Origin of the sequence: Paenibacillus sp. AN1007 (assembly GCF_040702995.1) — a bacterium.
In the GTDB taxonomy this organism is placed as follows: Bacteria; Bacillota; Bacilli; order Paenibacillales; family Paenibacillaceae; genus Paenibacillus.
Genome location: NZ_CP159992.1, coordinates 2,552,987 through 2,610,657 on the forward strand (window position 1 = coordinate 2,552,987; position 57,671 = coordinate 2,610,657).

The window sequence follows — 57,671 nt, forward strand, 5'->3', positions numbered from 1 at the left end:
TCTCCTCCTTCATGTAATTATAAATTCTAATGTTTACGATATGCATATTATACAGTGATTACATCTACTGGTCGATGGCGTCATGCTGGATGAAAGTGTTCTTCGCAATACATGGTCAAGGAAGGTTCATATCGTGGATCTACGGCTCCTTTATTAAGATCTATCTGTAACATTTTCAAACTAGGATCGTTACTTACTTATATATGCAGCTAAACATATAACAGAAACGAGAGATATCATGAAAAATAAAGCTTCCATGATTCTATTCATGTTGGGATTAGCTATTGCACTTTCTGCTTGTGCTGATGGAACTAAGAGTAATTCGGAAGTAAACCAAACGACCCAAACAGGGAGTGGGAGTAGATCTAAGGATGAACAAACAGCTGCTGAAACAACTGCAGAATCGAAAATTAATTTTGAAAAAGGTGTATTCATAGACTTAGAAAAAGAGAACAATGCCCTGTTAAACGAGCAAATCAAAGAAGTTTTGAAGAAAAATCTTGACGCTCAGGTAAGTCTAGATGAAGAAACCTTCCGAAGTACATTTAAAGACTCGAAGACTGCAGATTCTTACATGGGAAGCTTTGGCGGAGAATATAAGTTTACAGAAATATATAATATTTCAGAAGATAAAACTAAACATCAGATCTTAGTAAACGTTACTGGAAAGATGTTAAGAGATAATGTCATTGAGGATGCCGCTATCACCTATTACTTTGATGCTGATGCCAATGGGAAATGGAGTACATATACCCATCAGTCAGGAGGTAAAACATGAAAAAAGTAGTCCTGCATTCTTTGTTACTTATACTATCAATAGGGATCATAACTGCTTGTGGTAACATTACGGACTCTGAATCACAGTTGGAAAATAATACACCTAAAACAGAGCAAACTGAAACTCAAGTTGAGAGTGCCCCTAATATAAAGACAGGAGTTTTTATTGATCTAAATTCCGTAGACAATCCTTTGTTTAACAAGGACATAAAAGTGTTATTGGAGAGAACATTAGATTCACTAGCCAATAAAAAAGAGAAAGAATTCAGAAGCGTTTTTGCAGATGACGGGACTGCCGACGCGCACATGTTTTTGTTTGGAAACGATTATGCATTTGAAGAGATGGGAACAATTGATGAAGATCAAGAAGGTAGAATCATAGTAGAAATTAGAGGGAAAGTTGTATCTGATAACGAGGTGAAAACACCCAATTCGTTCTACTATTTTGTAAAAAGCAAACAGGATAAGTGGCGTTTAGGGGCGATTGACTAACCATTTTTCTAGTAACCAATCTATTCTACGTTTTTTTCGAGATTAGTGGTAAAATAAACAAAAAATAGTCTAACGTAAGGAGATTGGTTTGTGATGAACGAAAGACCTACTAAAGAAGAATATGCTTCCTTCTACGAAGGATACATTCAGCTTGTTCCTGAAGGAAACGTAATTGAGCTGCTGGAACAGCAAGGTACACAGGTAAACACAGCGATTCGTGCTCTCACAGAAGAACAAGGAAATTTCCGTTATGATGCTGGCAAATGGAGTGTCAAAGAGGTTTTTGGCCATCTTATTGACAATGAACGCATTATGAGCGGGCGCTTGCTTCGGATCGCCAGGGGCGATGTCACATCTCTTCCGGGTTATGATCAGGACATTCTGATGAGTAGTCATCCGTTTGAATCCTATACCATGATTGATCTGGCGGAAGAATATGCAGCTGTAAGACATTCTACCGCACTTCTGCTTCGTCGTCTCAGCACCGAGGCCTGGTTGCGCAGAGGCATAGTTAACGATCATCCGGCTTCAACGCGTTCTATCGCGTGTGTGATAACCGGACACGAACTGCATCATCTGTCTGTACTGCGTGAACGTTACGGGATTAAGCTGTAATCTTAAGCTTCTGGACAATACAGGCGCTGCTGCTCAACGAAATGAGAGTAATATAAAAAAGGAGAATCTGTTCATCTAACGATGAATAAGATTCTCTTCTCTCTTTAACACGTTTCATCTTGATCTCTTTGCTGCTGTTTTCTCAGCTTGAATACATAATATATTGGTATGAATCCGCAAATGAACAAAATTGCCCCCATCCCTAATCCTTCAGCCCATCCTGTGTTCGCTGCACTTGAAGTTAGGATCATGACTGCGGCAGCAATCAGAAGCAGTACAGTCAGACTGACCATGAAAGCTTTCCCTGGATGTTTCACTCCCCTCTCCTGTTCTACACTAACACTGATCGATAAGTAGGCAAAAACAACAGATGTTAAAATAAATATAAACCAAAGCGGATTGCTGCGCATGGATTCGATACCACCTCTGACCAAGTCAGAGCCCAGTACAAAAAGAATACCTAGAGTTTGAACAATGTACGTAACCTTAAAATGGTGCAGGTTTCTCAGAATATTGGATTGAAGAACCAAATTTATTCGAGAATAGATACAGAGCAGTCCCTTATCGATTTATTAATCTTGTCATTGTAAAATGAAATAAACAAACGGATTGGAGTGAAGCGAATTGATCGGATCTTCACGCTATTTGAGACAGGTACAGCTTATGCGAAATCTGGTTCCTACTTTTCAAGCGTATCCTTTTGATCTGGCAGTGATTCGAAATCTACATACACTTGATTTTCATCCCAAGGTAACCTACATTGTTGGTGAAAACGGCATGGGTAAGTCTACACTAATGGAGTCCATTGCTGTCTCCTGGGGATTTAATCCCGAAGGCGGAACAATGAACTTTTCATTTTCTACTCAGGCTACGCATTCGAACTTATTTGAATATATTCAGTTAGTCAAAGGCCCGCGGCGTCCCAGAGACGGATTTTTTTTCAGGGCTGAAAGCTATTATAATCTGGCGACGACCATTGATGAGTTAGATCGTGAGCCTTCACCGGGACGTCCTATCAAAGATTCGTACGGTGGAAAGTCACTGCATGAGCAATCCCATGGAGAGTCCTTTTTCTCCACATTTGTTCATCGGTTTGGGGGAAATGGCTTGTACATTCTGGATGAGCCCGAGGCTGCATTGTCGCCCCTTCGTCAGATGGCCATGCTCACCCGCATTCATGAACTGGTGCAGCAAAATTCTCAATTCATTATTGCTACCCACTCTCCGATTCTGATGGCGTATCCCGATGCACAGATCTATAACCTGACACCAGATGGAATTGAGATTCAGACGTTGGAAGAAACGGATCATTATCTGATCATGAAGGAATTTCTGAATAACAAAGACAAGATGATCCAGCAGTTATTTGAGGATAACGATAATTAAAACCGCGAATACGAACAGCCGTCAACGGTTTGAATTGACGGCTGGGATGATCTGATTTTTTTTATAATGAAGCATCTCTTCAGCGATGTTAACCAAATCCTCTTTACTGTCAGCATAAGAAAAACAGCTAACCAACCTCATTAGCTGTTTCTCTATATTCACGGTGATTCCTTATGTTATGATGTCTTCTTCCTCAGCTCTTGTAATAATAATCCGGGATGTTGGTCCACCGTTTTTTCAGTTCATGTGCAATAGCTTTCGGTTTGCGATCACGTGTGAAGATGCCTTTTTTATTGCCCTGCACACGGATGATTCCCTGAGTGGTGGCAAAATCAGCAAAGTTCCATACTTGTTCGCCAACAAACTGTTGAAATTCATCAAACACCTCATGGTTTGCTCTATAAAACTCCACTTGGTATTCCTCGGTAAACATCACGGGCTCAACATCATGTAATCCGGCAACCGTGTCCGCTCCGTATTCCGTCATCATAAAAGGTTTATGCGGGCATCGTTTCAACCAGCCATTAAATTCGGCACGAAGCTTTTCTTTGGCCGAGTCCAGATTACCCCCATCGACATACCATCCATAGTATCGGTTAAAGGTGAGAATATCCAAAAGCTCGGCAATCTGATCCTTTTCTGGCGAGGATTCCATCTGAGTAACAATCGTAACCGGACGTTTCTGTGGATCTAATTCTCTCGTTAGATCAATCAATGGTTTGAAATATTCGTAAGCTCCCTTTTCTTCAGAAGCAGGTTCGTTAGCAATATTCCACATGACCACACAGGCGTGATTTTTGTCCCGCTGTATAAGCTCGCGAATCACATCCTGGTGATGTTCAAATGTATCGAGTTCGTCCCATGTATTCTTCAGCACACCACCACGATGAACAACCAGCATGTTCAGATGCATACCGACCGCTGGCACCTCATCAATGACTACAAACCCTTCCCGATCGGCAAGTCTCATGACTTCTTCTGAATAGGGGTAATGTGCAGTACGGAAAGAGTTGGCTCCCGTCCACTTCATCAGATTAAAATCGAGTACATTGGCTGGCTCATTAAAACCTCTGCCATGCATGGTTGTATCTTCATGCTTGCCGTACCCTTTGAAGTAGAAAGGTTTATCATTAATGAGGAATTTTCCTTCCTTCACTTCCACACTTCTCACCCCAAACGGCTGTTCATAAACGTCAATCGTTTCGCCTTCGGCTTCCAGTTCGACGCGCAGCGTGTACAAGTAGGCATTTAATGGTTCCCACAGTCTGACATTTGGAATGATCATTTCACCTGACTGGCCTTCATATTCTGCAACCATCGTGCCGGATTCGTCGATAATTTTCACTCTAACCGAAGCTGTACCAGTAATATCAATCGAATACTGAACCTGACCATTCAGTTCGGTTACAATGCTAATATCTCTAGTATAGGTCTTTGGTGTTGTGTATATTTTTACAGGTCGATGCAGACCAGCATAGTTGAAAAAATCGAAGTTCGGCAGGTTCTGCAGTGTTTTTCCCCCGCCAGAAACCTCCTGCTCAATGATAGATCCAACGGGTAATGTCGTTTCATCTACGATATTATTTACTGCGACGGTTAAGCGATTCTTCCCTTTTTGCAGATAACGGTTTATTTCAGCTTCAAAAGGCAAAAAGCCTCCTTTATGCTCTATAACAAACTCACCATTCACATACACTTTTGCTAAATGAGTAACTGAACCAAATCGTAATACGATTCTCTCATGATGTATTGAATCTGGGAGCGTAACATCACGTTCATACCATACCCAGCCAACATGGTCACGAATTTTCGCACTTACTCCGATGTCATTATAGGATGCTGGAACCACCATACACATCGGGTCTTGTAGTTTTCCAAGCTGCCAGTTTTCTTGAAACCCTGCTCCTTCATCCAACTTGAAATTCCAGATTCCATTGAGATCTATGATGTGACGTGTCTCGGTCAATATAGGGTATAACATATAAACATCTCCTCCATCTTTGAAAAATAAGAGCTTCTTCTACCTCCTGTCGAGTACACCATATCAAACTAGTATCAGTTCATCCTTTTTGTATTGATATCGCTTACAAGTTGGGCTGTACGTTTCTTGTTCAGCGGGTATAGAAAAGCAATACAGATAAATACGAGAAACAGACCACAAGCTGGTACAAGTGTTGCTAGAAAATATATGCCTTCAAGTGTGCGTGGTGTCTGCACCTCAAGTGCAGCGTTATATCCAACAGCCGCCATAGCTGCCCCTCCAATGCCTCCGGCTACGGCCTGTCCGACTTTACGTGAAAAAGAATAAATGGAGTAGATCGTAGCATCCTCGCGTAATCCGGTGACATGTTCATGATAGTCTACCAGATCCGTAATAAAGGCCCAGCTAATGAGATTGAACAGAGCATATCCGAACAACCCAACGAAGAGAATCGCCATATATTGAACTGCCGAAAGATTCGGAATGAGATATAAAAGCAGGTAAACTACGGTTGAAAGTAAAAAGCCTGCAGCAGCTACTTCTTTTTTTCCAAACTTCGCTACGAGCGGTTTGACTAACGGCATCCCGATAAATATAGGGGCGGATTGAACCAGACTAAACACACTGAGCAGTTGAGCATTACCAAAATAGTCTTTGAACAAATACGTATTAACCGTACCAATCAGCATTAAATTGATTAAAAAAATAAGTGATCCAATCAAAAAGACGATCAGCGGTTTATTTTTCAAAAGACCATGCAGCGTTTTTCTCATATTGGTGTTTGGTTTCTCATTCGCATCCGGGATGACACGTTCGATGGATAATTTATAACATGCCATATAAGAAGCAATGGACAGAATTCCAAAAATGACGGCTCCCAGCATGAAACGATTGGCATTCGCTTCGTTATTAACAAATAAGAGCAGTGGACCCACAACACCGACAAATAATTGCGCCAATGTGGCTCCCAGCGATCTCCATGTAGACAGCACCGTACGTTCTACAGGGTCCGCAGTAATGACGGATGCCATGGAGCCGTATGGGATGTTAACAGTGCTGTACAGCGTTCCCCATAGAATATATGTGACATAAGCGTAGGCAAGATAGAATCCGTTGGACATGCCCGGGATATAAACAAACATGAGTACCCCGGAGATTACAAGCGGGAATGACATGCGATAAATCCAGGGTTTAAATTTACCGTGTTTTGATGCTTTTCGGGTATCAATAAAGCGCCCCCACGTGACATCTGCTATGGCATCCCATAAACGTGCTAACAGGAATAAACCTCCGACGGCAGCCGGATTAATATGAAATACATCGGTGTAAAAGACCATCAAAAACGAAGCAACCAAAGCAAAGAAGAAATCGTTCCCAAAATCACCAAACAAATAGCCGAATTTATCCTTATATCCAAAAGGACGCATAAAAATCCACCTCTCTATTTAAAATGGACAGCAACTGTGCAGGCATTCTTTACCATTTAATGCAGATACTTTTGGTAACGCTCTCATTTCAAGTTATACGTTTTCTGTTTATATTGATCGAGCGGCTGATCCCCCTTAACTCCATGCTTGAAATCGATTTCATAAAAAATTATAATCGGTTTTGTAATGTTTCATATGGTATGTTTCACATATAAAAAGGAATATTCACATTTGATTTTCACTACTCGGAATGAAACGGAGAATTAAGGGATGTATAACTGCAGCGTTGAAAATATTGAATATATATGTAATATGACACATCATTTGTACAATGTACCTGTTTACTATGTTGACAACCAGTACAAGCTGACCTATCAAGTCACACCTGTAAATTTTCCGCGTAACCCGCTATTCCCCTCTGAATATGAGATCATGACAGATCTATTCTCCAACATGGAAATACAGCAATTTCCTGTCCTCCGTGAAACGATTTATCTGGAGAAATATTTCGCAATACGTATCCGTGCTGATCATCAGTGGAACGGAAGCATTATTGTAGGACCGATCATTAATTTTCGAATGACAGAGGAGATTATTCGCGTTACTTTGAGCGATCTATTCACCCAGGCGGATAACAAGGAATTGAAAGAATATTATGATCGTGTACCTGTAATGAGTAACTTTAATTTTATTCATCTCAGTATGGTTGTTTATTTCATGCTCTATCAGGAACAATTAACGCTGGATGACATCCTGATGAAGAATGAGAATGAACGCTCGAAGAAAGAACTGGAGATTGAGCAGCCCTATAACCAAATCATTGATGATCGCCAAAATAATCTAATCCATACCGAGATCGATAAAGAAAAGAAACTTTTTGATTTTATTCGATTAGGTAGAACAGATAAAGTACTTGAAACGTTTCATACGATTCATAAACAAGGCAAAAAAAGTGTGTTGTCCAAGACGAGTTATTTGCGCAGTCAAAAAAATCTGGCGATCTCCCTCATCACTCTTGCAACTAGATCAGCGGTAGAGGGCGGCGTGTATCAAGAGATTGCTTACAATCTAAGTGATCTATATATCCTAAAAATTGAGGAACTAACGGATAGCCAGGGGGTGGAGGATTTAATGGAGGATGCTGTGCTCGATTTTGCGGAACGTGTCGAGCATAGTAAAAAACACAAATATTCGAAGCCGATTAACATCTGCCGAAATTATATTTTTAACCATCTAAATGAACGAATCACGATTGCTCAGCTGGCTCAAATGACTGCCTTGAACCCTAATTATTTATCCAATTTGTTCAAAAAAGAAGTAGGTATCTCGATCTCACAATTCATTTTAAAAACGAAAATTGAAGAAGCTCAAAATCTGTTGATGTACTCTCAATACTCTTTAGCAGAGATTTCTATTCTATTAAATTTTTATGATCAAAGTTATTTTGCAAAAGTGTTTAAAACTTATACGGGGTGTACACCCAAGCAGTTCAAAGATCAAAGAAATAATGACAAATAATGAATTAAGTTTATACGACATACTAGGGCGTGTCATGGAACCCGCTGAAGTGCATCTTTTACCCCCTTTACGCCCACTGCTGCCTCCTTTCCCTTGACGTGCCTCGACACGCCTGCGGTAAACTTCCTGGTATTGAACGAAACTTCGGCAAAATCGGCTTCCTTCAGCGTTTTCAGACACACCCTAAAAAAACGCTATATCAGCGGCTTTAATAAGCTTCTCTGGATTACTCTGTTCTTACATCATTCTTCAAAGAAAGCCTTTGGCCTGCATAGGCGGCGGCACCAATCATGCCTGCCTGTCCTCCCAGTTGGGCCTGCTTAATTGTACAAGCGCCGGAAGACAGCTGTAATGTATGCTTCTGAACCGTATCACGAACGGTATTTAGAAGTCGATCTCCAGCTGCCGACATGCCGCCGCCAACGATAATCATCTCTGGATTGAACAGATTGATGACGTTGGAAAGACCGAAGCCTAACAGTTCTCCTGTCTCATGCATAACTTCTACAGCAAGCGGATCCTCAAGATCGTACGCATTCGAGATCAGATGAGCTGTAATTTGGGTCTGATCTCCCTTCACCCAATCCTGAATTATACTGGTTCGGCCTTCACTCAGCTTATCCGTCAAAGTTCGAACCATCCCGATGGCTGACACGTATCTACCTAAACAACCAGAGCTTCCGCAGCGGCAGGGACGTCCCTCTCTATACATATTCATGTGCCCGATTTCGCCTGCACTGGATGTTGTCCCATAGATTACTTTTCCATCACTGACAATGCCGGACCCCAGCCCTGTACCTAAAGTAATCAATACCAAGTTGCGGTAACCTATCCCTGCACCAAATAACCATTCACCATACAGATTTACACGCACGTCATTGTCGATAAAAACAGGAAATGAGAAATATTTATTCATGTGGTCTACAACTTGAATATGTTCCCATCCGGGAAAATTCGGTGAAAATATTGACAAACCCGATGCCGGATTCAACAAACCAGGCACGCCGATTCCCATACAGTGGACCGAATCTGGATGGATCCCCTCGGACAACATCATCTCTTGGGAAATCTTCACCATTTTATTCAATACGTGCAGCGGTCCTTTATCTGCTTCTGCGAGATCACTTCGCTCGTGGATTTTGTTAAATTCCCTATCGAAGACAGCCGATTTAATATTAGTGCCGCCCAGATCAATGCCGATCATATATTTACTCATGCCAGATCTCCAATCTTGACTAGTGTGGTAACAGTACTATTGACCCATGATAACAGAACCAAGGACAGATACAACCAAAAATATGTCGTTGTTAGAAACGATTATTCCCATCGCCGCATGAGTTGTTCCAGCGGTCCGCGGCTGTGATGATTTTTCCAATAAAACGAAAATACCGCAGCTGCAGCGTAAAATATGAATGCATAGATTGTTGAAAACACAATGCTGCCATTTTCCAATAAGCCAGTTAACTGAAGTGGAGCAAGTCCAACCATGATATGCGCGACATAGTGTGTAAGAGAAAGCTGTCCTGTACGGATGAACGTTTGAACCCACCTGCTCTCCCTCCACCTCTCGGCAGCCTGAATGCAGATCATGAGTACTGTAAGTGCTGATGCAGCTGCAGCGAAGAAGTACATCAGGTTAGGCGGCATCGGTTTTGTACCGAATAGATATCGGGCGCCTTCTGAGCTTAATAACGGTGTGAGTCCTTTCATCATATAACGAGAAACCATTTCCATGAATACAGCAGCAGCTGCTGCGATGAGAAGGAGACGAGTTCTTGCTTTTTTTCGTGTCAACCAATCCTTTCTGCCCAGCCACATGCCCAAAAGAAAAAATGCCAGCCACGGAAAAACAGGATGGAATCCATTAAACAGCAAATTCCGAGTAAAGCCGGATAACGTCCATACATTTTCATATTCATGGTAATTCGCCGACCAGCCGATGCTGTAGTCCAGAAATAACAACTGGAAGATGGTCACAACAAGGATGCCTGCAGCTCCGAGAAGAAACTTTCGATCCGTAGACTGCAGCAGCAGCGCCGCCACCGCCAAGAATACTGCGTAGTAATGCAGAATATCTGCACTCCAGCCAATTGCAAGCAGCAGCATGCCTGTTACAAACAAAAATGCCGCTCTTCGATACAGTGTTTTTTGTGCCGTTAGAATCAGCTCACGTACACCCGAAGCTCTCGCCTTGGCTGTCATCAGCGAAACCCCTATGCCGGCAAGAATAACAAACAGCGCAGAAGCGCGCCCCTCCAGAGCTTCGGTTACCTTCTGCAGCCATACGGGTCCGGCATCTTGTGCATTCATCGCCAGCTTGTAATTGACCAGAATCATACCGATAACAGCGAGTGCTCTGGCCAAGTCCAGTCCGAAAATCCTTTCATTTGATTGATAAATGTTCATATTTTAACTCCCTCCGATCCACCTCTATGATGTTTGCCACTGTGTAAATACAACATGAAGCATAAGGCTTGGGACAGACCTAAGGTCAAGTCATATCATTTTTTTATCTCCGGCAATCTAAAAAAAGGTGCACAACTATAACAAAAAAGCCGCTTTAGTGGCGGCCTCTTGTTAATTCTATGATTTTACCTACGTACTCTTGGGCAGTTTATTCAAATTAAGTCGACTTATTTTGCTGTTGTCAGTCATAACATAGACAATGCCTCCACCCTCATACACAAACATGGGATCAGAGCTGCTGAGTTCAGTGATATCCACCGTGTGAAGCAGTTTTATTTGGACTGATGCCGAGGCGGTCGTTTGATAGATCGATATTTTGGAGTCCTCCACAAGCATTACAGTTCCATCTCCAGCGGTCTGATACGTTTGAGCTGAAGCGGGAACAGTCTGCATGACGCCTTTACCGTCGATCATAAAAAAGCTGCCATTGGACCGAATGCCTGTGAATCCGTTCGAAAATACGCGTTTTGACACAGCAACCGATGTTGTCGAGTCTTGATAATAGCTCACATCGTTTATTTTCCTGCTCCATATCACTTTGCCGCTTGTTGTCTTCGCTGTAAAGCTGGTCACGTTGTTATCCAAATTTTTTTGGAAGTGAAGCAGCCCGTCAGAACCGAATCCTGAAAAGACGCCTTCTTTAAAATCGAAATTGTACTGAAACTGCTGCCTCATATTGAAATCATAAAACTTCATCCGGCTGGACGTTTTGCTCGTGCTGTTAATCGTTTGAAGCAGACCATTGACAAACCCATTATAAATGGATGCATCCCAATTGTTTTTGCCCAAGAACTTGCCCTCTGGACTATACCGATAACTGGTCACCCGCTCAGAAGCGGTTTCCAGATATATAAACAGATTACCGTTCGGCATAACGGAGACCCCGGACATGGAACGAATCTTTTCATCAAAATACTTCGTCCACAGCACTTTTCCATTCGCATGATAAGCAGTCAGGCGCTGCTTCTCAATGCCTGATCTGTTTTTCACAGGTGTAAGAATATAAACCGTACCGTTTGGAGCAGTCTGTGCATATGTACCAAAAAAGTTAAAGCTCATGTTACTTCCTGCTGTATAAGAGGTCTTGGATAACAGCTTTCCTGTCTTCTTGTCCAGATTAAACATCTGATTGTCTATACTCATAAAGTGCAATGCCTGATCTGTGATCCGGACGTTACTGTCTGACATGTAGCTGTGCTCCTCCGGAACAAAAAATGTCCAGTCTGGATCGGGCAGCTTCTTAGACGTGCCAGCAGAAGCCGTTCCCGTAAGTATGCTGCTGAACAGCATGATGATGAGCAGAGGTACCCATCGTTTGACGTGAAGCAATAAGATCACCTTCTTCATTTTAATAAACGACATCCCATTATCGTCATTTGTGCACTCTTCCGTTTCATCATACTGTATTTTTCAACCATAAACGACTGAATAAATAGTGCATATCATGCTCTTTATTAAATGCCTTTGTGTCTATGCACAAATCAAACCTATGATGTTATGTTATCTGACATTTTTGTTTGACTATCCTCCATAATCATGTTACATTTTCAAACATAAGAGAGGATTGGAAAAAGATTACATGGATTTATGGTGTTATTCCTCCTCCATTTATCTCGTACAAAGGGGCTGCTTCGTATGCATTTAACTGTACAGGAACGTGAAAAGCTGCTGATGTATCTGGCTGCTGATATGGCCGAAAAGCGATTGAAGCGAGGCGTTCAGCTGAATTATCCTGAAGCCGCTGCTTATATTTCAGGGTTTGTTGTAGAGGGTGCACGTGATGGAAAAACAGTGAAGCAGTTGATGGAAGAAGCTCGTCAACTGCTGACCGCGAATCAGGTAATGGATGGTGTTGCCGAACTGCTGGGTGAAGTTCAGATTGAAGCTACGTTTCCAGATGGCACGAAACTGGTGACGGTACACGATCCGATTGCTCGTACAGAGGGTGCGATTATCCCGGGTGAGTATGAATTTGCAGATGATCCGATTGTGCTGCTCCCTGACCGCAAAAGGATTACACGTTCCGTGACCAACACTGGAAGCCGGCCCATTCAGGTCGGGTCACACTTTCATTTCTTTGAAACAAATCCTTCTTTATCATTCGACCGGGAAGGCACCAAAGGATATCGTCTGGATATCGCTTCTGGCCTCTCTGTTCGCTTCGAACCTGGAGAAATGCATGAGATTACGCTGGTTGAGATTGGCGGCACCAAAGAAATCTACGGGTTTGCCGGTTTAACAAACGGGAGGGTTGACTCATGAACACAATAGATCGCGCGACGTATGCAAGCATGTATGGTCCCACGACAGGAGATCGGATTCGGCTCGCAGACACCTCGTTAAAGATTGAGATCGAGAAAGACTTTACCGTGTATGGAGACGAGTGTGTTTTTGGCGGCGGTAAAACGGTTCGGGACGGCATGGGCCAGCATCCATTGGCAGCCCGGGACGAAGGCGTTCTGGATACGGTCATTACCAATGTTGTAATTGTGGATACGTGGGGAATTGTCAAAGCCGATATTGGTATTAAGGATGGGTTGATTCGCGGGATCGGCAAAGCAGGAAATCCGTATATGATGGACGGTGTCGATCCTGATATGTATATCGGTGTGGGGACTGAGGTCATCTCGGGCGAAAATCTGATTGTGACGGCAGGTGGAGTCGACAGCCATGTGCATTTCATCTCTCCACAACAAATTGAAATTGCACTGCAGAGCGGCGTTACCACGATGATCGGCGGAGGATCGGGACCGGCTACGGGTACACTCGCGACCAACTGCACATCTGGTGTGTGGCATATTGAACGCATGATGCAGGCACTTGATTCATTGCCCATGAATTTTGTGATGCTGGGTCGGGGCAACAGTTCCAGACCTGAAGCGTTAATGGAACAGGTGCTTGCAGGCGTCGGTGGACTGAAAATCCATGAAGACTGGGGAAGCACCCCCTATGTCATCGACAAATGTTTAAGTGTCGCGGAGCAGTATGATATTCAGGTCAATATCCATACGGATACACTGAATGAAGCCGGATATGTGGAAGACAGTCTACGTTCGTTCAATGGTCGTGCAATCCATACCTATCATACGGAAGGGGCAGGCGGTGGTCATGCACCAGACTTGCTGCGTGTTGCTTCCATGCCCAATGTCCTCCCTTCCTCCACCAGCCCAACCATGCCTTACACTCGTAATACGATAGATGAGCATCTGGATATGCTGATGATCTGCCATCATCTCGATCCCAAAATCCCGGAGGATGTAGCCTTTGCCGCTTCACGTATTCGGGAGACAACGATTGGTGCGGAAGATATTCTGCATGATATCGGTGCAATCAGTATGACCAGCTCGGATTCACAGGCGATGGGTCGCGTCGGTGAGGTGGCGATCAGAACCTGGCAGACAGCTGATAAAATGAAAAAACAACGCGGTTCGCTTCCCGGCGATCATCAGGCCGATAACCAACGCGTCAAACGATATATCGCGAAATACACCATTAATCCTGCTGTTACACATGGCATATCCCAATATGTAGGCTCCATTGAAGTTGGTAAAATGGCGGATCTTGTGCTCTGGAAACCTGCATTTTTCGGAACGAAACCGGAACTTGTCATCAAAGGCGGCATGATCATTCATAGTGTCATGGGAGATCCGAACTCCACCATCTCTACGCCGCAGCCCTATATGTACAGACCGATGTTTGGCAGTTACGGTAAAGCGCGATCTGCAATCTGTGCATCCTTTGTATCTCAAGCTTCTATTGATGCGGGAACGCTGTCTTCTCTTGGACTCACCAAATCATTGAAGCCTGTGAAGGGCTGCCGTGCCGCCAGTAAAAAAGATATGATTCTGAATGGTGAAACACCAACCATCATGGTAGATCCGACCAATTACACGGTATCTGTGAATGGAGAAACATTACGCTGCCTTCCGGTTGACGAGCTTCCGATGGCACAGCGTTATTTCTTGAGTTAGATTGCGGATTTTTGGAGTAAGAATGGAGATCGCTGCTGAAATCGTTCAATGGCTTACCTGATAAAATCCCTCCACCCGCATAGCGGGTATTTTTTGTTTCGCGCGTTTCACGCACTCAACTGGCTAAAGCCATAATGAAGAAGCCCAGCTGACATGAGCTGAGCTTTTTCTTGTTTTTTTCACCGTACGCTCAAGAACATCATCGAATAAAGCCGCCTTCGGAATGAAGAACCTGACCGGTGATCCATGCCCCAGCTTCACTAACGAGAAAATCAATGAGGTTAGCTGCATCCTCGGGTGTTCCAATACGCCCTAGCGGGAATTGAGGTAAGAGAAAATCACGAATGGAGTCATCCATCCAGGTTGTATCTGTCGGCCCCGGATTTACGGCATTTACTGTGATGTTCAATGGTGCAAGCTCACTCGACAACGACTTGGTGAAGGCGGAGATAGCCCCTTTCGTCGCAGCATATGCCAGTTCTCCAGGCATGGGTGATATATCCTGTCCAGACGTCATGTTGATAATCCTGCCTGAGGTCAGCTTGGATTTTTCGAACTCACGGGCAAATAGTGTGCTTAACAGAAAAGTAGATCTCATATTAACGGCGTAGTGGTCGTCCATCAGTGCAGCGTCAAAGGACTTGTAGTCGGTATTGACACCATAAGCAGCATTATTGATCAATATGCAGGGAGTTCCCATCTCCTTCACTGCACTTGCATATACTTGCTGGGGTGCACAGCGATCTGAAAGATCGATCTCGATGGATGCACAGCGAACTCCTGAATTTTCAATTTCCTGATGAAACGCAGTAATATATTCGGGATGAGCCTTCCAGTATGTGAAAAATATATCAACATCTCTGGAAGCCAGCTTACGGCAAAAGGCACTTCCCATATCCCTGGGGTCACTGGCACCCGTGATGATCGCAACTTTTCGTTGATTTTGTGTCATCGTCCCACCTCTATTCATGAAGATAAATTAGCGCATTTCCTCATAATTATAGATGATAGAATGGATTAAACAACCCATGATGTTGAATACAAAGTCTCCTATGCAAACTATTGTGAAATGCAGCGGCCTCTGACTTAGAAAGAATAGCGGAACAGACCGTAGTAAAGTGGGCCGAGTGTGATGATTAGGGTGGCGATCATCCACCATCTTCTCTTCCACATCGATATTTCTGGCATAATTTCTTCACCGTTGTGGTCCTTCAGGGACATTGCAAAAAATATTTCCCACAGTAAAGCTGCCAAAGTAATAACTTTCCAAGTGCCCGGATTTAGCATTTGAATCTGTTTGACGTATCCCAATAGTCCAATCCAGGTAACAACGGACACAACAAAATCGATTTTTCCGTGTCTTGATCTATACTTTCCTTTTAATAAATAACCGAGAGATGCTGTTCCGAGTAATCCAAGATAAATTGTCCATAACCAGTTGATCATATAACTTCCTCTTTGTTGTCTAGACATTTAATTATTTTTTGTTTGGCCTGCTCATACCCTGCTGCATTATAGGTGAAGCTTATCATTATGTATAGCGGAAAATGGTTCCAACACTAAACTCTGAGCAGTCTGTCTATGCTGTTCGTTTATTCCAATAGGCACTTTAGTATGGTTTAATAGATCGTATTGATGAATTGCTTTTGTAAAGGGGGACCACCGTTTGATGAACTTATATGGCGCTCATCATCATATTCTAGTGCATTCGGATGCCATTGATGCAGAGGCACACCAACATTCGTTTATCCAAGTCACACTTGCTTTGGAAAGTCCCTTACAGATTGAAGTTCAGGAGCAGCATATAAGTACAGAAGGGATCGTGATTAACTCCAATACGGCTCATCTTTGCAGGGATCAGGTCAGCCCTTGTTATTACTTTTAATCGACAGCACGTCCAACATCGCAGCCGCATTCAAGCGATATATGAGCAGACAAGCATATGCCCATCTTCCTTCATTAAATAGTAAAGAAATCGCGGTATACATTAAAACACAGCTGCCCTCGGTTCATAATGCAGCAAGTTATGATTTGTTTTTGGAGAGACTCATGACTCTTTTAACCTGGACTACACTCAACCTCTGGTGACGGATCAACGAATCAGCGAATTGATTCAAGACATTAAAAATTGCACCGAGTCGGAGCACTCTATCCGTACTTATGCAGAAAAGTTTGGTCTATCGAACAGCAGGCTTTCGCATCTGATTAAAGAGAATACAGGCATATCTCTTAGCGGTTATATGCTGTTACATAAACTGCACAAAGCATCCTATCTGATTTTCGAGGGAAAAAGCATTACAGAAGCAGCATTGGCGGCTGGATTTGATACCCCCTCCCATTTTGCCAATACGAGTAAGAAATTGCTCGGCATGACTGCCAAAGATATTCGGAAAGGCAGCGTGTTTTTGCAAGTTTCTTCCCTGTACTGACGATACAATGACTGCAGGAGGAGCTCATCATGATCCACTATCTCGAGCAGACGAAATTATTAAATTATAACCATTCCGCCATTCAAGGCTTGATCCGCAGTCGTCAATGGAGTTCACTCTCTGTTAAGAATCAGATCCTCAGCGTTTATAACTATGTTCGCGACGAAATAGAGTTTGGTTACAATCGCAGGGATGATATTCCGGCTTCAGAAGTGCTGCAGGACGTATATGGCCAGTGCAATACCAAAGGCATTCTTTTTATGGCTCTATTGAGAGCTCTTGGAATTCCCTGCCGAATTCACGGGTTTACCATTCATAAGCAGCTGCAGAAGGGGGCGATGAACAGCTGGTACTATCGACTTTCGCCGGATGAGATTATTCATAGCTGGATCGAAGTAATGTATAAAGGGGACTGGTTAAATATGGAGGTTTTTGTTTTGTTTTGTTTTGTTATCGATCTCCCTTATCTGAACAAACTTCAGCAAAAGTTTAAACCGTGTTCCGGTTCTTTCTGCGGTTACGGTGTTGCGACTGACGATGTTCAGAATCCAGCTGTCTTTTGGGATGAAAATGACACCTATGTGCAGAAACCAAACAAAAATACGGAACGATTCAGCAAATTCTCTGTTTCGTTCCGTGTGAAAGTTCGTATTAATCCATGTTTACAGGCTCGATCACTTCGAATAAAAATGGATTACCGTTTAAATATTCTCTTATGTATGCTTGGGCATATTTTTGTTCATCGATTAAACTGGCTGTTTCTCTTGGGTCAGATGCTTGATGACAGTAATTCTCGATCATGATCATAATGAAAAAACATTCCAGATCCCGAGTATAGTCCGTTTCCAACTTCCTACTACGCTCATAACCTTGGATAAGCATCCATCGATGTTTTGGCCAAAGCTCCAACATGGTGCCTGCCATATCGTATAGATAATATCCGTACCCACATCTTCCAAAATCAATCGGATAAGGCTGATTATCGTTAAAAACCATGTTTCCGGTATGTAAATCAGCATGAATGAGCCCATAGTTATGTTCACTTGGACGCATAGTTGTAAGTTGGGATACAACCTTCTCAGCTGCATCTTGATACAACTTCCATGCCTCTTCGGATAAAAAATGTTCATGGCAACGTTCCAACTTAGCTAGTTCACGTTTAAAACTTTCTACTCCCCAAGTAGGTCTTACAAAATCAGAAGGTGGATTGAAGTCCTTTGCTGCTTCATGGAGCCTGCTTATTAATACACCCATATGATATGCATGACTATCCGTAAATTCACCTTTTGCTTTTTCACCCTCGATCCACCGCATCATCGTTACATAAGGACGTCTATATCCTATATCTGTTTCGATGTCCAATACATAAACACCATCACAACTTGGTATCCCTTCGGGTACATTTAGATCTTTCGATTTGTTCAGTGCTTGTAACAGCAGGAGCTCCGAACGAATTTCCTCTCTGCTCAATCGGTCCGAATGAATGCGAAGTAAATAATGGTCAAGGGTACTGGTTTCAATTTTATACGTGATCGAATCAGATAGTTGTATAAACTCGATTTTATCCCACTCTATGTCATACTGTTGAATTGCTGATAAAGCAGCTTTCCTTGCTCGGATGAATAACGCCCGCCGTTCTTCATCCGTATCAAATCTAAAAAAATCTTTCATTTGCTATCCCCCTGCAATGTTCATGAAGTAAATCAACTACTTCTCTTATAAGTTATTGTAACGATCGTAAAATCTTAATAATATGTAATAAACAATTTAAACTATGCTGTACACAAAAAAAGTCTTATACCTAATAAACAATAAAATATGTTATTAGCTAGCATTTGCATGAGCACAAAAAGCGGAACGAAGCGTCACCTAGCGATGCCTCGTTCCATTTGAATCGGGTCTACTGAATCGAAAATACTTCTTTTTTCAATAATGCTTCTGGTTTCTGACCGATCGGATCACTGTGGAAGTAATCACGGATTACACCGTCATGCAGATAGTTGGCGATGGACACCATAATCATGCCTTGATCCAGTGCCAGATAAGCTTTGGCCACTTCTTTGGTCTCCAGATTGATGGAGTCATATAAGCCGTATTTGCCCATCATGTTTAACTTCTTCAATGTTTTGATGTTTTTGCGTGCCTCTTCAGGCACATAATCCAGAGCAAGGAACGTGGCGTGAGCAGTCACCGTTGCCCCATCCTTATAACCCGAGATACCGAGCGGTGTCGCTGCGAACTCACTATATCCGGTAGGTGTTGCAGACGGGGAGAATCCCCAGGCAGCATACCCTTTTTCTTCGGCATATTCAATCTGCAGCTGGGCATGACGTTTGTTGTTTAATCCTAAAGCTTGCGTACCCAAGTCTTTTTCATTGATTACCAGACCCGGCATCAGTCCTTCAAACATGCTGCCGCCCCAACTAGGGACAAACTTTTTACCTTTATACTTATAACTTCCTTCGAAAACATCGACCCCATCATAGTTCACTGTGTGACCCTGCGGAATCTGAGACTGCCAATCCCATTCAAGAGGCATCGTCCGGTACATCTTCCACCAATGCTCCTGAGGAACATCCCCCTTGCCGATCGCAATGTAACTTGCTACACGTGGTTCCGTATAGAAAGTGCCGTAGTGATGCTCTGTCAAAGCACCTTTAGCGGCATCATAACCGCCATGGAATTGCCCCACTTCCGGATCGTACAGCGTTGTATAGTTCATCTGGTTGACGAGTGCACTGGTCTGTTCATTCAATTCTTTATGAGCCTGACCAACCACGATCAGTCCCGCGGATAACCAGCCGTTATCGACTTGTGATATAAATTGCCCCCAATCTTTTTTGACGGAACCATCGTCCGTGTTGTACCAGTTGTAATAAAGTCCATTCCATTTATCCATCTTCTCCAGCGTGTTTAGTGTTGTTTTCAAACGGGATACGGCTTCTTTCTTCGAAAGGAGTCCCATCTGCTCTGCGGAGACGGTACTCATCATATACATCGCAATGTTTGTTGGCGAGGTGCGCTTGGCTTCTTCGATCCCCTTCTCCTTCATTCGGACCTCATCATACGTCAATCCGGTTTTTGGATCGGTAAAGTCTTCAAAGTACTTGTACGTTTTTTTGGCAACCGCTTTCAATTCTGGTTTGAAGCCCGTCAGCTTGCCTGAATCATGTGCCGATATAACAGGAGTGAAAGCTGTACTGGCAAACAAACAAAAAGTTAAAATGAGTCCTAACCTTTTTACAATATTCATCTCTTTTCTCCTTTCAAAATCGAATTCGAAACGTTTCGTATTTTATGATAGCATGACTGTGCATATTTGGTAAATAATAAAATGAAAACCCTTACTTTAAAAGAGTGATGGCGATTTTCAAAAAAATGATCAAGATTCGAAACGTTTCATAATATGATCTTCGTAATGATCCATTTATTCGTAATTATATTTCATATCAAAAAAGCCGCTGATTTCAGCGGCTTTCATTGAATATAACTTCAAAGTAAATTTATAGCGAAACAGTATGCGTCCTACTCATACCGTTGAACGGAACTAATTTCCCTCTAACGGTCAACTGTTTTCACAAAACAACAGGCTTCATCAGCCCGTCCTCTCCAAAAAAGATCGGATCAATACACACTTCCCGGTGATATCCTTTGCCGGTAGAGAAACGGGACAGCGGCGTCACAAAGCGATGATAGGCTATATGATACTGATCCGTCCGAGGATCATGAATAATACAGTGATGGCCTGTTCCGAGCATGCCTTTTGTCACATTTTTGCTTAAAACCGTGTAGTGATAGGTAACTGGGCCGTACAAGCTTTCCGAGGTACCATAATTCACATGATAATCTTCACTTCCGGTATCATCACAGGACCATGTGAAGTGATACAGCTCATCACGTTTTAACACCGTTACAGCCTCTCTGAACTCATGCAGTCCTTCCAGATTTCTCATCGTTTCTTCGCGCACATGGATCATATCTTCATCAAGTTCCACAATCGCTGCATGCCCGTTCCCAAACAAGAGGTACATGCTCCCATCCTGCTCGGCATAGATTGAAGGGTCGATCGCCTGGCCCATCGTGATGCCAAGACGTCTTAGTTGGTCCATCGTTATTAAAGGCTGCGGCTCAGCAAGAAAAGGACCGGTTGGCGAATCGGCAGTGGCGACACCAATTGCACTTTCCTGGTTGGGCATCTTACCGCAGAAATAATAGTAATACTTGTTGTTCCGGCTGGCGATTGCTGGTGCCCACGCGTTTCCGATGGCCCAAGGTACATCATCCGATGCCAGATCAAGAATCACTCCTTCGTCCTGCCAATATCGCAGATCACTGGAGGAGAAAACCTTAAACTGTGTGCCAGACCAGCTCTCAAAACCATCGGTGGTAGGAACCATGTAATAGCGATCGCCGAATTTCGCCACATCGGGGTCCGCATACTGACCAGCCAGTACTTGATGCCCATCTCCGTAAGCTGTCAGCAGGCGGCTGCATTCTTCCACGGTGATTGGCAGGACACTGCCATGCCGCTTGTGCGCCGCACCCATATCAAACTCATCATCTGGAACCATTCGGAAATCTCCACTGTCCAGACTGCTTGTCAGCAGTGGAAGATAGCCCTTCCCTTCTGCGAAACGGTCGACGATCAGGCACCACTCTTCCCGATCATTGAATTTAAAGATCTGAGGGCCTTCAACTCCCAGCAGCGCTTCCAGCACAGGGGCATGGAGTGGTACGAACGCATCCTTATCCAGTGAACTCCCTTTTTCGACGCGAATATTTTTGGTTGTTTCATCTTTGGAATAGCGATAATACGAACCGCAAGAAGCAAGAATCGTTGTATCAATGATATGATTTTCCCGTTCTATGTACTTTTCCGCTGGAGTAAAGGTGCGGAAGTCCTTGGTACGTGCACTGTATATTTTTTGCTTGCGTTCAGATTCATGCGCTTCCTGTGTGGCAGAAGCCCAGAATACAAGAAACTCGTCTGTTTTTTCATCATAGACGGCTTCAGGAGCCCACACACATCCTGCTCCCTCAACGCCAACCGTAACGGTCCAAGGCGAAGACCATGTGATGAGATCGCTGGATTCCCAGACAACAATGTCCCGGCTGCCTGCATGAACCGCCGTATCCCAGCCTTTACCGTTGGCTATTCGCAGATCGGTAGCCATCAGATAAAACTTGTTTTCCCGAACAGAACGAATGAGAAACGGGTCGCGTACACCCTGCTCACCAAGATTCGAACGCAGTACGGGTCTGCCCCCATTCAGGTCCTTCCAATGCAGACCATCCTCGCTGTATGAGAAGTAAATCTGCTCTCCGTCCGACTGTTCCCCGATAAAATGCACAAAAAGATATCCTGCATAAGTTGTGTCTGTATTTAACAAAATCAAGAACCTCCCTGCAATCACTTAATAATCAATTCCACAAAAAAAGAAAGCGCTTAACTTAACTTGTATCATACTTCAAATCTACCAAAAGGAGTAGGGAAATTTGCTGCTGCTCGCATTTACCACTTCAACATCTTCATATACAATGGTATAGCTGTATAGTTAAGTGAAACGGAGGCTTTCTTATGATTCAGTCCATAATACATATTGCCTTAGTCGTGAACGATTATGATGAAGCAATAGAGTTCTATACCCGAAAATTGAACTTTACGTTACTTGAAGACACCTACCAACCCGAGCAGGACAAACGATGGGTGGTCATCGCCCCTCCCGGCTCAATTGGCACAACCATCTTACTGGCCAGAGCTTCTAAACCGGAGCAGGAGCCGTTTGTCGGCAACCAGGCCGGAGGGAGAGTTTTCCTGTTTCTGAATACGGATGACTTCTGGCGAGACTATAATGACATGGTTTCCAAAGGGATTGAGTTTGTGAGAGAACCCAAGGAACAGTCTTATGGTATCGTTGCTGTTTTTAAAGATCTCTATGGAAACCTATGGGATCTGCTGCAGATGAATGAAAATCACCCGATTTCAAAACGTATGAAATAAAGTTCGAAAGGGTTCGCTTTAGTAGGATATCCCCACACGTGTGCGAATGAAATGACGATTCGCAAGTTGTTGGTAAGTAAACTCGGCCGTATCTGAGGTGGAAATTTCAGTTCCGCCATCCGGCAAAACATCCCGCTCGACCCTGTAGTTTCCCAGGCGTGCCCCATCGGGTAAATAGGTAGGACACACAATCGTCCATTCGAGAACAGACTGCTGCAGCTGTTTGTATACACGTTCGTGCTCTTCGGCTGCCCGGGTTGACTTACGTCTGGATTCGCTGGATTGATAGCGAAGCTTCCCCGGCTCGGTTCTGCTCTGCAGAATTCCGGCCGTTCCGATGGTAACGATTCGCTGTATGCCTTCTGCTGCCATGGCGTCTATGATTAAGGGTATACTTTCTGATAATGTGGTTGTTCCGTCCGTGTTCAACGCACTGATGACCGCTTCTGCTCCCTGAACCGCTCGTTTCAGGTCCTCCGGGTGCAGCACATTGCCTTGAATGATACGCAAGTTGGGATGTGGATTTATTTTCTCCGGGGAACGAACCAGTACGGTCACGTGATGCCCTTCTTGAAGAGCGTATGTAAGGATATGAATTCCTACTCGTCCAGATGCTCCCAGTATCAAAATATGCATCATTATCAAACCTCCAGCTTGAAGTGTGTTTTTATCTTGCTTTTGTCTTTGTCTCTTTTAAATCATCGACACATTCAAATTTCATGAATCGGTACTTGTGCTTCGCCTGCCATAGAAGATTAGAATACCAAAAAAACCGTTGCACGGATACTTCACGTACCCGCATAACGGTTTTATTCAATAGTTAGTGATATATATTTAAAGAGCTGTATTGATCTTTTCGCTGAATGTCTTGATTTTCTCGGCGATTTCCTTGGGATGAGATCGATATAAATAATGATTCGCATCCAGCAAAACCATTTCTGCCTGTGCACTATCCTTAATCTGCTTCTCATGCTCCGACACCCATTCCTTCACGACAGGATGGTTCTTCTGTACAAAGAACAGGACTGGCAGATTAACAGGCAGTGCAAGCTTTTTGGCTGCCTGGAAGTTGGAATACATGCTGACCGCTTCGTTTAACTGTGTGTTATTGTACATATTTTTGCGAATTAAAATGTTTAACTGCTCCTTAGTATGATCGTCATAGGAAAGTCCATCATACGGGTCAGCACTCAGCTTCAGCTGTACACGGGCAAAGCCAAGGTTGCGGAACCATTTAATAGGCTCAATATCCGATGCTTCCACTTTCTGCTCGCTCAGCGCCGGGACACTGCTGTCCAGACCGATGAATGCCTGCACTTCGTCTGGATATCTGTTCACATAATCCAGACTGTATAGACCTGAGATTGAATGAGCCATCAGCATGTAACGCTTGAATCCAAGATTTTGCAGAGCGGTATGCACCTCATGTGTAATATTCGCTGAGCTGCGTTCTTTATCGGTCGGGTCGCTTAATCCGTAGCCCAATGGTTCTACAACTACCACCTTATAATAAGGGCTGAGTTCGTTTATAAGTGGTTTGAAATCAAGTGCAGGCGAAGCGGTCCCGAACCCCGGCAGTATGACGATGGTTTCTTTGCCTTCCCCCTGCATGAATACATTCATTCGTTTTCCATCGACAGACACCTTTTGACCGTACGGCTCCAATCGTTTCTGTTCAGAATGACTGCTGAATAGATTAACCGTGTATACGGCGGCGATCAATAGCAGTATGATTGCGACAATAGTGACCATTACTTTTAATAAAATTTGAAGAAGCCGCTTTGTTTTGGAACGATGCTTTACTTCTGATTTGTGCTGCACTGGTTGAGTCAAGCTGTTCATCTCCTTGTGTGTATCTTCATCTGTTATGCAGTATACCTGAACTATTTGTCCTGCCAATGAATGGAGTATGAACGGAATATGAACACCAAAAAAAGCCGCTGGGCAGCGGCTTTATGGTACTATCTCATACGGCTGGTTTAAACTGTGTTAATGCATGCTCTAGTCTTGAAGATGAATGAATTCATAAACCATTTTAGCAAGTTCCGCCCGTGTAACCTCTGCCTTCGGGTCGAATCGAAGGTTAGCTTTGCCTGTCATTATGCCAAGCATACTAACATGTTCCACCGCTTCTTTGGCCCATGAGGAGACTTGATCATGATCTGTGAAAGTGGATTTCGTCATTTCAGAAGCAGAAGCCGGATTATTGAACAGTTTTTCAGAAGCTCTCATTAATATGACAGCGGCCTCTTCCCGGCTGATGGCATCCTTTGGTCTGAACAGCCCGCCATTCCCCTGTACAATGCCAAGCGCTGCTGCCTCAGCAGCGGCTGGTCCGAAATAGGCTTCTGACGGTACATCAGCATACGGTGATGACAGTGTAGATGATGTTTTTCCAGCGGCTCGCATCATCAGCGTGATAAAGTCACCACGATTTACTTTTAATTCTGGTCCGTAGTTTTCACTGTTGATTCCCTGAATCAGATGTTTGGCAGTTAGCATGCCAACATAGGGTGCCGCCCAGGAATTGGCTATATCACCAAAGGATTTGCGATACTCCATAATGGTGTATACACCTGGTTGATCAACATTAAACGTTACGCGGCTGTTATTAAAAGCACCTCCTTTGTACTGCACATTCTGTCCATCCGGTGCTGCGAGATAGACCCCGGCGTACTCAGAATGGAACTTCTTGAGCTGATCTGCGGTTAATGTTTTTTCCACGAGAACCGCGTTAGTGAACGTTTGGACTTCTCTTTCCTTCTGTCCTTGAAGAATGTACATGCGCAGCGACTGCATGATCCCGGTCTGCACGTAATGTTCACGAGCTGCCAGACGATCGGTGAGCGCTTCAGCTGTATTCGCATCCTGTAGACGGTTGGAACGAAGAATTAGCTGCTGTTCATCCTCCAAAAACTGCGGGAGAACGTCTGGAGGAAGGGTAATCTGCAGCCCAGGTGATACAATCTGGATCGTTTTTCCGTTGGCTTTTGCCTGTTTCACCGCTTTACCCGGGAGATATAGGTCAAAGGACGTTTCAGTATTCGGGTCACTGTCCTCAAGGGTAATCATAACTTTACGATCAGCACTGGATTCGGCGGCCTGCTCCAGTAACGAGGATTCAACACGGTATATTCCATCCTCACCACGCTTCAGCACCAGCTTTCCTTTCTCAGGAGGAATTGGAGTCTTACTTTCAGTTGGTGTACTGTCAGATGATCCTGTTGACATTTCCGGATTGGAAATGCTGCTGTCTCCTCCCCCATTTCCGGGTGTGTTTTCACCAGGCGAAGGAGTGCCAGTATGGAATCCCCAAATGTCAGATAATGTGGAACCGCTGTTGTCGTCCTTCACTTGGACATACCACTGGTTGTAACTGCCGCTTGCAAGTCCTTTCCAAACAACAGAAGCCTGCTTGCCGCTTGGGATATTATGCTGTGAGCCTATTTTTTCATCAGTATACACGTTGACTCCGATATAGTCCGTAGCAACTCGTTTGGTTGTAGGCGCCAGGCCAAGGTCCAGACTGAACTCGTCTTTACCTTTTTCAACAGCAGGATCATAGTAGTTATAGTCATTCAGGTAAGGAGAGTACGTTTTGATGTGAAGCTTGTTATTTTTCATATCAAACTGCATCAGTCTCATGTAACCCAATCCGCCTTCAGGAGCGCCTTGATAATCTGCCAGCATTTGATACACGCTGCGATCCGGAATACCGTCTCCGTCATCGTCAACAGCATCCACTTTCAATTCAGCATCGTGGTAATGTCCAGAAAGAGCGGCAATGACGTTTTTGTTCGGTTTGACGACTTTCTCGAAGATTTGATCTGCGATCGGTGAACGATTGTTGGATACAAGCAAATATTCGTGCAGACAGAGAATCGCTTTCCGTTCCGGATATTTGGCAACAATCTCATTCATCCAGTCGATTTCTTTTTCTCCAAGTCCCCACCCCATGTAAACGATGATGAAGTCATTGCCTCCAGCCGAAACGAGATCATAATGACCGCGATTATTCTCGTATGATCCGCCATACACCGATTGGTTTACGAAACGCTGTGCTCCGAAATACTGCTGGAACTTGCTGTAGTCATTATCCTGATGACCAACGTCGTGATTACCCGCAAGCACACCATATGGAATCGACGCATCCTCAAGCACTTTCATATTTTTATCAGCTTCAATCCACTGATATTCCTGATCTGCCTTATCAACCACATCTCCGGTATGGATGACATATTTGATATTCATTTGTTCTTTTTGCTCCGCGATCCAGCTCACCATTTTTTGATAGATCTGCGGATAACTTTGGGAATAGTACTGCGTATCGGACATCCATATAAAGGAGAAATCATAGTCCTCTTGCGATTCGGGCTGTGACGTCGTGCCTGCCAAGTTCACCTGCTGCTCTGCAAGTTCATCCTGTACCATAACCTGGATCGTTCCGTTCAGAGAGTAATCTCCGGCCAGAACAACTGCAGATAATCCGAAATCGTCCTTACCTGCACTAACCTGATCTAACTGCGCCCACTTCTTCTGGGCTTCACTCCAGGCATACAAGCTTACCTTACGTCCTTCAAGCGACTTGCCCTGCCATTGGATGTCCACGCGGTCCGTACTGCGAACGTCAGGATCAAGTTTGACTTCAAAACGCTGATAAGGAAACTGCTCTACGGAGTCGTTCACCAGGTACGTGCCGTCTACAGCTTCAATCTTCCTGTAATCAGCTGCTTCCATCACCTTCTCGCCCGCAGGAATCATCTGTTTGGGCGGCTCTGTCTCCGCAGTGTTCAGGTAACCTGTAAAACGGTCGGCGCGATGACTGTCGTATTTGTATCCTTTGAAAAACGATACGTTCATCGCATCCGCGCTTGGGTCCTGCACCTTAACGATCAGATTGGCTGCTGTGCCCACATTGGTCTGATTCAGCTGTGGACTGATTAACTCCGGCTGCAGCGGGTTCTCATCCGGCACATGAAACTGAATCGTCTTGTCAGATAGGTTACCTGCACGGTCCGCGGCCTGAATCTGCAGCGTATGCTTGCCCCTCGACATTTTTCCAGAGGACGTATGCATCGGAAGGTCAATTTTTTTCCCGTCTAATTTCACCGTTATCTCATCGACACCGGCAATTTCATCTTGAATTTGCGCATCAATAACGAAGGGTCCGCGATACGTTTGGTTCTCCTCGACGGTCGGTTGAATAACAGGTCCCGTATTATCAACCAATACCTGGGCAGCAGCCTCCTTCTCGCCATCCGTTACTTTTACTAGATGGTGGCCGTCAGGGACAGCAGTGGTGTCCCAAGTATAAGCTGTGGATTTCATCTGTTCGGGCTTCAGGTTAAAATGAAAACCAATCGATTCACTTTTTCCTGCTGAATCTCCCATTTTGATCTGTTTCTCTTTTTCAGCATAAGCAGGGTCCCAGATTTCAGTCCCGTCAGCCAGGAGCAGTCTGACATTTTTGATTTCAAAATCGTCTTTGTTTTCTTCCGGACGCTGGTCAAAAGGAGAGGTTTTGGAACCTGCCCGGACATAAATAACATTATCGCCCTGGATCAGCCGTTCGGATGAAATGGGAAAGGATAGTGTTGTGTACGCTGTAATGGGATTCATGAATGTATAAAGAATCGTTTGGTCTTCCAATTCAGGAGGCCCCATAGTCACTGCATTTTTGAAATAATAATCAACATTCACTGCTTCAAACACGAAATACGCATCATGCTCCAGTGCTCCCGAAGTTGAGTTTTCGGGAACGAGCTTATTATCGATTCGAAGTTGAACAGGTGCATTACCAGACTGCGAGGTACCTTTAAGGATATGCGTTCCCTGCAGGATATCCTGATCTTTGACATTCAGCCGAAGTGCCTCATCACTTACTCCCCCGGTTATGGAAATGCTTGTTTTATCCGAACGGGTTTCATGAACACCGTCGGAGACAACAAAATAATATTCAATGGTTTTACGGCCGATAAGCGACGCGGATGATAAGTTATAATGATACATCGTATCGTTGAAGTCCTCGGTTAAACGGTACCGTGAAAATTCCGTATCTTTATCCGATCGAATATACACTTCAACGGAAGTGACTTCCCGGTTGTCTTTGGCATCTACGACCAGCTCCAATCCTTTTGATTGATCTACTGTCGCTGTGCGTGTCATATCCGTAACCGTTGGGGGAAGGTTATCCTGCTCTACCTGAATGGGCTGCGGCGGAATCTGAGACGAATCAAGGATACCTGGTGAAGGAGCGTCAGATCCCGAACCGGACTTGATCATTACGCTGCTGCCATTCAGCGGATAAGCATAAGTAATCGCTTTATTCTCTTTGGTTTCATCGCCTTTTGTCCCATCGGCATAAGCCTGATCTGCATCATAATACGCAGATGAAATTTCTTTGCCCGTATTCGTTTTGAGCACGAGTGCTCTGCGGCCTGAATTAGCCATACCATCACTCTGGATAGTATGAAGAGTAACATTCGGAATCAGGCTGCTCTGATAGAACTGATTGAAATCCTGCTCGGTGTACGAAGCGTTTGCACTGTTTTTGATCCAGAATACGACCGGCTGCTGCGGAGGAATTACAAAATCAGGCTGCTCTGCCTGCCACAGCACATCTGCGTTTGGTCCTTTATCCGGGTAACGATAGTACAAACTATAGTTTTTGAACTGTACAGGCTGGTTCGTATTATTATAAATCTCAACATACTCATAAGCATCCGTAGACGTTCCCGGAATATTCGTAGTGTTGGGTACAAGCTCTGTAATGAGCAGCGGAGGTACCTTCGACGGATCGAATGCGTCCAACTGAACAGAAGCTGTATAGGACTGATCCAGACTGCCGTTCTGAATCCGATATAAGAGCTGCGGTTCAACAAGCATGGATGCAGGTATTACAGCACTATACTCGTTCGTTTGATTAATCGAAGACATGGTTAGAGCGGTATATCTGTGCTGTGCAGGCGTTTTGAACAGAAGTTTCACCGCGGAAGGACTCCCGTCCGCCTCAACAGCCGGATTATTGATCTTCGCTTTCACTACAAAGTCCTGAACCGGCAGAGCATCTGTGGGAGCAATGTGCTCTATACTCGTCTGCGAATCTTCATCTACCACAGGGGGGACGATTTGTGTGGAATCAATCACACCTGGCGTGGCTGGAAGTTTACCCGAGTCGCTCATTACATTCATTTGCGTACTTCCTACAGCAGGATGTTTGAAAAAAACACCCATATTTGTTTTGACCTGAGCTGGTTCATACGATGCAGAAGTTATGGTCTCGTTGTCGTTTGCAAGGCTCTTAATCACAAGGGAACGGGCACTTCCGTTAGCCATGCCGCTTCCTCCCTGAAGACGGTGGATCTGCTGTCCCTCTACCAGGCTTGTGCCAAAATTGCTGTTAAATTGTTCGACGGTCAGCTGATGGTTACTGCCATTCATAATCCAGAATACAACCGGACTGTGGGCTGGGATGAAAATATCCGAGCCTTCATCCGTTTTCCAGGTATCTTTATTGTTGTAGTAAAAAAAGTAATCTTTAAAATTGATCTCTTGGTCGGTGTTGTTATAAACCTCAATAAATTCATACGCGTCCGTGCTGGAATTGGGCAGATTTGAGGTATCCGGCACGATTTCTGTAATCAGCAGGCTCGGTCCGGTTGTCTGCTTGGCGGCGGCGATCACGGGATGAATCACGGTGGTAAAGTCGGATGAGGAGATTATTTTCCCCTCGGAGTTTAACAGTTCAATGGTATAACTCAACTGATGCCCGTTCAAAGATTGAGCTGGAATTTCGCCTGTATACGTCTCCGGACTTGAATCCACGGGTGTTAGTTCGAGGGAATCAGCCCCCTGCCCGTCTACCAAGTATGTCAGGCGTACATTCGGCTGCGGTTCACCACCATGTACCGCAGCGGTAACAGTAAACGGCTGCATGGCAGATATCCATTCCGGAGGTGTGTGATTCACCTCAGGGATGCTGGTCTCCTGGTTAACCGCAGGATCACTTTGTTCTGTTGATGATAGCGTTTCCGCTTGAGCAGCAGGTGTGGTTGTAAATGGCGTTCCCATCGTCAGCAGCATGCTGCTTAGAACGGCGATCGAAACACTGCGCTGAAATCTGTTTCGTTTACTCAATTGCCCCCGCATCTCCTTCATATCCCAATTTAAAGTTTAGAAAAACAAACATTTTCTATGATATTAGGGATTTGTTACCGGAGTTGATGAAGTGCGTAAAAGGAAAGTTAATCCAGCATCCAGGCTTGAATATGCTCTGATACAGCCTGATGCAGCTCAGCTTCCGTGCAGTCCAGGATTCTTGTAAACTCCTGCGGATGACGAATCAGTTGATTCATCGACTTAACGCCGTACTTTTCCATCACATACTCTACAAAAATATACGAGAACTGGAATCCTTTCTTGGTATCAAAATCCCACGTATCATCGTCTAATTCAGCAAAAGTGGGTATCTTATTCGTGCGAATAGCCTCTTCGGTCGAGAACTTAAGATATTCTGGTGTCATCAGTTTGGCTTCATATCCACCGATTCCCTGTCTGATCCATTTCGGAGCCTGGGGATTAATCTCTTCAATCAGCCACATGGAGAACAGATGAACGGAAACTTTGATAATGGATTCGTACGTATGCTCAGGCCCGGGGTTCAGCGGTGAAACAATCTTGAGAATGTTCTCCTCGTATGTGCCGGTGAACCAGTCAGGCGCATCTTTTTCCCCCACAGCTTGATGAAACGCGGACAGGTCGGGATACATTTCAATGATGACTTTTCGTAAAGGCTGGTAATCGTATTTCGCTGCAAGTCTTTCGACGTGTCCGTTTAGTTCCGTGATGAGGTCATGATTTGCTTTCTTCATACGGTTGTCTGAATGTGCTGAACTGCCTTTATTTTCAATCGAAATCAAGTGTTGAATTGACATGATAGCCATGTGCCCCCATTCATTTAATTCGTTTTTTAACTTCCCAAGAGCACGGTACAATCTGTTCTTCACTGCGCTCTCACGCATACCAACAATGCTTGCAATCTCGGGCAGCGTACAGTCTGCAAAAAAACGTAAAGCGATAATCTCCTGATTTTTCTCATCCAGCGTTTGTAAGGCTGTTCCGATATCAATCCGAAAGTCAACATACTTTGTAAACTCAAGAGAGATGGACTGGGATTCGAGCTGTGCAGCATCAAGCGGTGATTCGTTCTGCCGTGATAACCTCCGATATTCATTCTTTAATGTGTTCTGGGCAATCTTGAAGATCCATGTGAAGATATGTGCGTTTCCTTTATAACGGTGCAGATTCTCTGCTGCTTTCATAAATACCTGTTGTGTGAGATCATCTGCAGCCGCGGGGTTTAATTTCAGCGAAAAATAGCTGTTGATACGATCACGATATAATGCATAGATGTGTTCCACACGGGTAATGCTGTTCTGTTCATCCGGTTGAACAGATGTGAAATCTGTGTCTTGAGCTCCAGACATGGTGAGAACCTCCTCTTGATTTACAATAAATTAGACACCGGAACACAGCGATTAGCCACAAGTACGCTCAAAAAATATGTAGACTTACCTATAATCCTTATACATTCCTCTAATAAACCGCTTAACATCAATATAATGCATGACTTCATATCCTCGTACTGACGATCGTTGGCTCAGGCTTATTTGTTCAGGTCAAAAAAGTGCAGCACAGTTCAAATAAGTGCAGCGTACGATGCCTGTTATGCATTCCCTGATCCCCTCTATAGTTAAAAAACATGCAGATTCTGGTCAATAACGTTTATATCCCCTCTTCTTATTCTCTATTACAATATCTTCAAGTACAACATTCCTAAACCATGACTTGAACTTGAGGGGGAACGTAAATGAACAAAAAGATGAAGATTCTGATCTTGTCGATGAGCATGTCTGCCTTATTGGTCACGGCCTGCAGTGACAAGGGAAAAGGTCAGGCACAAACAGATGCGGAAAATGATGGTACGGGTGCAGTCACCATCCATACGGTTACGTCCGAATACAGTTCAGCGAAATATCCAAAGGGCGATGATATTACGAATAATGTCTGGACCCGCAGATACAAAGAGAAACTTAATATTAACGTCAAGACGGACTGGGTCAGTGATGAATACGAAACCAAACTCAATCTCGCCATTTCTTCCAATGAACTTCCCGACGTTTTCCGGGTGAATCCTTCCCAGCTGCGCCAGCTGATTGAGGCCGATATGGTCATGGATTTGACAGAAGCCTTTGAACAGCACGCCTCGGAACGCCTCAAAAGTTATATGAAAGCGGATGCAGACAGCTACGAATCTGGCAAAAAAGACGGCAAGCTCTACGGTATCCCCCAGATGCATTGGGGATTAATTGATCAACCGGACTTTATCTGGATTCGAAATGACTGGAAAGAAGAGCTCAAACTGCAGGACCCGAAATCGGTCGAGGATATCAAAAATATGGCTCTTGCATTTATGGAAAAACACGGCGGATACGGCATTGCTGTGGATCAATCGCTGGATTATCTGAACCTGCTCGCGATCGCTTGGAACGCTCATCCGGACCTGTGGATTGAGGATGGTACGGGAAAACTGACCTATGGCTCCATCCAGCCTGAGATGAAAAACGCGCTCGCCGAATGGGCGGAATGGTATAAGCGGGGCATTATCGATCCGGAATTTGCCATTAAAGACTTCAACGCCATGAATGCCGACATTGTCGCCGGCAAAGTGGGCATCCAGCCGTACTATCAGTGGTGGGGATATAATCCTGGCGTAGATACCGTCGCTAATCTGGGTAAAGACGCCATCTTCTATCCGTATCTGATTCCAACGGTCGATGGCAAAGAAGCGAAACAATCTATCTTTTTTGCGAATAACAACTACATTGTAATGAAAAAAGATGCTGCCCATCCACAGGCAGTGATCGAAATTCTGAATGATTATGCTTATATCGTGGATGAAGGCAATGGCAAGGAAAAACCGGAGACACTCTCCGCTCTGCTGGACAACGATATTGCGCACGTTGTTGGCGCGTTCCGTGTGCTTAACCCGAATTCGGACTATGAACAGTTCGAAGCTGTATCGAAAGCTCTTGAAACGAAGGATACCAGCGGACTCACCACGTCAGGCATGTGGCAGAAGTATAACAACAGCGTCGAGTTTATCAAAAATGCGACACCGGGCGCGGTTGGTGATTATCTGCAGCAGGGCGCACCGAAAAATGCGTATGGCTTGGCGAAAAAAGTGCTCGACAGCGGCAACTACACCAAAACTGCACTATGGGGCGTCACGCCTGAGGCTCTGTCCAGTTATGGAACAACGCTGGATGATATTCTGACGGAAGGTTTTACAAAAATCATTATGGGCAGCGAGAACATCGACTACTTTGATGTGGTCGTGCAGAACTGGCGTGCAGCTGGCGGAGATACAGCCATTGAAGCCGTGAACGAAGCCTACGGCAAATAAGCTGAAGCTGCGAGGCTGGGGGGTGAGCCTGTTCTCACCCCTCTTTTTGATAACTGAACGGAGGAAAAGCAATGCTGAAAAAATGGAAGCAGCAAAGTCCTTACCACCTCATGTTAATCCCCAGCGTGGTGCTGGTATTTATTTTTAGTTACATTCCTTTTTATGGCCTGGTTATTGCCTTTCAAAAGTATAATCCGGGTCTTGGCTTCAGTTCGCCTTGGGTTGGATGGGACAATTTCACTCATGTCTTTAATCAGCCCAATTTCGTGAGAACGATCTGGAATACCCTCTACATGTCCGTTTTCAAAATGATCGGCGGCATTGTTGTGCCTGTTATTTTCGCCCTGCTGCTGAATGAAGTGCTGCACAACGGGATCAAACGAACGTTCCAGACTCTCGTCTATATTCCGAATTTCCTGTCCTGGGTCATTATGGCCGGCATTATGCTGGATATTCTGAGTGCAGATGGGATCGTGAATACGTTTTTAGGGGTGCTCGGCATGAAACCGATCTCCTTCCTCGGCACGCCTTCCATCTTTCCGTGGACAATGATTGTGAGTGATATCTGGAAAGGCTTCGGGTTTGGCACGGTTGTCTATCTGGCTGCCTTAACGAGCATTGATCCCGGCCTGTACGAAGCCGCAGTCATTGATGGAGCCAAGCGCTGGAAGCAAACGATCTATATCACCCTGCCGCTCCTGATGCCGACGATCGTTTTAATGACTGTATTATCGCTGGGAAACGTGCTCAATGCCGGTTTTGATCAGATATATAATCTTTATTCTCCTGTGGTTTATCAGACCGGAGATATTATCGACACCTATGTGTACCGTCTGGGTATCCAGCAGGCACAGTATTCCATTGCAACTGCAGTCGGTTTATTCAAATCGGTTATATCCTGCATTCTGGTTGCAGTCTCTTACATTCTGGCTTACCGCGTGGCAGGTTACCGTATCTTCTAAGGAGGGCATAATCGGATGATTCATGATAAAAGTATAAGCAGGCGTCTCTTTCATATTTTGAATTACACGATACTGCTGGCGATCTCGCTGCTGTGTGTCCTGCCGTTTGTCAATTTACTCGCCGTCTCTTTCAGCAGCAGTTCAGCGGTCTCTGCGGGGAGTGTTACATTCTGGCCGGTTGAATTTACAACGAAGGCTTATGAGTTTGCTCTTTCTGGAAGTGCATTTTATTCCTCCCTCTGGGTGGCAATTCAGCGAACCGTTCTGGGTACACTGGTGAATCTGCTCTTAATTGTGCTTACAGCATACCCACTCTCCAAAACAAAACAGAAGGTCATGGGCCGCAACCTCTATATGGGATTTTTCATCGTTACGATGCTGTTCAGCGGTGGATTGATTCCTACTTATCTTGTTGTGGTTAAAATGGGGCTGATCGATTCCATCTGGTCTTTGATTCTTCCAGGTGCGCTGCCCGTGTTCAGCATGATCATTCTGATGAACTTTATTCGCGGACTGCCTGAGGAGATTGAAGAATCAGCCATCATTGATGGTGCGGGCCCGATGCAGGTGTTAATCCGGATCATGCTTCCGCTTCTCAAGCCTGCACTCGCGACGGTAGGACTGTTCAGCATTGTCGGCCATTGGAACTCCTGGTTTGACGGCATTATCTATATGAACAATCCAGCCAACTATCCGCTGCAGAGTTATCTCCAAACCCTGCTTCAAAGCTTTGAGCAGATGATGCTGAAGTCCGGGTCAGACTACACCCAGCTGTTAGCCATGATGAATGCCAGAACCGGACGTGCAGCCCAGATGTTCCTTGGTGCCATCCCGATTCTGCTCATCTATCCGTTCCTGCAGAAGTATTTTACCAAAGGTTTGGTGCTCGGCAGTGTTAAGGGATAAAGAAGGGACAATAAGAACCAGTGCTATAGATATGGTTTGAAGGTGTATCCCAAAACAAACGCAAATACCCTAAGGACCTGCAGACGATGATCTGCAGGTCCTTTCATTAGCGCCAATAAGTTTCACTTGTTCCCTGGTAAACAGGTAATCGCAGGCAGCAGAATGGTAAACGTTGTGCCTTTGCCAATCTGGCTATTCACCTGTATCCCATAAGGTTTCCCGAAGTGCAGCTGAATTCGCCGCTGCACATTATACAAACCAATTCCCCTACCTCCGCTTCCAGTCTCCTGCTTTTCTTCCAACAGGCTGCGGACGGTAAACTGATCCATTCCTGCTCCATTATCACGGACTTCAATACATATGTCGTCCTGCCGTGATTGAATCCGAATGGTGATTACACCCTCCTCTTCGATCTCGGCAAGGCCGTGAAAAAAAGCATTTTCCACGATGGGCTGCAGAATCATTTTGGGCATCACATAATCCAGAAGGGTGTCATCAATATCGTACTGCATCTGAATGCTGCCGTAATATCGGACATTCTGAATGGTGACGTAATGCTCAATGTGATTCAGCTCCTCTCGAATCATCACGAGACTGCCATCAGTCCTGGTTGCATATCGCAGCATAGAGATGAGCGCATCCGTCATATCTACAATTTTGCCCGCCTGCTGCATGGATGCAATCCATTTCACGGACCCTAATGTGTTATACAGAAAGTGAGGATTAATCTGATCATGCAGTGCCCGCATCTCGGCGGCAGCCTTCTCAATCTCTTCCTGCTGCGTTCGTTCCACCATACGTTTTAATTCATGAGACATGCGGTTAAATCGGGTGGATAAATGACCGATCTCATCGCGAGAGCGGATGTCCTGCACGTGTTCGAACTGCCCCTTTTCGACAAGACGAATATTATTGAGCAGCTTTTTGATGGGACGAGTAATAACATGAGATAAGAAAATGGAAATAACCGCGGCAAAAAGAGACATCACGATAGCCAGCGTTACCAGGTTTCGGCCTAATATTTTCCCATCAGCGGTCAGCTCTTCTAGCGGCATATAGACATATGTGGTCCATTTCTGCTGACTAAGCGGGCTCTTCACGACCACATTGGTTGCTTCGGGCGGGCGAACGTTATCCCGAAACAACGTGCCGATCAACTGGTCATTCACGTTGTAGACGATCTTTTCATCCTCGTCGATAATCATAAATCTGGACCTGAGCCCTTCCTGCAGATTGCGATTGACGATCTCGATAAATTTGATATCGATGCTGACAACGATCACACCAAGCAGTTTGCCATTGGTTACATCGTGAATTTTCCGTGCATGGGAGACGGCGAGTACTTTATTTTCCAGCTGCTTATCGATCCGGGTCGTCAAAGTGATCGTTCGGTCGTCTTCATGCATAAACTTTTTGAACCACAATTCATTTCTTACATTGAAGACGGGGTCAATCGGTTGATGCGGACTCACAAACAGGTCCTGCCCACCGTTCAGGTTGTATAGATATATGGAAAATACACGATCTTTCATCATAATGTAATTCATCAAGATGTTGTATGCGGCTATCTCGTTCTCTTCGTCACTTACACGCAGAAAATCCTGAATCGGAAAGCTGCCTTCATGAGTCGCAGACAAACTGTCACTAAGCCCGTTACTGGCGAGAAGCGTGATTTTTTCGATTTCTTTGAGAAACTCATCAATGCGAATATTCGTTTGTTTGGTCAGATCACTGAGCAGTGTGGTGTAATTTTGCGATAACAATCGTTCAGAAGAGTAATAGGAGTTAATCGTCATAACAAAAACAGGAAAAATAATGACAATCATACAAATGATAATAATTTTGTATCTGATCTGAAAAGGCCGGGTAAATTTCATGAAGTGCACCTCTATTCACGGATGACATGAACCTGCTGTTGTTCTCGGTATTCCTCGGGGGTAAGACCCGTGTTTTTCTTGAAAATTTTGCTGAAATACGTGTAGTTGTGGTACCCGACTTTGTCGGCTATTTCATATATTTTCAGCTCTCTGCTCAGCAGATAAGCCTTCGCGTGTTCAATGCGAATCCGGGTTAAATACGAGATGAATTTTTCTCCCTTTTCCTGTTTGAACAATCGGCTTAGATATGATGGGTGAACGTTAATCTGGCTGGCCACACTCTGCAGCGAAAGATCCTCTGCGTAATACTTGTTGATCATGTCAGCAGCGAGTTCGGTATACGTAAGTTCCTGAGTGGTTCTGGAATAGGCACCGAACGAATCCTTGATATGGGTCAGGACATCCTGGTGAATATCGTGCCAGCGCTCTCCGTTCAGTACAATCTCATAAGGTGACTTTCCTGTGAACGAAAGCTTGCTTCGGGATGTGATGTTCAGTAAATGGGCGTGCATCGTCTCCAGCAGTGCAATGTACTGTTGGCGGATGCTGTTCTCGTCAGCTTGTTTAACCTTCAGGGCAGTACGGATTTCTTCAAAAAACTGCTCGGCTTTTATTTCGTTTTTACTAACACAAATTTTCATGAAATGCTGTTCCTGCTGCGGACTTAAAATGATTGCAGTGTCTTTCCTGCCAGGTGCTTCGCACACATCTGCAGCATATAAGATTTGGCTGCCGCAAGTAAAAAAGCGCTCCTTGAGAGCATACTCTGCTTCCTTACTGGCCCTTCGCATCGATGTAAAATCGGAAACCACTGAACTCACACCTGCTGTAAGGGATAAATTCATAAAATCCTTAATAGACGACATCATTTTACGTATAAGCTTATTCAGATCAGCATGTGCAGCGTTAAATGGATCGGTGGAGTTAGCATTAACAAGCCTGCTGTTGTTAAAAGTGTCGGGGGTTGTGCTGCTGTCGATCTCGGTGGTGATTTCGGTATTGGAGTCTGGATGCACGTTTACAACTACCCAATATTCGAACGAGCTTTCCACAAATATCTCCTTAGCCCACCTTGAAGGAATAACTTCTTCCATGATATTAAGGATGGAGAAGCGGAGCAGCTGCTCCCCTTTTTCAATATACTTGCGCTTAACCTGCTCATATTGATTAACGACCAATTTAATGACCACCAGGTAGTCAGATTGGATGCGAAAACGTAGTTCTTCTGCTTTGGCAATCAACTCTTCTCCATGGATGAATCCGCTTACAGTATCTTGAAAGAAACTGTCCTTCAAGTAACGGATGCTCTTGGAATATTCTGATGATGCTTTGGGTAAAGGAGTGAATTGTTCCTGTTCACGCTGCAGCTTCTCTCGAATATTCGTGAGCAGCTGGATCAGAGACTGTTCGCTGACTTCACTTTTGACCAGGTAGTCCACCGCACCAAGCTTTAAAGCCGTTTTCACATAATGCAGTTCATCAAAATTGCTAAGAATAACATATTTACAGTTCTTTAATGAACGTGATACTTCTTGAATCAGCTGCAGTCCATCCATCACAGGCATTCGGATATCCGTAATGATCAGGTCCGGGACTTGTTCCAGCGCAAGCTCCAAAGCTTCTTTCCCATTGCTGGCCTCGCCTGCCAGACAAAAGCCGTAATCTTCCCAGTTCAGCATGGAACGAATGCCCACCCGCATGAGCAGTTCGTCCTCTACAATCAGCAGTTTATACATGAATGTCCTCCAAAGTTGATTATTTATACATGAGCTGACGCCCTGAACCCTGATGGGTATGTGCAATCCATCTTCTAATTTATTCGTACTCAAATCACGAAATCCCCTTAGATTGGTGAGAAAAATGAAAAAGACCGCCGAATTCGGCGGTCTTTCTTGTTCGTCAGGGAATATGCAGGAATATACACCTATCGTGGAAAAGCATGTTAAGCCAGCTGCACTGCTCGCAGGTTCATGCGCCTGTGCTGTATTATTCGGGTTTCATTAAGATGGACATTGCGCATTTAGGCTCCATATGCAGGGACAGCATCTCCTGATCCCGCAATTTAATCTTCACATCCCTGGATTCCTGCGTATCATTGAAAAGCACTAATCCCGTAGACCCGTCTGTATTGCGAAAGGCTGCTGATAACAGTGAAGTGTCACTGGAGATGGAGTCGATATATACCGCTTTGGGACGGATAACCGTACTGAAGTGAGCCAGCGCGTAATAATCGAGCGTGTAGGCAAGTTCTCCCGTTTGCTGGTTGATCTGTACGATTCCCCGGCAGGTGCTCTCACCAAATCCAGGTACAGTCGGACCGTTCTGCTCATCCAGTGCCATATTCCATAGAACAAGCGACTTGCTGTAATTTCGCAGAATCTGAATCCCGGTTCGCATCACATTGGAGAATGCCTGCTCAAAGGGCGGAATCCATTCTCCCCCGGAACCTTCGGTAAAATGCACTTCTTTTCCCGCAAAAGCTTCGTATACCGTGGACTGAGCTTCCGCACTGCCGCCATACCAGTGCCAGGCAACCCCGTCAACCGCTTCTCCTGCCTGTTCAAGCACAGTCAGCGGATAATCGGGTCGATCCCAGTTATGGTCATAACAAAGGATTTTAGTATGGAGGCTGCTGCGCACGAAAGCAGGTTTCAGATGATTTTGAATAAAATCAGCTTGTGCCTCGGCTGGCATGAGCATACCTGGATAATGTCCTGGCTCATATAAGGCTTCATTCTGCGGGGTGATCGCATAGATCTGCAGGCCATGTGCAGCATAAGACTGAATGTATTTTACGAAATACTCCGCATATGCCGGGTACCATTCCGGCTTTAGCTGACCTGTGATCATGGAGCCGCTAGTTTTCATCCACCCGGGGGCACTCCAAGGGGAGGCGAACAGCTTCAACTCGGGGTTCAGCGCTAGAGCCTTCCGGGTTAAGGGGATGATATCCTGCTCATCGTGTGCAATGCTGAATCCGCTTAATTCCGGGTCTGTATGCTGGTCAGGCAGGTCGTTATAACTGTATACCGTACGGGCATAATCAGAAGCGCCCATCGGATTACGAAGTACCGACAAGCCGATGCCTTTTACAGGATGGAACAGCCGCGTCATCACTTCCTCAAGCTGTTCTTCTGTTAATTTTTGATTCATCAGATAGGCTGCAGCATCCGTAAACGAAGCTCCAAAGCCGTCCATCTCCTGCCGTGTCTGGCGATCATCCAACTGAACGGTTGCGGTTGAAGAATCATCGTCTGCAGCTTCGAACGGATCGTATTCCTCGGGGCTGACGGGTCGAAACAGGTCATTCTCTCCCGTAGTTTTGAATATTTTAAATGCTGTCATCGCGAAGCCTCCTCATTATTGCATGCCTAATTTCTCTTTGTTCTGCTTCATCTTCTCGCTGCGGATCTTTACAATGTCAGCCCAGCGGTTTTCTTCCAGGAACGATTGATATGCCGCGAGCGCATTGTCAAACGAGGCATCATCCTTCGAACGCAGCATGCTTACCAGCGTGGAGTTCCATTTGGTGTTAATAGCGGATAAGGCACGGGCTTCAGCTGTTCCCAGGTTCGGATTAATATTTTCCAGAATAAAATGAGGTGTCAGTTTACCTTTGCCCCAGGCCTGCATCTGTTTGATCGCTTCGGGGAAGGCATCGGCGCTCAGCGCTTTATGGCGGTCATGACCGAAGAACATAAACTCACCAAGACGATAATCCTTTTTGAATTGATCCGCATTATGCAACTGCATGTCCTTCACCGCCGGAAGCAATTCCACTGTTCCATCTGCCTTTTTCTTAAACGTCTCGCCTTCAATGCCATAGTTCATCAGAATCTGGCCTTCTTCGCTCAGCAAATGCGTGAAAATCTGCATCGCTTTGGCCGGGTCTTTGGCATCTTTGGAGATGAAATTGATCATCCAGCCTGTAATACCGGATTGATTCAGTGTTGGTGCATGGCCCTTGGTGCTCTGCGGCCCATCAATGGCAATGTACTCCTTGCCTTCGTTATCACTCATGTAGATCTGAAGATTTCCGCCCTGCTGCGGTGTACCGTCGAGCAGCATCGCCGCATATTTGCCGGATTTCACTTTTTCTTCAAAGGCTGTACCGTCATCCGCAAAACTGTCATCACTAATATTGCCGTCTCTATACACGGCGTTTAATGTTTTCAGCCAAGTCAGATAATCTTCGTCCAGATTGCGGTCATAGAACTCTCCGTTTTCCGTCTCCAGGGGTACGCCGATAAAATCCTGTAACGCATCGCCAAGCGAACCGGTACCTCCACCGATGGCGTTGAAGCCAAACGGAATGAGCGATGGGAACTTTTCTTTGATCTGTTTCATCACACTCTGGAATTGCTCCGGTGTTCCCATGACTGGACTGCCTAACGCTTCATATACATCCTTGCGGATGATAAAGGCGGTCTTGGCTGGAATGTTACCGCTATCATAATCCGCTTGCGTATTGGAATAATTCGGATAACCGTAGGTCTTACCATCCGCTTGCTGGAACCACTTCAGCGTGTCCGCAGCTGCGACCTTGTTGAAATACGGATCATATTTCTCAGCCAAATCATTTAGAGGTATGGCCCAGGTTGATGCTTTGCTCACGACTTGCGAATTGGAATCAAACACCGTCAGCAGGTCAGGCATATCTCCACCAGCAAAAAAGGTATTTAATTTGGTATCATCGCCTGTAATGAATTTGATGTTAATGTTCAAGTCTTCCTTGATCTTTTTGGTGACGATATCTTTGCCAAAATCGGTATTCCACCAGTCGGCATTGACGTACCAGGTCAGATCGGTCACTTCTTCCTTTTTATCGAGCTGCCATGCTGGCTTCTCCGGATCAACCGTGTAGCGATCCTCAATGGATACCCAGTTTGCTTCACTCGATCCGCCGGAACCTCCGCTGCATCCCGTAACCATCAACACAGCTGTCAGTAATGCTGCACAACCTTTAACCCCTCTTTGGCCCAGTACCCGGTGAATATTAAACATGTGTTTTCCCCCTCGTAGTCGAATATAAAATCATTGATGTAAATCTATCGTTTTATTCCTTAACAGCTCCAAGCATCATGCCTGAAATGAAATATCGCTGTAACAAAGGATAGATCAGCACAATTGGCAATGTCGTAATAACGATGGTGGCAAGCTGCACGCCTTTGGTTGTTGTTTCGATCACGACAGACCCGCCCACGTTCTGCATGGACTGTGTCTGGGATTGCACAATAATTTCATATAACATCATCTGCAGCGGGTACAGTGATTGGTCTGTGATATACAATTTGGTCGTCATAAAGTCGTTCCACTGCCCTACCCCATTAAATAAAGCGATGGTCGCCATTGCTGGCATAGACAGCGGGATAAAGATTTTGAGAAAGATATGCCAGTCTCCAGCTCCATCCATCTTCGCCGATTCTTCCAGTGAATCCGGTACATTACGGAAAAAATTCATCAGGATGACGACATCGAAGAAACTGAACAAAGCCGGAATAATATACACCCAGAAGCTGTTCAGGAGACCCAGTGCCTTAATGAGCAAAAAGGTTGGAATCATGCCGCCGGAGAAAAACATTGTAATTACACCCATAGCTACATACAATTTGCGACCTCTCAGGTATTTCTTGCTTAATCCGTATCCGACCATGGCACAAAAGAATACATGTGTCACGACACCAATCATGGTTTTGGACACAGAGATGAAGAACGCCTGCCAGATGTTTGAATCATTAAACACCGCTCGGTAGTTTTCCAGCGAGAACTCGGGTGACCAGAAGATGAATCCACCTTCCGCGAGTGCTTTGCCTGAACTAAAGGACGAGATGATGACATTCCAGAGCGGAACGATAATGACAATGGTACAGATCATTAAAAAAATAATATTGAGCGTATCAAAAATCCGGCTGTCCAGATCTTCTTTGGCCGCTTTTCCGTTCATGAGGGAACCTCCTTCTACAGCACAGACTGGTTGTCATTTAGCTTGCTAGTTATTTTGTTTGCCGTGACGAGCAGAATTACAGAAATGATGGAAACACCCAAACCTACTGCGGTAGCATACGAGAAGTCACCTTGCGACATCCCCATACGATAGACATAGGAATTAATAACTTCGGCCTTTTCGCGGTTCTGTGAGTTCATGAGCACCAGCGTTTGATCGAGATTCGAACCGAGTAGTCCGCTGACCGTCAGGATCAGATTCAGACTGATAATGGACTTCATATTAGGCAGGGTGATATTCCAGATCTGACGCATCCGGCTGGCTCCATCGATTTTGGCGGCCTCGTAATAGGTAGGATCGATCTTAGACATGATGGCTAGATACAAAATGGTGCCCCAGCCAGCTTCCTTCCAAATATCCGATAACGTAGCGATCCACCAGTACTTGCCTGCGTCCAGCAATATGTTTTGCGGCTGTGATATGATGCCAAGACCGAGCAGGAGTTCATTGAACAAGCCGGTTGTGGAGAACCAGGTGATGAGCATACCGCCCAGCACGATCCATGAGAGAAAATGAGGTAGATATGAAACCGTTTGCACGAATTTCTTGAATCGTCCGCTGTTCAGCTCGTAGATCATAATGGCCAGAATAATCGGAATGACAAACCCGATCCCCAGCTTCAAAAAGCTGATGCCCAGCGTATTCACAACGGCATCCCAGAAGTATTTGTCTGACATAATAATTCTGAAGTTATCCAGCCCCACCCATGGGGCACTGGACAGTGTATCAATGACGGTGTAATTTTTGAACGCAATCGTTAATCCGTAGATCGGTATGTAACAGAAGACAATCATGAACAGAATGCCGGGTAGAACCATGGACTGGATCTCCCATTGTCTGGCGAAATCGACCCAGAATGTGTTGAACCGCTGCTTGAAATGTTTTTTTCCACCGGGTTTAAGAGGCTGCGGCTGTCTGTCTGCTGTAGTCGTCAAGTGACTCATCCTTTGTTGCTCCCCTCTGTATGTGTCGATAGATGCATTTATTCCGTTTTATAAAAACGTTTTTATTTCGTTCCAAAAAACTCCCTTCCTTGTAATATAAAATGAAAAATGGACCCGACGAGCCTCTCACACGTTATTTACGGCCATCTTTCCGATTGTTCATTTTCACATGACTTGAACCGCGTACAATAAGTTCTCCAGATAACTTTTGCGCTATCCCTTGTTCCTGTCCCTTGATCATATTGACCAATTGCGTGACAGCTAGAATACCTTGTCTTGCAATTTGATTCCGAACGGTCGTTAACGGTGGAGAATAATACGGAGCGATATCGATATCATCGAATCCGACCACACTGATATCACTCGGAACCTCATAACCATGAGATTTCAATGCCTGGATGCACCCGATCGCACTCAGGTCATTACCGGCGAGAAAGGCATCTGGTAACTTGCCTGGATGCTTATGAATGAAGGATTTGATGGCATTGTAAGTGGCCTCTTCTTCAAAATACCCCTGAATGATGTAGTCCGCATCGATGGGGAGTTCGTATTCTCGAAGGGCCGCCAGATATCCCTCCCGACGCTGTACACTGTCAAACATCTCATCTACGCCGGAGATATAAGCGATTTTCTGATGACCGAGCCCGATCAAATATTGGGTTGCTTCATAGCTGGCTACGTAAGAGTCAAAGATGACACTTCCCATTCGTTCGCTCTCGTACACACGATCCAGGAAAACCGCTTTAATCTTGTCTTTTTCCATCGACAAAATATCCTGCTCATCAATTCGAAGCTCTTCATAGATGATTACACCATCTACCCGCCTGCCGAGAATATTGCTCATAATCACATGTTTATCTTTGGTTACAAACACATTGAGTCCGTAACCGAGACGGTCACATTCACGCGACATGGCCTCGACTAACTTGTAAAAATACGGACCGGACACACTTGTTGTGAAAAAACCAAGCATTTTGGTCTGACCTGATTTCAACAGTTTGCCATTGAGATTAGGGATGTAGTTTAAACGTTCTGCCACTTTGAGCACATGTGACTTCGTTTCCGGATTCAGTACATCCACACCATTTAAGGCATTCGAAACGGTAGAGATCGACACACCGGCTTCCCTTGCAACATCTTTAATTGTGATTTTTCCCATACATTCAGGTTCCTTTGCTATTAAAACGTTTTTATACATTCAAAATAGCATAAAACCGTTTTCAATACAACACTTAACTTTTCAAATGTTATAAAAGAAAACCGCTGATCAACATTGATCAGCGGCTTCATCTCTTAAGCTTATGCTGCTCCGAAGGTGAATTGATTTATTGAATATAAGTTATTCACTCGAACAGCACTAAGATTCAAGTTCATTTTATTCAAATGAAATGGTATATGTTTGTCCTTTTTGCGTTGGCAGACTAACTTGATCGTCTTTCTCCTGAACGGTTTGTACAACCGTATCCCCTTGATATACTTTCAAGCCAGGCTCAACCTGCAAATAACATGTATTGCCCGTATGTGAGAGGATTTCTGCTTCAACCAGCTTACCGTTCTCCCAACTTAGGCTAACCTCAAACCCGCCTCTTGCTCTTAAACCTTGAACAGAACCTGTAGACCAGCGCTCAGGCAATGCTGGCAGGAATTCCAGATAACCCTGATGAGACTGCAGCAGCATCTCGGCAATACCGGCAGTTGCCGCAAAATTACCGTCAATCTGGAACGGCGGATGGGCATCAAACAAATTGGCGTATACTCCGCCCTGCTCATGTTTGCTGGGTTCATAAGCTTTAACCAGCGTTAACAGATTGGAAATGAGCTGTTCAGCACGATTGCCCTCTCCAAAACGGGCCCACAGACCGATTTTCCATCCCAGACTCCAGCCTGTGCCGCCATCGCCGCGAATTTCCAGTGAAGTGCGGGCAGCTTTCATGAGATCAGGAGATTTTTTCTGTGTGATCAGACGTCCTGGGAATACTCCAACCAAATGGGATACATGACGGTGCTGCGGGTCTTCTTCCGTGAAATCCTCGCTCCACTCCTGAAGACGTCCCTGTGCATCGATCTGCAGAGGCAGAAGCTGTGCTTTCTTCGCTCGCAGAAGATCCGCGAATTCGTAGTCTGTCTGCAGCACTTCAGCTGCTTGAATACAGTTATCGAACAGTTCAGCAATCAGTGAAATATCCATTGTAGTCGCTTCACTTACAGCTGCATGCTCTCCGTTCACAACAAATTTCATCTCTGGTGACGTTGAAGGTGAGGTGATCAGTTGTCCTTCTTTATTCTCAATGAGCCAGTCCAGACAGAACAGAGCCGCATCCTTCATAAGCGGGTAACCTGTTTCCTGCAGAAACTCTTTATTCTCTGAGAAAGCGTAATGCTCCCATAGATGCTGCGTCAGCCATACGCCGCCCATCATCCACAGCGCCCATACGGGATCACCGGCACCGTAATCGCCAACCGGAGCAGTCTGCCCCCAGATGTCCGCATTGTGATGCGCTACCCAGCCTTGAGCGCCATAGTTAATCTCAGCCGTCTTACGCCCATTCACCGCAAGTTTGCCAATGAAATCAAGCAGCGGTTCATGCAGTTCAGCCATGTTGCATGTCTCTGCAGGCCAATAATTCATCTCCGCATTAATATTAAGTGTATAATTGCTGCTCCATGGCGCACGTGTGTCCTGATTCCAGATCCCCTGCAGATTGGCTGGCAGCGTTCCCGGTCTGGAGCTGGCGATCATTAAATATCGGCCATAATTGAACAAAAGCTCTACCAGACCCGGGTCACTGCTTCCATATTTCTCGATCCGTTCATCGGTAGGCATGTCCGCAGGCGCAGTGCTGTCACCGAGATGCAGCTGCACACGATTGAATAAACCCTGATGATCCTGCACATGACGCTGTAGCAAATCATTGTAATTGCGTGCCATAATCTGCCCAATAACATCTGCGGTCTTGGCTGCTGGAGAGATCAAAGTCTCCTGGGGTTGATCTGCGGCCGAGTAGCTTGTAGCTCCTGCAAAATAGATCACTGCTTCTGTGGCATCAACAATCTGCAGCTCACTTCCAGTTGAATGCAGCGTACCTCCGGTATGAGATACAGCAAGTCGGCCGTGGAAAGACATTGCACGTGTCGTTCCGGCATCTCCATAACGTACAGGTACTTCAACATCGTGATAGTTCGGCGACACATACTCTGGAGCCGTTCCGGATAGTTCATATTGAGCATTCACAACAGATGTCTGGTGCCTTAGCGGGCTGCTCAGTCTGGTTCGGAAGTTTAATCGACCTTCCTTGCTTGACGTCAAACGAATGACGATACCCTGATCCGGATGGGAAGCAAACACCTCACGATCATAGCGTACACCGCCGATTTCATAGGAAACGCTTACAACACCTGTTGACAAATCAAGCTTACGCTGATAAGTTTTCCGTTCACATAACTGCCCATGTTCCATCACAAGCTCCAAATCACCAAATGGCAGATAGGATTGCGTAAAAGGCCCCATCATTTTTTTACTAAGCAGATCAGCCTCTACGTACTGTTTACGAGCAATCAATTCTCTGATCCGAGGCAGTACCTCTCGTGCCTCCGGGTTGTTCCAATCCTGGGCATAGCCCGACCATAACGTATCCTCGTTCAATGCAATGCGTTCTTTTTCGATACCACCAAAGACCATTCCACCCAATTTGCCGTTACCGATAGGCAGCGCTTCAACCCAATAGGCGGCTGGAGAATTAAATTGAATATTCATGCTGATCGTTACCTCCGAATGCACTCTTTTTTTGGATATATTCTGATTTTACTTGTTCAGCAATCATTATATCTTTCAATGCACAGGGAAGATATATAATTTGATGAAAATGGTCCAGAAAAGCTTAAACCAATGACAAATAACCCTTAATATACCAATTGGATGAATTAATCTCCCGTTGAATCCCCTCTCTTCCCCGTTCGGTGAGCTGAGATATTTGAGGCAGGATAACCCAAAAGCGGCACCAGATTTGGCACCGCTTTTTAATAAAGTGTTGAGTGTGTAATTCCTTCCCTTGCTATTGTAATTGGAGATCTTTCATGAAGGCTTTAAATTGTTCAGCAATTTCCTTAAACTTCGTATGATGCAGATAATGCGAGCCTTCCATTGGAATCATTTTTCCCTGAGCAGATTTTGCGGCTTGCTGCTCATGCAGCGGCAGCCACTGCGGGTTGTGCTCATTATTAGACTGCACGAAGAGCAAAACAGGTAACTCACGAGGATAGGTCATGTTCTCTGCATTTTTAAAGTTGGAACCCAGATGTTTCAGTTCGTTCGTCATTGTCGAGTTACTCGAGACCCGGTTCGAAATCAGGTTCATTTGCTCTTTGGTGTGCTCATCGTAAGCCATGGAAGCATAAGGATCAGCGCTCAACTTTTTAGCCAATCGCATCAGCCCTGATGATTGAAGAAACTGAAGTGATTTTAGAGGTAATTTAACGTCCATGCCGGGCTGGTTAGGAACACTGCTGTCAATACCGACAAAGGCGATAACTTCGTCTGGATAACGATCTACATAAGACACGCTGTACAGTCCTGCAATGGAGTGTCCCATAAGTATATAACGATTAAGACCAAGCTGTTCTGCGGCTTCATGAATTTCACGGACAATATTCTCGGTGGTGCGTTCCTGATCCGTTTGATCACTTAATCCATAGCCGAATGGCTCGATCGTGACGACTTTATAATCCGGGGTCAGCTGATCGATCAGCAGTTTAAAATCTAACACAGGTGATGCTGTTCCCTGACCCGGCAGCAGCACGATGGTCTGTTCTCCGCTGCCCTGAATGGACACATTCATTTTTTTACCGTCCACCTGTACATACTGTCCATAAGCTTCAATCTTATCTTTCTCCAGCCCCTTGCTGATCACATGCACCACAAATACGATGCCCAAGAATAACACGAGTGCTGCGATGATACCTCCGAATATTTTTAAGATTAAGCTGCGCTTCTTGCCGCGTTTCTTCTCCGTTTGTTTGATCTCTACGTTTTCTTTCACTCTCATCTTCTCCTGTCTTGAGTCTGTGTAACTGTCTTGGTGACTTATCTACAGTATAATCAGACAAGATGTCGCCATCATGACGCCAATATGAACGGAACATGAACTGGCATATATAAGTTACTAATAAAACGATATAAAATGAATGATTATTTACACAGAAACGGAGAGGACAGAAAAAACCTGGAAAAGCGGAGCGCTCGCCTTTATCACCGGATTTTTCCCTTTCGAAAAGGGAATCAAGAAAATCTGGGGATAACAGCGATTGGAAGGTTATTCTGTCATCGAAGTGCTTGTGTAAACCAATTCAAGTATATAAAAAAGAGAACTGCTTATATAAAAGCAGCTCTCTTTGTCATATGAAAGACTATTCTTAATGGTCGAGAAATACAAGTTGAATGAAGAACAGGATCGCGAAAATATAAAATATGGGATGAACATCTCTGCCTTTGCCGCGAAGCAGCTTGAGCACCGGATAGAAAATAAAACCGATCCCGATTCCTGTTGCAATACTGTGCGTCAGCGGCATCAGAATAATAATAAGGAATGCCGGGAATGCCTCTTCCAGATCGCTCCAGTTCATTTTTCCGATCACACTAATCATAAAGAAACCTACAATAATCAGTGCCGGAGATGTAATGGCCGGGATGCTGGAAATGACACTAACGATAGGGCTGAAGAATAAAGTTAAAGCGAGCAGCGCACTTACCGTTACGGCGGTTAGCCCTGTTCTTCCCCCTGCAGCTACACCTGTGCTGGACTCAATGTAAGCTGATGTCGGGCTTGTTCCAAGCACTGCCCCAGCTGTAGTACCCACAGCATCTGCCAGCAGCGCGCCGCGGGAACGCGGGAACTTGCCGTCTTTCAGCAATCCGGCTTGTTCTGCTACACCGAGCATCGTACCTGTCGTATCAAACAAGGTGATGAGCAAAAATGTGAAAATAATCGTATACAATCCGTTGGAGAAGACTCCTGCCAAGTCCATCTGGAATGCGGTTTCGCCAAGTCCTGACGGCATCGCCACAATTGATGCAGGCATCTGAAACAGTCCCATGAACCAGGCGATAATGGCTGTAATGACCATTCCGATGAACAAATACCCTTTTACATTGTAAGCCATCAACGTAACCGTAATGATCAGCCCGATAATCGTCAGATACGTCATAGGCTGTGCCAGATTTCCGAGTGTAATCAGATTAGATTCGGAATTGGCAATAATTCCTGCATTCTGCAGCCCTACAGTCGTGATGAATAATCCAATTCCTGCCGTGATGGCATGTTTGAGACTTGCCGGAATGGCATCCAGCAGCATATATCGGAATGAAGTAAGCGATAGAATAATAAACAAAATACCCGCAATGAACACAGCGCCGAGTGCTGTCTGCCAGGTTACACCATAGCCTTGTACCACACTAAAAGCGAAAAACGCATTTAATCCCATACCTGGTGCAATAACGATCGGATAATTAGACCAGAGTCCCATAATCAGCGTTGCCACAATACTCGCCAGAATCGTAGCAATAAATACACCGTTAAAGCTCATTCCCGTTCCGCTGAGAATTCCGGGGTTCACAATCACTATGTATACCATCGTGAAAAATGTTGTAATACCTGCAATGATTTCAGTTGAAATCGTAGTGCCTCTCTCTTTGAGCTTGAACCAGTTGTCCATCGTAAAGCCAGCCTCCAACTTTCATATTGTTCTTCATGAGACAACGCAGCTAAAAACAAAAAATCCTAATGACCTATAGGATTAGAATTCTAAAGCTCCTATATTCGTCATTAGGGTCCGAACAGCTCCGAATTATTGAATATAAGGAAACATAGTTTCTGTTTAACCTGATGTCCCTTTCGAATTTTATTAAATATAACGCCGGATGTCAATGAAATAAGCCATTTGTTCACATTAATTACGAACTATTCGTATAAAATAGAAGTTTTCATTCGTCTATTTAGTGAGTTTACGCTCGTTTCAGATACATACTTATTTTACACTCCTCATACAATTGTGATGGTTTTTATTAACAAATGAATGCTAATCTTCATAAGGATGAACAAATGAACAAGACTTCATGCATTCATATTAAAGAGATCACGAGGAGGAATTTTTTTGAAGTTTTCCAAAAAAGCATTACCCGCATTAGCACTTACGCTCGCTGTATCGGCATCGACACTATGGCCTGTCGGACAAGCAGGTACCGCTCAAGCCGCAGGCGCAGAGAAAAAACAGATTAAAAACATCATTTTTCTCATCGGGGATGGCATGGGAACCTCGTATACGTCTGCTTATCGTTACATGAAGGATGATCCTTCCACCAAGGTGATGGAGAAAACCGTTTTTGATCCCTATCTGGTCGGAGCGCAGATGACCTATCCTGACGATGACAAGCAAAATGTAACAGACTCCGCTTCTGCAGCAACGGCCATGTCTTCCGGTGTAAAAACGTATAATGCAGCAATCGCGGTAGATACGAATAAAAAGTCTGTCAAAACCGTACTGGAGCAGGCCAAACAAATCGGCAAATCTACAGGTCTGGTGGCGACCTCGGAGATTACGCATGCAACCCCTGCTGCCTTTGGTGCTCATGACATCAGTCGCAAAAACATGGATGCCATTGCGAACGACTATTATGATGAGCTGATTAATGGCAAACACAAAGTGGATGTACTGCTGGGCGGTGGCAAAAGCAATTTTGTCCGTAAAGACCGTGATCTCACCAAAGAGTTCCAAAAAGCAGGGTATAGTTATGTAACTGATCGCGCATCGCTTCTTGCAAATAAAAACAAACAAGTTCTGGGATTGTTTGCAGATGGCGGACTGGATAAATACATTGACCGGACCAATGCGACGCCCTCTCTTGCCGAGATGACAAACGCAGCGATTGATCGTTTGAAAACGAACAAAAAGGGATTTTTCCTCATGGTCGAAGGAAGTCAGATTGACTGGGCTGGACATGACAATGATATTGTAGGTGCCATGAGTGAAATGGAGGATTTCGCCAAAGCCTTCAAGGCAGCTGTTGATTTTGCCAAAAAAGATGGTCAAACGCTCGTCGTTGCTACAGCTGACCACTCTACAGGCGGTCTCACGCTCGGCAAAGATGGAGAATACAATTTCTTCGTAGATCCGATCAAAGCTGCGGTGCGCACGCCTGACTTCATGGCTGCTCAAATTGCCAAAGGGGCTTCGGTTGAAGACACGCTGAAACAATATCTCAAACTTGAGCTTACAACGGAAGAACTTCAATCCGTAAAAGAAGCAGCTGCAGCTGCCGATACCGATGTCACAAAGATCGATAATGCGATTGAAGCGATTATTGATAACCGTTCGTTTACAGGCTGGACAACGGGCGGACACACAGGTGAAGATGTACCCGTTTACGCATATGGCCCGGGAAGTCAGCGCTTCTCCGGTTTAATTGATAATACGGATAATGCAAAAGTGATATTTGATATTTTGAAAAAAAGCAAATAACTAGTATCGACTTGTGCCTGCTAATCTCTACTCATCCTTATCTAAATACAAGCTATAACGTAAAACCCTTCTCTACTTTCGACTGAAAGGAGAAGGGTTTTTGCATAGATGTTAATTGTTATTAACTATCCTATAAGGTTGAACGATGCCCTGGTTTATACCTTGGCGAACTGCTGCATGATGGCTGCCGCAGCACGCTGATAACCACCAGCTTGTCTCAGCGATTCACCGATCAGATGCGCTTTCTCTTGGTAAACAGGATTGTGCAGCACCTCCTTGACTGCCTCACGTAAACGGGATGCGTTCAAGGTGTGGTGATTCAGCACGAGTCCTGCTCCCAGTTCTTTTACACGACCTGCAACGAATGGCTGATCGGAAGTCATAGGAATCATGACAAGCGGAACATCGAAGTATAAAGCCTCACTTACGCTGTTCATACCTGCATGGGTCACAAAAACGTCGGTATGCTGCAGCAGTTCAATCTGTGCAACGTAAGGTTTCACAATGAAGTTATCCGGGATCAGGTCTAGTAGAGATTCCATGTCTGTGTATTTGCCAGAAGATAACACAACGTTGATGGGAAGTTCTTTAAATGCATCAAAGCACAGCTTGTAAAATTCCAGGTTTTTATTCAATATCGTTCCCATGGAGATGTACACGGTTTGGCTATGACGTTCGCGAAGTATATCAAACGGAAATTCCGGAGCATCCTGGCGTGAAATTATGGAAGGTCCTGTGAACAGATAATCGTCATGCAGTTCATCGGCACGCGGCTGAAAATAACGGCTGGTGTATACGATCTTTAATTGCCCTATATGTGCCACCATGTCTTCCACAGCAGGCAGACTGACTTGATGCTCGGCTGCGATCTCACGGGCGGTGTTCATTATGGCTTCATACATTTCCTGTGTATCTACATCATCTTCACTGCTGTTCAAAGGCTCAACTGAAGCAAAGGAAGCCGTAGTACATACCGCCGGGATGCCTAACTTCTCAGCTAGTATGCTCCCTCCCCAGCCCATCAGGGAGTCATAGATCAAATAGTCAAATGTCTGACCTTCTATCACACGAAGTATTTCGGGAATCATTCGCGGAATCATACCGCATACGATCATGTGTATAAACTCATATGGATGGCGATATTCGAACGGCTTTAAGATTGGATCATGCGAAAAGGCATCCTGCAAGAAGGGGTACGTCAATACCTTAGCCCCTGTCTGCTCCACTCGTGAGCGGTACTCCTCTACACATACATACACAACTTCCTCTCCAAGCTTCACCAGCTCCGTGATTAATCCAAGGGATGGATTCACATGACCTTCAGCCGGTGTAATAACAGCCAATACACGCGCCATACTGCGCACCTCCTGAATGTAAATTCCCCTCCGATCTGCTTGTTGTCTGACCGGTTGCGATGGTTACATCGGAAGTGTATCTATTTGCTGACCAGCAGCCTGATATTCCTCACGAATAAGGACAGAGATCCGTAACGAGGACAAGAAGCTGAATACAACCAACAGGAGCTGAAGTGTCAGCACCATTAAAATTCCTGTCGATATCCCCCACCCCATCGTCTCGGCTAATGCAACCAAGGCGCCGCTTACCCCAATACTCAAAGCCACATAGAAGGAATCGACAAACTGTAGATTAGCAGACATCTTGCCTTCATGTCCGGATTCGGCATACTGCAGCGCAATGACAGCTGTAGTCGGGTTCGCCAGACCGACACCAAATCCAATAATGATCTGGGAGATTAGAATAAGCGTGATGCCGGTGCCCGGTAAAAATAAAGCGAGCATGACCAATATGACTCCACCGATCATGATCCCAATGCCCAGCATCACTCGCTGCTTACGCCCTGTTCCCCTGTCTTTTGCATCCAATCTGGCCTGCAGCCATGCTGCGCCAGACCAGCTTAAGGAACCCGCTGCGACCAGTAAGCCGGCGATAGCTGCCGCCATGCCCTTAATCTCGGTCAGGCCCAAAATAACGAAGCTTTCTGTAGCAAAATAACAAGCAACATACAATCCTCTGGTTACAAGCGCTGCCGGTAAACCGGATTTGACCTGGAACGTCCCTCGAGGCAGCAGCTGCTGCATTAACGGAATCATGATCCCTAATCCACCGATGGCAAGAGCTATGCCCTCCCACTTCGTCATCATGCCAAGACCTGTGAGCAGCATGCCGGTTCCGATGGATAACAGGATGGCTTTCCCTATTTTCGAATCAACCGCTCGGCGTCCCTCCGTAACCTGCTGATTTCGCTGTAAATCACGAAACGATTGATATGTAAGAAGCAGAGCCAGTGCGATTAAAGGAATAACCATCCAAAAAACAAATCGCCAGGATTGGTAAGAAGCAATGAGTCCCGCAGCATAGGGTCCGATTAACGAAGGCAGCACAAAAGCCATTGAGAAAGCGGCCAAAATCTGAGTTCTCAGAGAGTCGGGATAATATAACGTTACACAGGTGTAGACACATGTAATTAAAGCTCCGGCACCAAATCCTTGAAAGACTCTTCCTCCAATGAGCATGTACATATTCACGGAAGCTGCTGCAGTGACGGTTCCGAGCACAAAAACCGTAATCGATACAAGTATGGAGTTGAATATGCCCCGCTGATCTACTTGCTGGCCCATAACCAGTGTCCCTACAAGCTGAGATAACAAAAATGCACTGAAAATCCAGCCGTATAAATGAATTCCCTGCATCTCTTGAGCTATTTTCGCGGCAATGGTCGTAATCGCCAGCCCTTCAAATGCTGAAGTTGTCAGTACCAACATTATGCCAATGGTCATGGTCCTGTACTGTCTGTCAAAAATGCCGATCGGCCTGCTTGCTTTCATCCACACCTCCACAAAATTGTAATATTAGTAAATTACACCTGCAGATGTATCTTTAATATAGATCAACCTAACTACTTTGTAAATAAAAATGTTTAATAAGTAGCTTGAGCAAAAGAACATGCTGCATTGATTACCAGCACATTGCTCATACTACCTACCGAATATGTATAAGGGGAGATTGCACATGGATCTGCAGAGCGGCAAATTATATTGGCCAACAACGGTTACGAATCCGCCAGCCTATCCTAAGCTGGACGAGGACATCAGCTGTGATGTTCTCATTATCGGTGCAGGCAGTTCAGGTGCACAAAGTGCTCATTTTCTATGTGATCAAGGATTATCTGTCGTTGTTGTTGACAAGCGTAAGGTTGGTGAAGGCAGCACAAGCACCAATACCGCGCTGATTCAATATGCCGGGGAGAAAAGCTTTGTATCGCTCCGTTATACCTTCGGTGAAGAAGCGGCTGCTCGTCACCTTAAATTATGTGAACAGTCCATTAATCATATGGAGCGAATCAGCAGCACACTCCCAATCGATCCCGATTTTATCCGGCGTGATAGTTTGTATTACGCAAGTTATCAAGAGGATATCGCTTCATTAAAGGAAGAATTCGCCCTTCTTCAGAAGCACGGATTCCACGTTGATCTTTGGGATGAACAGCGCATAGCGAGTGTATACCCTTTCCGTAAATCGGCTGCGCTTTATTATCATAATGATGCGGAGATGAACCCGTTAAAGTTCGTGTACGGCCTTCTGGAGAAGGCCAAGTCACAAGGCGTGCGAATTTACGAGGAAACCGAAATTACAGGTAAACGTTTTGAACAGGATGCTGCTGTTTTTTATACCAAAGATCGCCGTGAAATTCGTGCCAAACATGTCATTATCGCTGCGGGTTATGAAGATAAGGATTTTAAAGTGGAGAAAAATGCGACGCTGTCCAGCTCTTATGCCGTCATTACCAAGCCGGTCGCTGATCTGGAAAACTGGTACAAACGCACGTTAATCTGGGAAACCGCTCGTCCATATGTCTATATGCGTACAACCCCGGATCATCGGATTATTATCGGCGGCATGGATAAAGATACAGCCTACG

The 57,671-nt window shown here is 45.0% G+C and carries 42 protein-coding genes and 1 pseudogene (1 of these 43 cut by a window edge); 16 read left to right on the forward strand and 27 right to left on the reverse strand.

The genetic code is table 11. The features are described from left to right. The first annotated feature begins 238 nt into the window (after positions 1–238). The 3 genes from ABXS70_RS11345 (at position 239) to ABXS70_RS11355 (ending at position 1,884) form a co-directional block, all read left to right on the forward strand. Entirely contained in the window at positions 239–778 is a 540-nt protein-coding gene (locus ABXS70_RS11345; protein ID WP_366295875.1) for a hypothetical protein, read from the forward strand. Then, positions 775–1,269 carry a hypothetical protein gene (locus ABXS70_RS11350; RefSeq protein WP_366295877.1) on the forward strand — a complete coding sequence of 165 codons (495 nt, stop codon included), beginning with the start codon at positions 775–777 and terminating at the stop codon, positions 1,267–1,269. Before ABXS70_RS11345 ends, ABXS70_RS11350 begins: the two co-directional genes overlap by 4 nt. Positions 1,270–1,362: 93 nt before the next feature. Beyond that, on the forward strand, positions 1,363–1,884 hold the full coding sequence (locus tag ABXS70_RS11355) for a DinB family protein (protein WP_366295879.1): 522 nt from the start codon (positions 1,363–1,365) through the stop codon (positions 1,882–1,884). 104 nt (positions 1,885–1,988) lie between these two features. Here ABXS70_RS11355 and ABXS70_RS11360 read toward each other — a convergent pair whose 3' ends face one another. Then, positions 1,989–2,294, reverse strand: a complete 306-nt coding sequence (locus tag ABXS70_RS11360; RefSeq protein ID WP_366295881.1) for a hypothetical protein — start codon at positions 2,292–2,294, stop codon at positions 1,989–1,991. Between the two features lie 253 nt (positions 2,295–2,547). On the opposite strand from ABXS70_RS11360, the gene ABXS70_RS11365 reads away from it, so the two are divergent. Beyond that, positions 2,548–3,270, forward strand: a complete 723-nt coding sequence (locus tag ABXS70_RS11365; protein WP_366296618.1) for an AAA family ATPase — start codon at positions 2,548–2,550, stop codon at positions 3,268–3,270. 193 nt (positions 3,271–3,463) lie between these two features. On the opposite strand, the gene uidA is transcribed toward ABXS70_RS11365, so the two are convergent. Together uidA and ABXS70_RS11375 are read right to left on the reverse strand one after the other, a co-directional pair. Next, on the reverse strand, positions 3,464–5,251 hold the full coding sequence (uidA, locus tag ABXS70_RS11370) for a beta-glucuronidase (protein WP_366295883.1): 1,788 nt from the start codon (positions 5,249–5,251) through the stop codon (positions 3,464–3,466). 74 nt (positions 5,252–5,325) lie between these two features. Continuing rightward, positions 5,326–6,678: a glycoside-pentoside-hexuronide (GPH):cation symporter gene (locus ABXS70_RS11375; protein WP_366295885.1), complete on the reverse strand. Its 1,353-nt coding sequence runs from the start codon at positions 6,676–6,678 to the stop codon at positions 5,326–5,328. 270 nt (positions 6,679–6,948) lie between these two features. On the opposite strand from ABXS70_RS11375, the gene ABXS70_RS11380 reads away from it, so the two are divergent. Then, on the forward strand, positions 6,949–8,196 hold the full coding sequence (locus ABXS70_RS11380) for a helix-turn-helix domain-containing protein (RefSeq protein ID WP_366295887.1): 1,248 nt from the start codon (positions 6,949–6,951) through the stop codon (positions 8,194–8,196). 226 nt (positions 8,197–8,422) lie between these two features. Here the strand turns inward: ABXS70_RS11380 and ABXS70_RS11385 are convergent, their stop codons facing one another. The 3 genes from ABXS70_RS11385 to ABXS70_RS11395 form a co-directional block, all read right to left on the reverse strand. Next, positions 8,423–9,412, reverse strand: coding sequence for an ROK family protein (locus ABXS70_RS11385; protein ID WP_366295889.1), 990 nt, complete (start codon positions 9,410–9,412; stop codon positions 8,423–8,425). Positions 9,413–9,513: 101 nt separating this feature from the next. Then, entirely contained in the window at positions 9,514–10,602 is a 1,089-nt protein-coding gene (locus tag ABXS70_RS11390; RefSeq protein WP_366295891.1) for a heparan-alpha-glucosaminide N-acetyltransferase domain-containing protein, read from the reverse strand. 189 nt (positions 10,603–10,791) lie between these two features. Further along, positions 10,792–12,009, reverse strand: a complete 1,218-nt coding sequence (locus ABXS70_RS11395) for a hypothetical protein (protein WP_366295893.1) — start codon at positions 12,007–12,009, stop codon at positions 10,792–10,794. Between the two features lie 288 nt (positions 12,010–12,297). Here ABXS70_RS11395 and ABXS70_RS11400 point away from each other — a divergent pair, with 288 nt between their 5' ends. Both ABXS70_RS11400 and ureC read left to right on the forward strand, forming a co-directional pair. Next, complete coding sequence (locus ABXS70_RS11400; protein WP_342556132.1) at positions 12,298–12,924, forward strand: urease subunit gamma; 627 nt, start codon at positions 12,298–12,300, stop codon at positions 12,922–12,924. Next, positions 12,921–14,633 (forward strand): urease subunit alpha, encoded by a 1,713-nt coding sequence (ureC, locus tag ABXS70_RS11405; RefSeq protein ID WP_366295895.1) that lies wholly within the window; start codon positions 12,921–12,923, stop codon positions 14,631–14,633. The genes ABXS70_RS11400 and ureC overlap by 4 nt, the downstream gene beginning before the upstream one ends. Positions 14,634–14,832: 199 nt before the next feature. On the opposite strand, the gene ABXS70_RS11410 is transcribed toward ureC, so the two are convergent. Together ABXS70_RS11410 and ABXS70_RS11415 are read right to left on the reverse strand one after the other, a co-directional pair. Continuing rightward, entirely contained in the window at positions 14,833–15,585 is a 753-nt protein-coding gene (locus ABXS70_RS11410; RefSeq protein WP_342556130.1) for an SDR family oxidoreductase, read from the reverse strand. Between the two features lie 134 nt (positions 15,586–15,719). Beyond that, positions 15,720–16,079, reverse strand: a complete 360-nt coding sequence (locus tag ABXS70_RS11415; RefSeq protein ID WP_342556129.1) for a hypothetical protein — start codon at positions 16,077–16,079, stop codon at positions 15,720–15,722. Between the two features lie 220 nt (positions 16,080–16,299). Here ABXS70_RS11415 and ABXS70_RS11420 point away from each other — a divergent pair, with 220 nt between their 5' ends. The 3 genes and pseudogenes from ABXS70_RS11420 to ABXS70_RS11430 all read left to right on the forward strand — a co-directional run. Then, positions 16,300–16,518 carry a hypothetical protein gene (locus tag ABXS70_RS11420; RefSeq protein ID WP_342556128.1) on the forward strand — a complete coding sequence of 73 codons (219 nt, stop codon included), beginning with the start codon at positions 16,300–16,302 and terminating at the stop codon, positions 16,516–16,518. A gap of 199 nt (positions 16,519–16,717) precedes the next feature. Further along, positions 16,718–17,062, forward strand: coding sequence for an AraC family transcriptional regulator (locus ABXS70_RS11425; protein WP_342556127.1), 345 nt, complete (start codon positions 16,718–16,720; stop codon positions 17,060–17,062). A gap of 29 nt (positions 17,063–17,091) precedes the next feature. Further along, positions 17,092–17,478: pseudogene (locus ABXS70_RS11430) on the forward strand (transglutaminase-like domain-containing protein); the annotation flags it as partial. Positions 17,479–17,713: 235 nt separating this feature from the next. On the opposite strand, the gene ABXS70_RS11435 reads toward ABXS70_RS11430, so the two are convergent. From ABXS70_RS11435 to ABXS70_RS11445, 3 genes are all read right to left on the reverse strand, one after another. After that, positions 17,714–18,733 carry a phosphotransferase gene (locus ABXS70_RS11435; protein ID WP_342556126.1) on the reverse strand — a complete coding sequence of 340 codons (1,020 nt, stop codon included), beginning with the start codon at positions 18,731–18,733 and terminating at the stop codon, positions 17,714–17,716. 229 nt (positions 18,734–18,962) lie between these two features. Then, positions 18,963–20,315 carry a glucoamylase family protein gene (locus ABXS70_RS11440; RefSeq protein ID WP_366295899.1) on the reverse strand — a complete coding sequence of 451 codons (1,353 nt, stop codon included), beginning with the start codon at positions 20,313–20,315 and terminating at the stop codon, positions 18,963–18,965. Positions 20,316–20,637: 322 nt separating this feature from the next. Beyond that, entirely contained in the window at positions 20,638–22,452 is a 1,815-nt protein-coding gene (locus ABXS70_RS11445; protein WP_366295901.1) for a family 43 glycosylhydrolase, read from the reverse strand. A gap of 188 nt (positions 22,453–22,640) precedes the next feature. Here ABXS70_RS11445 and ABXS70_RS11450 point away from each other — a divergent pair, with 188 nt between their 5' ends. Beyond that, the gene (locus ABXS70_RS11450) at positions 22,641–23,063 is read left to right on the forward strand and encodes a VOC family protein (RefSeq protein WP_342556123.1); all 423 of its coding nucleotides are present in this window, start codon (positions 22,641–22,643) and stop codon (positions 23,061–23,063) included. A gap of 18 nt (positions 23,064–23,081) precedes the next feature. Here the strand turns inward: ABXS70_RS11450 and ABXS70_RS11455 are convergent, their stop codons facing one another. The 4 genes from ABXS70_RS11455 to ABXS70_RS11470 form a co-directional block, all read right to left on the reverse strand. Then, complete coding sequence (locus tag ABXS70_RS11455; RefSeq protein WP_342556338.1) at positions 23,082–23,699, reverse strand: SDR family oxidoreductase; 618 nt, start codon at positions 23,697–23,699, stop codon at positions 23,082–23,084. Between the two features lie 198 nt (positions 23,700–23,897). Further along, positions 23,898–24,905 (reverse strand): alpha/beta fold hydrolase, encoded by a 1,008-nt coding sequence (locus ABXS70_RS11460; protein WP_342556122.1) that lies wholly within the window; start codon positions 24,903–24,905, stop codon positions 23,898–23,900. 159 nt (positions 24,906–25,064) lie between these two features. Then, complete coding sequence (locus ABXS70_RS11465) at positions 25,065–31,199, reverse strand: S-layer homology domain-containing protein (protein WP_366295903.1); 6,135 nt, start codon at positions 31,197–31,199, stop codon at positions 25,065–25,067. Between the two features lie 107 nt (positions 31,200–31,306). Continuing rightward, on the reverse strand, positions 31,307–32,548 hold the full coding sequence (locus tag ABXS70_RS11470) for a sigma-70 family RNA polymerase sigma factor (protein WP_366295905.1): 1,242 nt from the start codon (positions 32,546–32,548) through the stop codon (positions 31,307–31,309). 383 nt (positions 32,549–32,931) lie between these two features. On the opposite strand from ABXS70_RS11470, the gene ABXS70_RS11475 reads away from it, so the two are divergent. From ABXS70_RS11475 to ABXS70_RS11485, 3 genes are all read left to right on the forward strand, one after another. After that, positions 32,932–34,527, forward strand: coding sequence for a hypothetical protein (locus tag ABXS70_RS11475; protein ID WP_366295907.1), 1,596 nt, complete (start codon positions 32,932–32,934; stop codon positions 34,525–34,527). Positions 34,528–34,598: 71 nt separating this feature from the next. Beyond that, the gene (locus ABXS70_RS11480; RefSeq protein ID WP_342556118.1) at positions 34,599–35,489 is read left to right on the forward strand and encodes an ABC transporter permease subunit; all 891 of its coding nucleotides are present in this window, start codon (positions 34,599–34,601) and stop codon (positions 35,487–35,489) included. A gap of 15 nt (positions 35,490–35,504) precedes the next feature. After that, the gene (locus tag ABXS70_RS11485; protein WP_342556117.1) at positions 35,505–36,395 is read left to right on the forward strand and encodes a carbohydrate ABC transporter permease; all 891 of its coding nucleotides are present in this window, start codon (positions 35,505–35,507) and stop codon (positions 36,393–36,395) included. A 122-nt stretch (positions 36,396–36,517) separates the two neighbouring features. On the opposite strand, the gene ABXS70_RS11490 is transcribed toward ABXS70_RS11485, so the two are convergent. The 10 genes from ABXS70_RS11490 to ABXS70_RS11535 all read right to left on the reverse strand — a co-directional run bounded on the left by ABXS70_RS11490 (position 36,518) and on the right by ABXS70_RS11535 (position 51,928). Beyond that, on the reverse strand, positions 36,518–38,272 hold the full coding sequence (locus tag ABXS70_RS11490) for a sensor histidine kinase (RefSeq protein WP_366295910.1): 1,755 nt from the start codon (positions 38,270–38,272) through the stop codon (positions 36,518–36,520). Positions 38,273–38,283: 11 nt separating this feature from the next. Further along, positions 38,284–40,008 (reverse strand): response regulator, encoded by a 1,725-nt coding sequence (locus ABXS70_RS11495; protein WP_366295912.1) that lies wholly within the window; start codon positions 40,006–40,008, stop codon positions 38,284–38,286. Between the two features lie 250 nt (positions 40,009–40,258). Beyond that, complete coding sequence (locus tag ABXS70_RS11500; protein WP_366295914.1) at positions 40,259–41,617, reverse strand: glycoside hydrolase family 30 beta sandwich domain-containing protein; 1,359 nt, start codon at positions 41,615–41,617, stop codon at positions 40,259–40,261. Positions 41,618–41,632: 15 nt separating this feature from the next. Continuing rightward, positions 41,633–43,276, reverse strand: a complete 1,644-nt coding sequence (locus ABXS70_RS11505) for a sugar ABC transporter substrate-binding protein (protein ID WP_366295916.1) — start codon at positions 43,274–43,276, stop codon at positions 41,633–41,635. 52 nt (positions 43,277–43,328) lie between these two features. After that, positions 43,329–44,216 (reverse strand): carbohydrate ABC transporter permease, encoded by an 888-nt coding sequence (locus ABXS70_RS11510; protein WP_308721788.1) that lies wholly within the window; start codon positions 44,214–44,216, stop codon positions 43,329–43,331. 14 nt (positions 44,217–44,230) lie between these two features. Further along, positions 44,231–45,094: an ABC transporter permease subunit gene (locus ABXS70_RS11515; protein WP_205127951.1), complete on the reverse strand. Its 864-nt coding sequence runs from the start codon at positions 45,092–45,094 to the stop codon at positions 44,231–44,233. 259 nt (positions 45,095–45,353) lie between these two features. Beyond that, positions 45,354–46,379, reverse strand: coding sequence for a LacI family DNA-binding transcriptional regulator (locus ABXS70_RS11520; RefSeq protein ID WP_342556112.1), 1,026 nt, complete (start codon positions 46,377–46,379; stop codon positions 45,354–45,356). A 216-nt stretch (positions 46,380–46,595) separates the two neighbouring features. Continuing rightward, positions 46,596–48,974 carry a glycoside hydrolase family 95 protein gene (locus tag ABXS70_RS11525; RefSeq protein WP_366295919.1) on the reverse strand — a complete coding sequence of 793 codons (2,379 nt, stop codon included), beginning with the start codon at positions 48,972–48,974 and terminating at the stop codon, positions 46,596–46,598. 298 nt (positions 48,975–49,272) lie between these two features. Beyond that, positions 49,273–50,262 carry an alpha/beta hydrolase gene (locus ABXS70_RS11530; RefSeq protein ID WP_366295921.1) on the reverse strand — a complete coding sequence of 330 codons (990 nt, stop codon included), beginning with the start codon at positions 50,260–50,262 and terminating at the stop codon, positions 49,273–49,275. Between the two features lie 367 nt (positions 50,263–50,629). Continuing rightward, positions 50,630–51,928 (reverse strand): NCS2 family permease, encoded by a 1,299-nt coding sequence (locus ABXS70_RS11535; RefSeq protein WP_342556109.1) that lies wholly within the window; start codon positions 51,926–51,928, stop codon positions 50,630–50,632. 432 nt (positions 51,929–52,360) lie between these two features. Here ABXS70_RS11535 and ABXS70_RS11540 point away from each other — a divergent pair, with 432 nt between their 5' ends. Continuing rightward, complete coding sequence (locus tag ABXS70_RS11540; protein WP_342556337.1) at positions 52,361–53,731, forward strand: alkaline phosphatase; 1,371 nt, start codon at positions 52,361–52,363, stop codon at positions 53,729–53,731. A 155-nt stretch (positions 53,732–53,886) separates the two neighbouring features. On the opposite strand, the gene ABXS70_RS11545 is transcribed toward ABXS70_RS11540, so the two are convergent. Both ABXS70_RS11545 and ABXS70_RS11550 read right to left on the reverse strand, forming a co-directional pair. Further along, on the reverse strand, positions 53,887–55,086 hold the full coding sequence (locus ABXS70_RS11545; RefSeq protein WP_342556108.1) for a macrolide family glycosyltransferase: 1,200 nt from the start codon (positions 55,084–55,086) through the stop codon (positions 53,887–53,889). 63 nt (positions 55,087–55,149) lie between these two features. Then, positions 55,150–56,577 (reverse strand): MFS transporter, encoded by a 1,428-nt coding sequence (locus ABXS70_RS11550; protein WP_366295924.1) that lies wholly within the window; start codon positions 56,575–56,577, stop codon positions 55,150–55,152. 184 nt (positions 56,578–56,761) lie between these two features. On the opposite strand from ABXS70_RS11550, the gene ABXS70_RS11555 reads away from it, so the two are divergent. After that, positions 56,762–57,671, forward strand: the 5' portion of a protein-coding gene (locus ABXS70_RS11555; RefSeq protein ID WP_366295926.1) for an FAD-dependent oxidoreductase. Its footprint extends 314 nt past the window's final position; only the first 910 of its 1,224 coding nucleotides appear in the window; its start codon is at positions 56,762–56,764; its stop codon lies beyond the right edge, outside the window.

Excerpts from the sequence above, each read along its gene's own strand:
- ABXS70_RS11535 (WP_342556109.1), bottom strand. The coding sequence starts at position 51,928 with ATGGACAACTGGTTCAAGCTCAAAGAGAGAGGCACTACGATTTCAACT.
- ABXS70_RS11435 (WP_342556126.1), bottom strand. The coding sequence starts at position 18,733 with ATGAAAGATTTTTTTAGATTTGATACGGATGAAGAACGGCGGGCGTTA.
- ABXS70_RS11520 (WP_342556112.1), bottom strand. The coding sequence starts at position 46,379 with ATGGGAAAAATCACAATTAAAGATGTTGCAAGGGAAGCCGGTGTGTCG.
- ABXS70_RS11510 (WP_308721788.1), bottom strand. The coding sequence starts at position 44,216 with ATGAACGGAAAAGCGGCCAAAGAAGATCTGGACAGCCGGATTTTTGAT.
- ABXS70_RS11375 (WP_366295885.1), bottom strand. The coding sequence starts at position 6,678 with ATGCGTCCTTTTGGATATAAGGATAAATTCGGCTATTTGTTTGGTGAT.
- ABXS70_RS11345 (WP_366295875.1), top strand. The coding sequence starts at position 239 with ATGAAAAATAAAGCTTCCATGATTCTATTCATGTTGGGATTAGCTATT.
- ABXS70_RS11385 (WP_366295889.1), bottom strand. The coding sequence starts at position 9,412 with ATGAGTAAATATATGATCGGCATTGATCTGGGCGGCACTAATATTAAA.
- ABXS70_RS11470 (WP_366295905.1), bottom strand. The coding sequence starts at position 32,548 with ATGTCTGGAGCTCAAGACACAGATTTCACATCTGTTCAACCGGATGAA.
- ABXS70_RS11395 (WP_366295893.1), bottom strand. The coding sequence starts at position 12,009 with ATGAAGAAGGTGATCTTATTGCTTCACGTCAAACGATGGGTACCTCTG.
- ABXS70_RS11355 (WP_366295879.1), top strand. The coding sequence starts at position 1,363 with ATGAACGAAAGACCTACTAAAGAAGAATATGCTTCCTTCTACGAAGGA.
- ABXS70_RS11360 (WP_366295881.1), bottom strand. The coding sequence starts at position 2,294 with ATGCGCAGCAATCCGCTTTGGTTTATATTTATTTTAACATCTGTTGTT.
- ABXS70_RS11490 (WP_366295910.1), bottom strand. The coding sequence starts at position 38,272 with ATGAAATTTACCCGGCCTTTTCAGATCAGATACAAAATTATTATCATT.
- ABXS70_RS11485 (WP_342556117.1), top strand. The coding sequence starts at position 35,505 with ATGATTCATGATAAAAGTATAAGCAGGCGTCTCTTTCATATTTTGAAT.
- ABXS70_RS11350 (WP_366295877.1), top strand. The coding sequence starts at position 775 with ATGAAAAAAGTAGTCCTGCATTCTTTGTTACTTATACTATCAATAGGG.
- ABXS70_RS11515 (WP_205127951.1), bottom strand. The coding sequence starts at position 45,094 with ATGGTTCTACCCGGCATTCTGTTCATGATTGTCTTCTGTTACATACCG.
- ABXS70_RS11500 (WP_366295914.1), bottom strand. The coding sequence starts at position 41,617 with ATGACAGCATTTAAAATATTCAAAACTACGGGAGAGAATGACCTGTTT.
- uidA (WP_366295883.1), bottom strand. The coding sequence starts at position 5,251 with ATGTTATACCCTATATTGACCGAGACACGTCACATCATAGATCTCAAT.
- ABXS70_RS11415 (WP_342556129.1), bottom strand. The coding sequence starts at position 16,079 with ATGATCAACTGGTTATGGACAATTTATCTTGGATTACTCGGAACAGCA.
- ABXS70_RS11380 (WP_366295887.1), top strand. The coding sequence starts at position 6,949 with ATGTATAACTGCAGCGTTGAAAATATTGAATATATATGTAATATGACA.
- ABXS70_RS11400 (WP_342556132.1), top strand. The coding sequence starts at position 12,298 with ATGCATTTAACTGTACAGGAACGTGAAAAGCTGCTGATGTATCTGGCT.
- ABXS70_RS11505 (WP_366295916.1), bottom strand. The coding sequence starts at position 43,276 with ATGTTTAATATTCACCGGGTACTGGGCCAAAGAGGGGTTAAAGGTTGT.
- ABXS70_RS11365 (WP_366296618.1), top strand. The coding sequence starts at position 2,548 with ATGCGAAATCTGGTTCCTACTTTTCAAGCGTATCCTTTTGATCTGGCA.
- ABXS70_RS11410 (WP_342556130.1), bottom strand. The coding sequence starts at position 15,585 with ATGACACAAAATCAACGAAAAGTTGCGATCATCACGGGTGCCAGTGAC.
- ABXS70_RS11545 (WP_342556108.1), bottom strand. The coding sequence starts at position 55,086 with ATGGCGCGTGTATTGGCTGTTATTACACCGGCTGAAGGTCATGTGAAT.
- ABXS70_RS11495 (WP_366295912.1), bottom strand. The coding sequence starts at position 40,008 with ATGTATAAACTGCTGATTGTAGAGGACGAACTGCTCATGCGGGTGGGC.
- ABXS70_RS11455 (WP_342556338.1), bottom strand. The coding sequence starts at position 23,699 with ATGCATATTTTGATACTGGGAGCATCTGGACGAGTAGGAATTCATATC.
- ABXS70_RS11460 (WP_342556122.1), bottom strand. The coding sequence starts at position 24,905 with ATGAACAGCTTGACTCAACCAGTGCAGCACAAATCAGAAGTAAAGCAT.
- ABXS70_RS11390 (WP_366295891.1), bottom strand. The coding sequence starts at position 10,602 with ATGAACATTTATCAATCAAATGAAAGGATTTTCGGACTGGACTTGGCC.
- ABXS70_RS11530 (WP_366295921.1), bottom strand. The coding sequence starts at position 50,262 with ATGAGAGTGAAAGAAAACGTAGAGATCAAACAAACGGAGAAGAAACGC.
- ABXS70_RS11550 (WP_366295924.1), bottom strand. The coding sequence starts at position 56,577 with ATGAAAGCAAGCAGGCCGATCGGCATTTTTGACAGACAGTACAGGACC.
- ABXS70_RS11525 (WP_366295919.1), bottom strand. The coding sequence starts at position 48,974 with ATGAATATTCAATTTAATTCTCCAGCCGCCTATTGGGTTGAAGCGCTG.
- ABXS70_RS11475 (WP_366295907.1), top strand. The coding sequence starts at position 32,932 with ATGAACAAAAAGATGAAGATTCTGATCTTGTCGATGAGCATGTCTGCC.
- ureC (WP_366295895.1), top strand. The coding sequence starts at position 12,921 with ATGAACACAATAGATCGCGCGACGTATGCAAGCATGTATGGTCCCACG.
- ABXS70_RS11450 (WP_342556123.1), top strand. The coding sequence starts at position 22,641 with ATGATTCAGTCCATAATACATATTGCCTTAGTCGTGAACGATTATGAT.
- ABXS70_RS11440 (WP_366295899.1), bottom strand. The coding sequence starts at position 20,315 with ATGAATATTGTAAAAAGGTTAGGACTCATTTTAACTTTTTGTTTGTTT.
- ABXS70_RS11480 (WP_342556118.1), top strand. The coding sequence starts at position 34,599 with ATGCTGAAAAAATGGAAGCAGCAAAGTCCTTACCACCTCATGTTAATC.